The 57,671-nt window shown below is 59.1% G+C and carries 50 protein-coding genes and 3 tRNA genes (2 of these 53 running past the window's edge); 16 read left to right on the top strand and 37 right to left on the bottom strand.

Translation table 11 applies throughout. The features are described from left to right. The 5 genes from AWR36_RS03850 to AWR36_RS03870 form a co-directional block, all read right to left on the bottom strand. Positions 1–517, bottom strand: partial view of a TonB-dependent receptor gene (locus AWR36_RS03850; RefSeq protein ID WP_197409218.1) — the 5' end (the start) only. 1,844 nt of this gene lie to the left of the window's left edge; only the first 517 of its 2,361 coding nucleotides appear in the window; its start codon is at positions 515–517; the stop codon falls past the left edge of the window. Between the two features lie 20 nt (positions 518–537). Next, complete coding sequence (locus AWR36_RS03855; protein ID WP_067081236.1) at positions 538–1,347, bottom strand: DUF547 domain-containing protein; 810 nt, start codon at positions 1,345–1,347, stop codon at positions 538–540. Positions 1,348–1,525: 178 nt separating this feature from the next. Next, entirely contained in the window at positions 1,526–3,598 is a 2,073-nt protein-coding gene (locus AWR36_RS03860; protein WP_176491090.1) for a TonB-dependent receptor, read from the bottom strand. A gap of 142 nt (positions 3,599–3,740) precedes the next feature. Then, positions 3,741–6,911 carry an efflux RND transporter permease subunit gene (locus AWR36_RS03865; RefSeq protein ID WP_067081242.1) on the bottom strand — a complete coding sequence of 1,057 codons (3,171 nt, stop codon included), beginning with the start codon at positions 6,909–6,911 and terminating at the stop codon, positions 3,741–3,743. 10 nt (positions 6,912–6,921) lie between these two features. Continuing rightward, the gene (locus tag AWR36_RS03870; protein WP_096866609.1) at positions 6,922–8,103 is read right to left on the bottom strand and encodes an efflux RND transporter periplasmic adaptor subunit; all 1,182 of its coding nucleotides are present in this window, start codon (positions 8,101–8,103) and stop codon (positions 6,922–6,924) included. Positions 8,104–8,365: 262 nt separating this feature from the next. On the opposite strand from AWR36_RS03870, the gene AWR36_RS03875 reads away from it, so the two are divergent. Further along, on the top strand, positions 8,366–8,992 hold the full coding sequence (locus tag AWR36_RS03875) for a TetR family transcriptional regulator (protein WP_231745235.1): 627 nt from the start codon (positions 8,366–8,368) through the stop codon (positions 8,990–8,992). A gap of 51 nt (positions 8,993–9,043) precedes the next feature. Here AWR36_RS03875 and AWR36_RS03880 read toward each other — a convergent pair whose 3' ends face one another. The 9 genes from AWR36_RS03880 to AWR36_RS03920 are packed head-to-tail and all read right to left on the bottom strand — an operon-like array spanning position 9,044 to position 16,539. Then, complete coding sequence (locus AWR36_RS03880) at positions 9,044–10,738, bottom strand: Na(+)/H(+) antiporter subunit D (protein WP_067081272.1); 1,695 nt, start codon at positions 10,736–10,738, stop codon at positions 9,044–9,046. Then, positions 10,735–11,055, bottom strand: coding sequence for a hypothetical protein (locus AWR36_RS03885; RefSeq protein ID WP_067081274.1), 321 nt, complete (start codon positions 11,053–11,055; stop codon positions 10,735–10,737). The genes AWR36_RS03880 and AWR36_RS03885 overlap by 4 nt, the downstream gene beginning before the upstream one ends. Before the next feature lie 7 nt (positions 11,056–11,062). Next, on the bottom strand, positions 11,063–12,523 hold the full coding sequence (locus tag AWR36_RS03890) for a proton-conducting transporter transmembrane domain-containing protein (protein WP_067081277.1): 1,461 nt from the start codon (positions 12,521–12,523) through the stop codon (positions 11,063–11,065). Further along, the gene (locus AWR36_RS03895) at positions 12,523–14,007 is read right to left on the bottom strand and encodes a monovalent cation/H+ antiporter subunit D family protein (protein ID WP_067081280.1); all 1,485 of its coding nucleotides are present in this window, start codon (positions 14,005–14,007) and stop codon (positions 12,523–12,525) included. Before AWR36_RS03895 ends, AWR36_RS03890 begins: the two co-directional genes overlap by 1 nt. Then, positions 14,001–14,354: a cation:proton antiporter subunit C gene (locus AWR36_RS03900; RefSeq protein WP_067081283.1), complete on the bottom strand. Its 354-nt coding sequence runs from the start codon at positions 14,352–14,354 to the stop codon at positions 14,001–14,003. The genes AWR36_RS03895 and AWR36_RS03900 overlap by 7 nt, the downstream gene beginning before the upstream one ends. Continuing rightward, on the bottom strand, positions 14,344–15,342 hold the full coding sequence (locus AWR36_RS03905; RefSeq protein ID WP_082679368.1) for a DUF4040 domain-containing protein: 999 nt from the start codon (positions 15,340–15,342) through the stop codon (positions 14,344–14,346). The genes AWR36_RS03900 and AWR36_RS03905 overlap by 11 nt, the downstream gene beginning before the upstream one ends. Before the next feature lie 27 nt (positions 15,343–15,369). Beyond that, entirely contained in the window at positions 15,370–15,762 is a 393-nt protein-coding gene (gene mnhG / locus AWR36_RS03910) for a monovalent cation/H(+) antiporter subunit G (RefSeq protein ID WP_067104459.1), read from the bottom strand. After that, positions 15,755–16,030, bottom strand: a complete 276-nt coding sequence (locus AWR36_RS03915) for a monovalent cation/H+ antiporter complex subunit F (protein ID WP_067081286.1) — start codon at positions 16,028–16,030, stop codon at positions 15,755–15,757. Before AWR36_RS03915 ends, mnhG begins: the two co-directional genes overlap by 8 nt. Then, complete coding sequence (locus AWR36_RS03920) at positions 16,030–16,539, bottom strand: Na+/H+ antiporter subunit E (RefSeq protein WP_067104461.1); 510 nt, start codon at positions 16,537–16,539, stop codon at positions 16,030–16,032. Before AWR36_RS03920 ends, AWR36_RS03915 begins: the two co-directional genes overlap by 1 nt. A 396-nt stretch (positions 16,540–16,935) precedes the next feature. Between AWR36_RS03920 and AWR36_RS03925 the strand changes: the two genes are divergently transcribed. The 6 genes from AWR36_RS03925 (at position 16,936) to arsJ (ending at position 24,045) form a co-directional block, all read left to right on the top strand. Further along, a complete protein-coding gene (locus AWR36_RS03925; protein ID WP_067081289.1) occupies positions 16,936–17,649 on the top strand; it encodes a response regulator in 714 nt (237 codons plus the stop codon). Positions 17,650–17,977: 328 nt separating this feature from the next. Beyond that, positions 17,978–20,083 (top strand): carboxy terminal-processing peptidase, encoded by a 2,106-nt coding sequence (locus AWR36_RS03930; RefSeq protein ID WP_067081291.1) that lies wholly within the window; start codon positions 17,978–17,980, stop codon positions 20,081–20,083. 118 nt (positions 20,084–20,201) lie between these two features. Further along, the gene (gene xthA / locus AWR36_RS03935; protein WP_067081294.1) at positions 20,202–21,017 is read left to right on the top strand and encodes an exodeoxyribonuclease III; all 816 of its coding nucleotides are present in this window, start codon (positions 20,202–20,204) and stop codon (positions 21,015–21,017) included. Between the two features lie 269 nt (positions 21,018–21,286). Next, the gene (locus AWR36_RS03940; RefSeq protein ID WP_231745236.1) at positions 21,287–21,673 is read left to right on the top strand and encodes a metalloregulator ArsR/SmtB family transcription factor; all 387 of its coding nucleotides are present in this window, start codon (positions 21,287–21,289) and stop codon (positions 21,671–21,673) included. A gap of 62 nt (positions 21,674–21,735) precedes the next feature. Beyond that, positions 21,736–22,737, top strand: a complete 1,002-nt coding sequence (locus tag AWR36_RS03945; RefSeq protein ID WP_067081297.1) for an ArsJ-associated glyceraldehyde-3-phosphate dehydrogenase — start codon at positions 21,736–21,738, stop codon at positions 22,735–22,737. Between the two features lie 90 nt (positions 22,738–22,827). Then, complete coding sequence (gene arsJ / locus AWR36_RS03950) at positions 22,828–24,045, top strand: organoarsenical effux MFS transporter ArsJ (protein WP_067081300.1); 1,218 nt, start codon at positions 22,828–22,830, stop codon at positions 24,043–24,045. A 3-nt stretch (positions 24,046–24,048) separates the two neighbouring features. Here arsJ and AWR36_RS03955 read toward each other — a convergent pair whose 3' ends face one another. From AWR36_RS03955 to AWR36_RS04030, 16 genes are all read right to left on the bottom strand, one after another. Next, positions 24,049–26,259 carry a hybrid sensor histidine kinase/response regulator gene (locus tag AWR36_RS03955; protein WP_067081303.1) on the bottom strand — a complete coding sequence of 737 codons (2,211 nt, stop codon included), beginning with the start codon at positions 26,257–26,259 and terminating at the stop codon, positions 24,049–24,051. 122 nt (positions 26,260–26,381) lie between these two features. Next, positions 26,382–26,585, bottom strand: coding sequence for a DUF2788 domain-containing protein (locus tag AWR36_RS03960; RefSeq protein WP_067081306.1), 204 nt, complete (start codon positions 26,583–26,585; stop codon positions 26,382–26,384). Positions 26,586–26,766: 181 nt separating this feature from the next. Further along, positions 26,767–27,039, bottom strand: a complete 273-nt coding sequence (locus tag AWR36_RS03965) for an acetyltransferase (protein ID WP_067081907.1) — start codon at positions 27,037–27,039, stop codon at positions 26,767–26,769. Between the two features lie 211 nt (positions 27,040–27,250). After that, entirely contained in the window at positions 27,251–27,736 is a 486-nt protein-coding gene (gene gspM, locus AWR36_RS03970) for a type II secretion system protein GspM (protein WP_067081309.1), read from the bottom strand. A 39-nt stretch (positions 27,737–27,775) separates the two neighbouring features. After that, a complete protein-coding gene (gspL, locus tag AWR36_RS03975; protein WP_067081313.1) occupies positions 27,776–29,098 on the bottom strand; it encodes a type II secretion system protein GspL in 1,323 nt (440 codons plus the stop codon). Between the two features lie 2 nt (positions 29,099–29,100). Beyond that, positions 29,101–30,078, bottom strand: coding sequence for a type II secretion system minor pseudopilin GspK (gene gspK, locus AWR36_RS03980; protein ID WP_231745237.1), 978 nt, complete (start codon positions 30,076–30,078; stop codon positions 29,101–29,103). Between the two features lie 41 nt (positions 30,079–30,119). Beyond that, entirely contained in the window at positions 30,120–30,878 is a 759-nt protein-coding gene (gspJ, locus tag AWR36_RS03985; RefSeq protein WP_067104462.1) for a type II secretion system minor pseudopilin GspJ, read from the bottom strand. After that, the gene (gene gspI / locus AWR36_RS03990) at positions 30,875–31,246 is read right to left on the bottom strand and encodes a type II secretion system minor pseudopilin GspI (protein WP_231745238.1); all 372 of its coding nucleotides are present in this window, start codon (positions 31,244–31,246) and stop codon (positions 30,875–30,877) included. The genes gspJ and gspI overlap by 4 nt, the downstream gene beginning before the upstream one ends. Continuing rightward, a complete protein-coding gene (gene gspH, locus AWR36_RS03995) occupies positions 31,239–31,811 on the bottom strand; it encodes a type II secretion system minor pseudopilin GspH (protein ID WP_067081317.1) in 573 nt (190 codons plus the stop codon). Before gspH ends, gspI begins: the two co-directional genes overlap by 8 nt. A gap of 19 nt (positions 31,812–31,830) precedes the next feature. Beyond that, positions 31,831–32,259: a type II secretion system major pseudopilin GspG gene (gene gspG, locus AWR36_RS04000; RefSeq protein WP_067081319.1), complete on the bottom strand. Its 429-nt coding sequence runs from the start codon at positions 32,257–32,259 to the stop codon at positions 31,831–31,833. A 74-nt stretch (positions 32,260–32,333) separates the two neighbouring features. Beyond that, positions 32,334–33,551: a type II secretion system inner membrane protein GspF gene (gene gspF, locus AWR36_RS04005; RefSeq protein WP_067081321.1), complete on the bottom strand. Its 1,218-nt coding sequence runs from the start codon at positions 33,549–33,551 to the stop codon at positions 32,334–32,336. Between the two features lie 2 nt (positions 33,552–33,553). After that, positions 33,554–35,050, bottom strand: coding sequence for a type II secretion system ATPase GspE (gene gspE / locus AWR36_RS04010; protein WP_067081322.1), 1,497 nt, complete (start codon positions 35,048–35,050; stop codon positions 33,554–33,556). Continuing rightward, positions 35,047–37,014, bottom strand: coding sequence for a type II secretion system secretin GspD (gspD, locus tag AWR36_RS04015; RefSeq protein ID WP_082679369.1), 1,968 nt, complete (start codon positions 37,012–37,014; stop codon positions 35,047–35,049). The genes gspE and gspD overlap by 4 nt, the downstream gene beginning before the upstream one ends. Positions 37,015–37,086: 72 nt before the next feature. Beyond that, entirely contained in the window at positions 37,087–37,758 is a 672-nt protein-coding gene (locus tag AWR36_RS04020; RefSeq protein ID WP_067081324.1) for a type II secretion system protein N, read from the bottom strand. Positions 37,759–37,997: 239 nt separating this feature from the next. Continuing rightward, positions 37,998–38,927, bottom strand: coding sequence for an electron transfer flavoprotein subunit alpha/FixB family protein (locus tag AWR36_RS04025; protein ID WP_067081326.1), 930 nt, complete (start codon positions 38,925–38,927; stop codon positions 37,998–38,000). After that, complete coding sequence (locus AWR36_RS04030) at positions 38,927–39,676, bottom strand: electron transfer flavoprotein subunit beta/FixA family protein (protein WP_067081329.1); 750 nt, start codon at positions 39,674–39,676, stop codon at positions 38,927–38,929. The genes AWR36_RS04025 and AWR36_RS04030 overlap by 1 nt, the downstream gene beginning before the upstream one ends. Before the next feature lie 366 nt (positions 39,677–40,042). Between AWR36_RS04030 and AWR36_RS04035 the strand changes: the two genes are divergently transcribed. Both AWR36_RS04035 and AWR36_RS04040 read left to right on the top strand, forming a co-directional pair. Then, positions 40,043–41,665 carry an electron transfer flavoprotein-ubiquinone oxidoreductase gene (locus tag AWR36_RS04035; protein ID WP_197409237.1) on the top strand — a complete coding sequence of 541 codons (1,623 nt, stop codon included), beginning with the start codon at positions 40,043–40,045 and terminating at the stop codon, positions 41,663–41,665. Positions 41,666–41,840: 175 nt separating this feature from the next. Next, entirely contained in the window at positions 41,841–42,470 is a 630-nt protein-coding gene (locus AWR36_RS04040; RefSeq protein ID WP_067081333.1) for a cysteine hydrolase family protein, read from the top strand. A gap of 87 nt (positions 42,471–42,557) precedes the next feature. Here the strand turns inward: AWR36_RS04040 and AWR36_RS04045 are convergent, their stop codons facing one another. The 4 genes from AWR36_RS04045 to AWR36_RS04060 form a co-directional block, all read right to left on the bottom strand. Continuing rightward, positions 42,558–45,302 carry a TonB-dependent receptor domain-containing protein gene (locus tag AWR36_RS04045; protein WP_067081335.1) on the bottom strand — a complete coding sequence of 915 codons (2,745 nt, stop codon included), beginning with the start codon at positions 45,300–45,302 and terminating at the stop codon, positions 42,558–42,560. A 120-nt stretch (positions 45,303–45,422) separates the two neighbouring features. Continuing rightward, positions 45,423–47,069, bottom strand: a complete 1,647-nt coding sequence (locus AWR36_RS04050; protein WP_067081337.1) for a serine/threonine protein kinase — start codon at positions 47,067–47,069, stop codon at positions 45,423–45,425. A 462-nt stretch (positions 47,070–47,531) separates the two neighbouring features. After that, positions 47,532–48,104: a DUF1285 domain-containing protein gene (locus AWR36_RS04055; RefSeq protein ID WP_067081340.1), complete on the bottom strand. Its 573-nt coding sequence runs from the start codon at positions 48,102–48,104 to the stop codon at positions 47,532–47,534. Then, positions 48,097–48,783 (bottom strand): TetR/AcrR family transcriptional regulator, encoded by a 687-nt coding sequence (locus tag AWR36_RS04060; RefSeq protein WP_067081341.1) that lies wholly within the window; start codon positions 48,781–48,783, stop codon positions 48,097–48,099. Before AWR36_RS04060 ends, AWR36_RS04055 begins: the two co-directional genes overlap by 8 nt. Before the next feature lie 205 nt (positions 48,784–48,988). Here AWR36_RS04060 and AWR36_RS04065 point away from each other — a divergent pair, with 205 nt between their 5' ends. The 7 genes from AWR36_RS04065 to AWR36_RS04095 all read left to right on the top strand — a co-directional run bounded on the left by AWR36_RS04065 (position 48,989) and on the right by AWR36_RS04095 (position 54,996). Further along, on the top strand, positions 48,989–49,921 hold the full coding sequence (locus AWR36_RS04065) for a peptidylprolyl isomerase (RefSeq protein WP_067104463.1): 933 nt from the start codon (positions 48,989–48,991) through the stop codon (positions 49,919–49,921). 173 nt (positions 49,922–50,094) lie between these two features. Beyond that, complete coding sequence (locus AWR36_RS04070) at positions 50,095–50,949, top strand: acyl-CoA thioesterase (RefSeq protein ID WP_067081344.1); 855 nt, start codon at positions 50,095–50,097, stop codon at positions 50,947–50,949. 79 nt (positions 50,950–51,028) lie between these two features. After that, positions 51,029–51,105, top strand: a tRNA-Pro gene (locus tag AWR36_RS04075). Between the two features lie 245 nt (positions 51,106–51,350). Beyond that, entirely contained in the window at positions 51,351–52,592 is a 1,242-nt protein-coding gene (locus AWR36_RS04080) for a hypothetical protein (RefSeq protein ID WP_067081346.1), read from the top strand. 500 nt (positions 52,593–53,092) lie between these two features. Then, positions 53,093–53,166, top strand: a tRNA-Cys gene (locus AWR36_RS04085). Between the two features lie 82 nt (positions 53,167–53,248). Beyond that, positions 53,249–53,335: transfer RNA gene (locus AWR36_RS04090), tRNA-Leu, on the top strand. A 272-nt stretch (positions 53,336–53,607) separates the two neighbouring features. Continuing rightward, complete coding sequence (locus AWR36_RS04095) at positions 53,608–54,996, top strand: DUF1214 domain-containing protein (RefSeq protein ID WP_067081347.1); 1,389 nt, start codon at positions 53,608–53,610, stop codon at positions 54,994–54,996. Positions 54,997–55,069: 73 nt separating this feature from the next. Here AWR36_RS04095 and pgsA read toward each other — a convergent pair whose 3' ends face one another. The 3 genes from pgsA to AWR36_RS04110 form a co-directional block, all read right to left on the bottom strand. Further along, on the bottom strand, positions 55,070–55,660 hold the full coding sequence (pgsA, locus tag AWR36_RS04100; protein ID WP_067081350.1) for a CDP-diacylglycerol--glycerol-3-phosphate 3-phosphatidyltransferase: 591 nt from the start codon (positions 55,658–55,660) through the stop codon (positions 55,070–55,072). 98 nt (positions 55,661–55,758) lie between these two features. Continuing rightward, on the bottom strand, positions 55,759–57,606 hold the full coding sequence (uvrC, locus tag AWR36_RS04105; protein WP_067081351.1) for an excinuclease ABC subunit UvrC: 1,848 nt from the start codon (positions 57,604–57,606) through the stop codon (positions 55,759–55,761). A gap of 52 nt (positions 57,607–57,658) precedes the next feature. Further along, positions 57,659–57,671 carry the 3' end of a response regulator gene (locus AWR36_RS04110; protein WP_067081352.1) on the bottom strand. 641 nt of this gene lie beyond the right edge of the window, so the window shows 13 of its 654 coding nt (coding positions 642–654); its start codon lies off the right edge, out of view; the stop codon is at positions 57,659–57,661.

Consider the following 57,671-nt stretch of genomic DNA (forward strand, 5'->3'; position numbering starts at 1 on the left):
GGTTCACGAAGCCGCCGGTGCGCTGGGTTGAACCCAAAATCACCGAGGGCATGCCCCGCACCACGTCCACCTGCCCGACACCGTTGAACGACAGGGGAATCCCGAGACCATTGTTGCCCACCTGGCGACGCATGCCGGCTTCAAAGACCTCCCCCAGCTGCCCGCGAATGGTGGGCAGGCTGGGCGCGCCGAAACCGGTGGCTGAATAGGTATTGGGGGCGACACGCTGCAAATCACGCAGATCCTCGACTGCCGCGGCATCCAGCAGCCATTCGCCCACGGGCGTCATCGAGCGGGCAATCTCGGCGGCGCTGAGGCCACCACCGAAGGCGCCGTCTGCTGTCTCACTCCGGGGGCCAACCGGTGTCTCGTCAAGCCTGTCGCCCAGCACCTCGACAAATTCCGTCGCCTCGCCTGAAGCATTGGCCGCTTGATCGGCGGCGACAGATGAAGCCCAAAGCAATGCGGCCAGCGTGGCGGCCAGTGGCTTCAGGGGGAAATGCTCTCTATCCATCATTCTTGTGGGTCCTTAGCTCTTTAATCTTTGAGGCGGGTGGCAGCAGCGGCATCGTTGAGGCGCCAGTCGTAATCCAGAAACTCGATCGCCATCCTATCGTCGCGTAGCGCGTCCGCCTGGCTGGGAGTCAGATCCAGCGCACCACGATAGTCGGAGAGAAACGACTCCAGGCTTTCATGTCCTCGCCAACCATTGGCAAAATCTTCCCGATACCATTTGAAAATTGATGACAGCGCCAGGGTCCCGGGGCCGGAGAGGCGGTTCCGCGAGCGATCCGAAAGAAAGCGCCGGGTCTGCTCTTCCAGCTGCCGGTCCAGGTCAGCCCCGCGGTACGCCTCCTCACGGAGCATCGGGCAACCGACGCTGGCACAGTTGACTGCAAAATGTATGCGGGGATCGCTGAATCGTCCCCGGATCATGCCGTGTTCTATATCATCGAGGGAGTATTGTTTGCCAAAAAGGCTCACAAATTCTTTCTTCCAGGGTGAGCGAAACAACCAGCCGAGATCCCGAATTGAATCCAGGTCCGGAAACTGTGTCAGTATCAAGCGCACGGTGGCCGCATTGTAGGCATTGATCAGAAAAGCGAGCCGTACATCTTCAGGCCATCCCGAAAACTCCCCCTGGGGCACCCCAGCCAGCAGGGAGAGATAAGCATCCAGCTTGCCTATGTCCCCGGCCATGCCCCGATAATCCACCTGGGACACACGGCCGTCCTGACTCACCACCAGATGTTCTGCCAACAGTCCTGACCAGCGACTGTGATCGAAACCTGACGCCGGCATGGGCAGCCATGCCAGAGAGGCTAACAACGGCAGCAATCGCCACATATTGGGTTTCCTGGTTCGGTGTATGGGGTAGCGGGAACGTTTTGTTGTTGGAATCAGTCGCGGCTGGAGCACATTTGTTACATCAACATTGGGCGTAACTACAACCAGTGCCGCGACTTCATTGCAATTGCCCCCCACAACCCGGCGATAAACCCCGGGCGCTTCTACCGGGTTCTGTTCAGAACTCCAGCGCAAGCTCGGCATAAATAGAGCGCGGCTCGCCGGGAAAGTAGCGATCGCCGGAGAAGTTACTGAAATCTGCCCGCTCCGCATATTGCTCATCCAGTAGATTGAGCAGGCGCAGCGCTGCGGACCAGCCATCGCCAAGATTACGGCGGGCGCGCACATTGAGCAGGTCGTGGCCCGGGTAACTGTGAAGATTGAGGGGGTCCGTGTAGTAGCGCCCGCGGTGCAGCCACTCCAGCTCCATCTCGCTGCGATCATCTGGCTGCCAGGTGATTCGCGCACTACCGAAGGCCCGGGGGGCAGAGTCCACCAGTTTTCCGTCGAGGGGAATTCCGTCCAACAGGCGCTCGTCGCGATAGCGGTGCTCGGCATAGCTTGCGGCGAGATCCAGCGACCAGTGTTCTGTCAGCGCATAAGCCAGGGCCAGTTCCACCCCGCGATGACGGGTGGCGCCGCCAGAGCGGTTGAAGAAGTCGGCATCGCGAAAGATTACATTGCGCTTCTCCATGGCAAAGCCCACCAGCTCGTAATCCAGCTCGCCCCGCCGTCCTCGCAGCCCCAGTTCCAGGCTGCGCATTTCCTCGGAGTCCAGATCGGCCACCGACTGTTCCCGTTGCAGTCGATAGAGTTCGGTGGCCTGAGGCGCGCGGAAACCGTGAGCCAGATTGATAAACAACTGATGCAGCGGGGCCCAGTCGTAGACCAGTCCCAGGGATGGGGACCAGTTCCCGAAGGTATCTTCCCTGTCTTCCGGACGGCTGTAGCGGCAGCCACCAAAACCGCAGGCACTACCGTCTTCGCGGGTGCGACCAGCGATCATTTGGTTGTCGTAATCGTAGCGAAGCGCCTCCAGCCGCAGACCCGCCTCCAGGGACAGGCGCTCGCTGGGGGTGAAAGCCGCCAGCATAAAGGGTGACACGAGGGACGCGCCCACCTCGTAGTCATAGTGCTTTCCCTGGGGGACGGTCTCCTGCAGGAACGCGGAGCCCGTCGTCTGGCCAGGCTGGGACTGGCGCAGCGCGGCTTCGGTCAGCTCTGCGTCCAGACCCGCCGAGACCACAACGCTTTCAGAGAGCGCCCCCTGCACACTGGAGCGGAATCCAACACTGGCGTGGTCGGTCTGCTCGAGAGGCTGGCCGGGCAGGAAATGCTGCAGGAACGCCATTTCGCCCCAACGCCCATAGGGAGTGAAACTGAACTCATGGCCGGATTCAATGGTATGACTCAACGTGTGGGAAAGGCGGGCCGAGCGAACGTTGCGAAAGGCCTCCGGGTTCGGATTCGAGCGGCGCAAAACATCATTCCGGAACGCATCCTCGCCAACGATGTAGCCGGCGGTTTCCTGCTCCAGGTTGGTGACGTCGATGCGGGTCACATTGCGGCCAGAGTCAGACCGGTAGGCAAGGCTTAACTTCTGCTGATCAAAACCGGATTGCGCGCGGTAACCGCCATCCTGGGCCAGCGAAAGCGCGGAAGACAGCGCAGCGCCGGACCCGCTGACCGCATTGTTGCGAAGGTTGAGCTTCCAGCGATCCTCGGGACCGGTTTCAACCCGCGCACTGCCGCCCTCAGCGGTTCTGGCGGTGGGTCCAACCACATTGATCACACCGTGCATCGCCCCGGCACCGTGCAGGGTGCCAGCGGGACCCCGTATCACCTCAATCCGCTCTGCCTGTTCGCTGTGGGCTACGAACAACTCGTTGACATTGCAAAACCCGGCAGGGAACAGGGGAATGTTGTCCTGCATTGCCAGCACACTACCACAGGCGCCGGCGCCGGTGAGTACCGGCGAGCGCAGTGCCGGCAAATATTCCTGACCACTGCCGCGGCTGACGTTGGCACCCGGCACACGGGCCAGGCTCTGCTGGATATGATCGTGGTTTACCAGCGACAGTTCGCCACTGCCAAGCACGGACAGGCTGCCGGCAAATCCTCCCCGGCCTGTCGCCAGCGGACTGGCGGTAACGACAATGGCCTCCAGTCGCTTCGCCTCGCGAAGCGGAGAGTCACTCCCGGACTCCTGGGCCCAGGCACCCAAACTCAACAGAAGCGACAGTAAGGCCACAACTCCCCGCATCTCGTCCTCGCTCTACGCTGCTTATTTTCTATTCCAACCTGTCGGTTGCCGGCAATTTTACGTTATCGGCCCGACAAAAAAGAACGCCGGCGATTGCCGGCGCTCTATTTCTACGTTGTGCACCGGGCCATCAGACCACAGTGCTCGCCTCCTGCACGGGAGTTTGCTTGAGCGCTAGCTGCTCCCGATCCTCTGGTCTGGCGGTTCGGCCAAACACACGCTGCACCACCACAAAGAACAGCGGGATGAAGAATATCCCCAGCAGGGTGCCAACCAGCATACCGCCCAGGACCCCGGTTCCGATGGCCTGCTGCGCACCGGAACCCGCACCGGAGGCAATGGCAAGCGGCAATACACCGAGCCCAAAGGCCAACGAGGTCATTAGGATCGGGCGCAGGCGATCGCGCACCGCCTGCATGGTGGCCTGGACCAGCTCCATGCCCTCTTCCAGGTTTTGCTTGGCGAACTCCACAATCAGGATGGCATTCTTGCTGGTCAGGCCCACTGTGGTGAGCATGGCCACCTGGAAATAGATATCCCTCTCCATGCCGCGCAGCGTGTTGGCCAGCACCGCACCGAGAATACCCAGCGGCGCCACCAGCAGCACGGCGGTGGGCACAGTCCAGCTCTCGTAAAGCGCAGCGAGACACAGGAACACGATCAACAATGACAGGGTATACAGTAACGGCGTCTGCGCGCCGGCCTGACGCTCCTGATAAGAGAGCCCGGTCCACTCGATACCGATCCCGGCGGGCAACTGGGCCACGAGACGCTCCATCTCGGCCATGGCCTCACCGGAACTCACGCCCGGTGCCGCCGAGCCATTGATCTGCATCGCCGGCACCCCGTTGTAGCGCTCGAGGCGCGGGGAGCCATACTCCCAGCGGAAACTGGCGAAGCTGGAAAGCGGCACCATCTCGCCTTCCCGGTTGCGCACGGACCACTGATTAAAGTCCTCCGGCACCATCCGGTAAGGCGCATCGGCCTGCACATACACTTTTTTTACCCGACCGCGATCAATGAAGTCATCGATATAGCGGCCACCCCAGGCAGTGCCGACGGTGGAATTGATTTCGTCAATCGAAAGTCCGAGTGCGGCTGCTTTTTCCGTATCGATATCCAGCCGGAATTGCGGCGTATCCTCCTGGCCATTTGGTCGCACATTCACCAACAGTGGACTCTCCCCGGCGGCACCCAGCAGCTGGTTGCGGGCCTGTGTCAGAGCCTTGTGCCCCAGATTGGCATTGTCCTTGAGGTAGAAGTCGAAGCCGCCGGATGTACCCAGCCCCGGCATTGCTGGCGGCGAGAAGGCAAAAGCCATGGCGTCCTTGATCTGCATCAGCGCACCCATGGCCCGCATGGCGACGGAGCCCGCATCCTGGCCCGGCTCCTCGCGCTCTTCCCAGTCATGCATATTGACGAAAGCAATACCGTTGTTCTGGCCGCTGCCGGCAAAGCTGAAACCCTGCACGCTGAACACGGACGCGACCGTATCCTGCTCGTGGTCGAGATAGTAGTCCTCAACCTTTTTGATGGAGTCCATGGTGCGCTGCTGGGTTGCCCCGACTGGCGTCTTGACCATGGAGAACAGCACGCCCTGGTCCTCTTCCGGCAGGAAGGAGCTGGGCAGGCGGAGGAACAGCACCATCATCACGGCGGCGAGGGCGGCGAAGAGCAGCATGAATCGGCCACCGCGGCCGAGGATGCCACGCACACCCCGCTGGTAGCCGGCGGTACCGCGCTCAAAGTTGCGGTTAAACCAGCCGAAGAAGCCGGTTCTCGCGTGCCCCTCCCCCTTGGCAATGGGCTTGAGCATGGTGGCGCAGAGGGCCGGCGTCAAAACAATCGCCACCAGTACCGATAGCGCCATGGCGGCGACAATCGTCGCTGAGAACTGCCGGTAGATCACCCCGGTCGCACCTTCCATAAAAGCCATGGGGACGAATACCGCCGACAGCACCACGCCGATGCCCACAAGGGCCCCGGTGATCTGTTTCATTGACTTGCGGGTGGCTTCCCGGGGGGAGAGCCCCTCCTCGCTCATCACCCGTTCCACGTTCTCCACCACCACAATGGCATCGTCCACCAGCAGTCCGATGGCCAGCACCATGGCAAACATCGTGAGCATATTAATCGAAAAGCCCAGCGCGGCCAGGATTCCGAACGTGCCCAGCAGAACCACCGGTACGGCAATGGTGGGAATAATCGTGGCGCGGATGTTCTGCAGGAACAGGTACATCACCAGGAAAACGAGGATCACCGCTTCCACCAGCGTCTTGATCACGCCCTCGATGGAGACCTTAACGAAGGGCGTGGAGTCGAACGGCACCACCGTCTTGATACCCGTCGGCAGAAAGGGCTCCAGCTCCGCGAGCTTCTCGCGCACGCCCTCGGCGGTCTCGAGTGCGTTGGCGCCGGTGGCGAGGGTCACGGCCAGGCCGGTGGCAGGCTGGCGGTTGAAGCGGCTGATGAAGTCGTAATTCTCCGCGCCGATTTCCACCCGGGCAATATCACCCAGTTTCAGCACGGAGCCATCGGGATTGGAGCGGATGACAATATCCCTGAACTGCTCCGGGGTTTCCAGGCGCCCCTGGGACACCACGTTGGCATTCAGTTGCTGGCCGTCAATGGCGGGGGTGCCACCAAGACTGCCGACTGCCACCTGCTGGTTTTGCGCTCGGACCGAAGCGATGACGTCGCTGGGTACCAGCTTATAGGTCTCGAGTTTGTTCGGGTCCAGCCAGATGCGCATTGCGTACTGGGAGCCAAACACCTGGATGCCGCCAACGCCGGGCACACGGCTGATGGGGTCAACGATGTTCGCATTGACGAAATCGGCAATGTCGGAGCGGTTCATGCGCCCGTCCTCGGACACAAATCCCACCACCATCAGGAAGCCGCTGCGGCCTTTTCCCACATTGACGCCCTGGCGCTGCACGGCCTCCGGCAGCAGTGGCATGGCCAGCTGCAGTTTGTTCTGCACCTGTACCTGGGCAATGTCCGGGTCGGTGCCATTGGCGAATGTCAGGGTGATGTTGACCTGACCAATGGATTCACTGGTGGCGGACATATAGAGCAGGCCGTCCAGGCCCGTCATGTTCTGCTCGATCACCTGGGTCACCGAGTCCTCCACCACCTGTGCAGAGGCGCCGGGATAGCTGGCGCTGATGCTGACCGTCGGCGGGGCGATATCCGGATAACGCTCCACGGCGAGCTTGCTGATCGCCAGCCCGCCGCCGAGCATGACAATAATCGCAATCACCCACGCAAAGATGGGTCGATCGATAAAAAATGCTGCCATGTTTGCGACCTCAGGAATCCGCTGCGACGGTGTCTTCGGTGGATACCACCTGCTTTTCACTACCGGCCTTCTCGCGCTCGTCCTCGACGACCGTCACGTTTGCGCCCGGACGCACTTTCTGCAGGCCGGCCACAATCACACGGTCGCCCGCGCTGAGTCCCTCCTCGACCAGCCAGCTGTCGCCAAGGGTCTGGCTCACAACCACCGGACGCACTTCAACCTGGTTTTCACCGTTCACGACCATGGCATTGGTGTTGCCCTTTGGATCCCGCATGACACCCTGCTGGGGCACCAGAATGGCCTGCTCTCGGACTCCGCGACCGATTTCCGCGCGCACGTACATGCCGGGCAAGAGCATGTGGTCGGGGTTTGGTACTACCACCCGCAGTAACACGCTACCGGTGCTGGGGTCGACCCGAGCCTCGGCAAATTCCAGTTGTCCGCGATGCTCGTAGACCGTCTCATCATCAAGCAGGATGCTTACCGGCAAATCACGTGCATCCTCGACACTGCCGGCTTCAACGGCACGGCGGAGGCTCAGCAGTTCGCTCGTCGACTGATTGAGATCGACGTAAATCGGGTCCAGCTGCTGGATGGTGGCCAGCGCCTGGGCCTGATTGGCGGTGACAAGAGCGCCCTGGGTGACGCTGGACTTGCCGATGCGTCCGGAAATAGGGGCGCTGATACGTGCATAGTCGAGGCTCAGCCGCGCTCGCTGCACTGCCGCGCGGGCCTTGGCCACGGCGGCCTCCGCCTGCTGCAGTGCGGCCCGGGCACTATCGTTGTCCTGCGTGCTGACCGCACCGGTCTTCACCAGATTGGCCATCCGCTCCGCTTTCAGCCGGGCCACATTGAGCTCCGCGCGGGCGCCCTGCAGTTCGGCGCGGGTGCTCTCATAGTCAGCGCGATAGACAGCATCGTCCAACTGGTACAGAGGCTGACTCCCCTCGACGATGCCGCCTTCCCGAAACAGCTGCTCTTCCACCAGCCCGTTCACCTGCGGGCGCACCTCCGCCACTTTGTAGGGGTTGGTTCGCCCGGGTAACTGACGGGTGAGCGTCACTTCCTGCGGTTCCAGAGTCACCACTGCGACTTCAGGGACCATCGCCGGCCTGCCGCCCTGCTCCTGACTGCAGGCCGCCAATAGGGTTACGGCAGCCAACAGGCCAAAAGTCAGATTCCGATTCTGCATGATTACCTCTCAGTGACCGCTAGGCCGGCGAGTGCCTGTCCGGGGCGAGTTTGTCGCCTATGACAGGAATGAATGGTTTTGAGTGCCGCGCATTCTATCCCCGGGCGGGAATTGCCGGCAAGTATTCATTCATGAATGAATATGAATTACACTGCCGCCGCTCGCACACCGCGGCCAGCCCGGTGTGTAAAACCAAAACGGTTCAGGCAATTGATGTCAGTCGGGGAAGTGAATAGTGGCCAAGCGGCGTAAAGAAGATGCAATGGAAACTCGCGAACGCATACTGGATGCGGCCGTGACCGTGTTTCACCAGCAGGGTGTCGCCCGCCCCTCCCTGACCGAGGTGGCAGAACTGGCCGGTGTAACCCGAGGCGCTGTTTACGGGCATTTCCGCAATAAGGCGGACCTGTTCAATGCGCTGGCTGAGCGCGTGCAACTGCCGGGAGAGAAACTCTGCGAGGGTGCCAGCGAAGATGCCCACCACAATCCCCTCGGCATCCTTCGTACCCGCTGGCTCTGGCTCTTTCAGGAAGTGGCCTGCAACCGGCAATGGCAGCAGATCCTCGACATCATCCTTCACCGCTGCGAGTTGGTCACCGAGAGCGGAGAGATTACCCAGCGAATGCTCGATTGCCGCGAGGAAGGTCTGGAGCGGATGCGACAGCTGATTGGTGGCGCCGTGACACGGAAGCAACTGCCCGCGGACCTGGACGTGGAGTTGGCGGCCCCGATGCTGCACGGCGCACTTGTGGGCTTGCTAGGGGACTGGCTGCTGCGACCCGATGGGCGGGATCTGGCCCTGCTGGGGGAGCGCTACCTGAACACGCTGATCGACATGCTGCACCACGCTCCCAGCCTGCGCCGGGAGCCGGCGCCAGCCCCCTCCTGAAGAGCAGCGTCATAGCAGCCGCTCTTCCGGCCCGGATGTACCGGAGATCTCTTAAAGGGCAAAGCCCAGTAATAGATAGAAGCCGAGCAGCAGCACCACCCCCGCGACCATACTACCGGTCAGCCAGTTCCGGGCCAGCAGGCCCTCCGGCTTGTGATGGCTGCTGACCGCGTCGACCAGGCTGGACGCCCCACTCCGTGCTGCGGCGCGCAGGCGGCTGTCCAACCTCAGAATTCCACCACCGATTCGGCTCCCAGCGCTCGGGAACAGGCGCCGGTAGAACCAATCCACATCCAGGTTCACCGATGGCAGCTCTGGCGGATACAGACGCCGCAGGTTCAGCCAGACAAACGCCAGCGCAGAGAAGAAGAGCAGCTGTAACTGGGTCAGCACATGGGTGGTGTCGTAAGGGGTATAGGCCACTTCATAGGGGAGCAGCTGGTAGAGCGCTTGCGGGTAAATCCCGACCAGCAGGCAAAGGGCCGCAGCGATGGTCATGGCCAGCAGCATATTGCGCGGCGGTTCCTGGGCACGGATACCGCTGTCATGGGCGAAGAAGGCAAAATAGGGAATCTTGATGCCTGCGTGATGGAAAACCCCGGCGGAAGCAAACAGCAATATCAGCCATACCCAGTCATAGCCATTCTGCAGCGCGGCACTCATCACCATGGATTTACTGACAAAGCCGCTGAACAACGGGAAGGCCGAGATGGAAGCCGCCCCGATAATACAGAGCACCGTGGTCTTCGGCATGGTCTTGTAAAGACCGCCAAGTTCTGAGCCGTTGATCTTGCCGGTGACGTGCAGCACCGCCCCCATGGACATGAACAGCAGACCCTTGAAAATCACATCATTGAAGGCATGCGCCACCGCACCATTGATGGCCAGCGCAGTGCCGATACCGATGCCCACCACCATAAAGCCCAGCTGGTTGATCAGGCTGTAGGCCAGCACCCGTCGCAGGTCATTCTCGATCACTGCATAGAAAATCGGGAAGCAGGCCATCGCTGCTCCGATATAGACCAGCAATTCGGTACCCGGGAAGGTGCGGGCCAAGGCGTAGACCGCCACCTTGGTTGTGAAGGCACTGAGGAAGACGGTCCCGGTCGGGGTCGATTCCGGATAGGCGTCCGTCAACCAGCTGTGGAAGAAAGGGAAGGCACACTTGATACCGAAGGCGATGAACATCAGCCAACCGGCGGCGCCCGACTCAAGCCCGATCGGGCCGAGGGTCAGCGAGGGATCCGTGCGACTGTAAATCACGATCCCCACCAACAACAGCAACCCCGAGAGAATGTGCATGATCAGATAGCGCAGGCCGGCACCATAGGAGGCTGCGCTCCGACGTGCCCAGACCAGAAACACCGATGTCAGCGCCAGCAGCTCCCAGAAAATAAACAGTGTCAGCAGATCGCCCGCGAAGACGGCGCCCAGAGCACTGCCGGCATAGAGCAGGCTCGCCGCCTGCTGCAGCGTGTCCCGCACGTGCAGCGAATAGATCACCGCAATCATTGCCGCCACATGAAAGAGATAGCCGAACAACAAACTGAGCCGATCCACCGAGAAAAAGACCAGCTCAAACTGCATGAGACTCACGGTTGCGTACTCACCCGCGGGAGTGCCCCACAGATTGGCGAGACTCACCAGCGGAACCAGAATAGTGAGCAAGGCACGGGGCCAGCCACGCAACAGCAGAACCAGTGCCGCAGCAACAAAAAATGCGATAAACGGGGGAATCAATATCACGGCTGCGCCCTCCCCTGCTCAACGTCCACTGCTCGCTGGTTGGCATTATCCTTGTCGGCATCGTCGGTAGACGCCTGATAATAATCCTCGGGCCGCATAAGCAGCACCCGCATCCACTTGGCCACCACTACCAACACCACGCAGCCGACAAAACCATAAAGGGGATAGAAGCCGAACAACCCTTCCCAGGCATGCTCAGTGTGGCGATGCACAACCAGTTCCAGGCCCACCAGCACGGCGCAGCAAAAATAGAAGACTCTCAACAGCCGCTGCACGTTTTTCGGATTGTCGAAAAGGTAGTTATCTTTATGCTTCATGAGCCGACTAGAGCCCCACCTGAATCAATCGGGAGATAATTGTTGGGTAGGCGAGCAGCAAGACACAGCCGATGGCTGTCACCGCTATCGCCAGCATTGAGGGCCAGGGCGCTTCTCGCACCGCTACAGGGCCTGTTGCCTGCACACCATTGCGGGGGAAGAATGCGCGCAGGGGGATCGGCAGCAGGTAGGCAATGCTGAGCAGCGAACTCAGCATCAGCAGCACAACCAACAGCCACTGCTCTGCCTCTACCGTGCCCAGCAGCAGGAACCACTTGCTCCAGGTGCCGCCGGTGGGTGGAACTCCGATAATACAAAGGCTCGCGAGAAAGAAGGCGCCCATGGTCAGCGGCATCTGCCGGCCGAGGCCGTCCAGTTCACTGATCTCGGTTTTGTGCGCAGCAACAAGAATGGCACCAGCACAGAAAAACAGGGTGATCTTGCCAAACGCATGCATCACGATATGCATGGCCCCACCGGCAATACCGGCGGAGGTGGCTAGCAGCGCACCCAGGGTGATATAGCCCAGCTGACTCACAGTCGAATAAGCAAGACGGGCCTTGAGGTTGTCCTGCCGCAGCGCAACCAGTGAGGCCAGCAAGATAGAGACCGCCGCCAGATACAGCAGCCAGGTCGTTGCCGGGATGGCTTTGAGGGTCTCCAGCCCGAAAATCATCAGGCACACCTTCAGAATCACGAATACCCCGGCCTTAACCACGGCAACCGCATGCAACAGCGCACTGACTGGAGTCGGAGCCACCATGGCCGCCGGCAACCAGCGGTGAAATGGCATGATCGCTGCTTTTCCCACACCAAAGACATACAAGACCAGCAGCAGCGACAGCACCGCCGGACCGGTTTCCGGCGGGAAAACCCCGCCCCGGGTAAAGGAGAGAGTACCGGCCAACAACCAGGTTCCGGCGATCGCCACCAGGAAAAAGCCAACGGAGGTGCCGAGCAGGATCATTAAATAGGTTCTGCCACCCGCCTTTGCTTTTTCCGTGCCCGCATGCGTCACCAGCGGGTAGGTAGCGAGCGTCAGGACCTCATAAAAAACAAACAGCGTAAACAGGTTTTCAGCAAAGGCTATCCCCATTACCGAGGCAATGGACAGCGCAAAGAGTGCAAAGAAGCGCGTCTGGTTGGCCTCGCCGTGGCCGCGCATATAGCCGATTGCGTACAGTGTGGTAACGATCCACAGGAAGCTTGCCACCAGAGCAAACAGCAATCCAAGAGGTTCAGCCCGGAAGGCGATCTCGATCCCCGGCATTACCTCTGCCCACGACAGGCCTATTACCTCTCCATCTAACACCGGGCGGTAAAGCAGGGACACCGCCCAGAGCAGGCAACCGGCACTGATCAGGGACACGGCTTCACGCAGGTTCTGACGACGGTCCGCAAACAACACACCCGCAAAAGCCAGGATCGGCAGCCCGAGCGCGAGCCCCAACAGAGTGTCTGTGCCCATTACGGCGCCCCTCCCAGAAGATAGGCTGAAGCCGCCTGTGTAACGGTGACCGGAAGACTGGTCTCAACACCGAAATACAGGTTCGCCAATACCAGGCCCCAGGTCGGGATCAGGATTCCCAGGGGTGCCTCATTCCTGCCCTGCTCCGGCAACGACTTATCCGGTCCCTGCAGGTAGGCGGCATCAATCAGGCGCCAGACGTAAACCGCCGACAACAGTGATCCCGCTACAATGAGCAACGCCAGTATCCAGAAGCCGCTGTCGATAGCGGCCGCAATCAGGTGCCACTTACTGATAAATCCGGCCGTCAGCGGCATACCCACCAGGCTCGCCCCGGCAACTGCAATTGCTCCCATGGTCCAGGGCATGCGACGACCAAGGCCGCGGAAATCTTCAAGTGCGCAGCCGCCAGCCCGCAGAACCAGTCCCGCCAGGGCGAGGAACAACGCCGCCTTCATCAGTGCATGATTGAACAGGTGCAACAGGGTGGCCTGCAGTCCTGCCACTGTGCTGATACCGATACCGACAATCATGTAACCGATCTGGGCCACTGAGGAGTAGGCGAACATCCGCTTGATATTCGACTGGTAGATCGCCACTGCCGAACCGACGAAAACACCGGCCAGCCCGAGCAATATGAACAGCGACTGCAGCGGCAAGGCCGACAGCGAGAAGTCGATCCCGAACACGGTTACGGTGAATCGCACCAGCAGATAAAGGGCGACCTTGGTGGCAGTGGCTGCGAGAAACGCGGTCACAATCGACGGGGCACTGCTATAGGCATTGGGCAGCCAGAGATGCAGCGGGAAAAGTGCCAGCTTGAGGCAGATGCCTACCAGGATAAAAGCAAAGGCAGCCAGTACCGCGGTAGAACTCTCCACTGCCGGCAGCCTCTCTGCCAGGTCCAGCATGTTGAGAGTACCGGTCATCATATACAGAAAGCCGATACCAATAAGAATAAAGGTGGCACCAATGGTGCCAAGCACAAGATATTGAAATGCTGACCACAGTGCGCGTCGGTCGCGACCCATCGCGATCAGGGCATAGGTGGACAGCGAAGAGATTTCCAGGAATACGAATACATTGAATACGTCTCCGGTTGCCACGATGCCCAGCAGGCCGGAGAAACACAGCAGGTAGAGGGTATAGAAAATGGTCTGGCGCGAAGCCCCCAGCTCGGACTCCACACTGGCGCGCGCCGCAGCAATAACCGCGGTACTGACCCCCGTGACGATGAACAACACCCAGGCATTGAGCACATCAATCCGATACTCGATCCCCCAAGGTGCGTCCCAGCCCCCGAGACTGTAGCGAATGCTACCCTCTGACATGACCTGCTGGAGCAACAATGCGCTGACAACAAAGGCCGCGAGACTGACCAGCAACGTAAAGGCCCATGACAGGCGCGATTTTTGCAAAAACAGGCAGGAGGGGGCCGCCACCAGCGGCAGGATGACCTGCAGGATGGGAAGATGCGTTAACACTGGGAATCTCTCGTCAGAATATCCTGCTCTTCAACTGAGCCGTAGGACTGGCGAATTCTCAGCACGAGCGCCAGCGCCAGTGCCGTGGTGGCGATACCCACGACGATAGCGGTCAGGATCAGCACATGGGGCAGAGGATTGGAATAGACCGTGGCAAGCTGACTGAGGATAGGCGCACTGCCGCCGGTGACTTTTCCCACACTGATATAAAAGATAAACACCGATGTTTGAAAGACATTCAGGCCAATGATTTTCTTGATCAGGTTGCCCTGGGCAATAACCATGTACAGGCCCGTCATCATCAGCAGAACGACGACCCAGTAATTGTAGAGCGCGCTAAGAAGCATGCTGAACTACCCTCCCCCTGACGAGCTGCGCGGAGAAAACGAAGAACACCAGCATCATCACAGCAGCCACAGTAATGCCGACACCCAGCTCGATGGCGATAATCCCGAGATGCTGGCCGGTAACGGAGTCACCAGCAAGGCCACTGTAATCGAGGTAGTTGCGGCCACTGACAATCCCCAGCACGCCCACCGTGCCATAAACCAGCACACCCAATGCGGCCAAAGCCTGCACCAGGGAGCGGTTAACGATGCGCTCGACCGCATCGAGACCAAAGACCAGCGAATATAAAATGAAGCCAACGGCAAAGATGACCCCCGCCTGGAATCCGCCCCCGGGGCCGTATTCACCATGAAACTGGACATAGAGGGCGAACAGCATGATCGGCGGAACCAGCACCTTGCCCACCACTCTCAGCACCAGGTGCGACGGCTCGGCCATGGGAGACTGAACCTGCCGCGGCAAAGTCTCGCCCTGCAGTCCCAACAGAGAGAGCACGCCAAGGCCGGCAGTAAAGATTACGACTACCTCGCCAAGGGTGTCGAAGGCACGATAACTGGCGAGCACTGATGTCACCACGTTCGGAATACCGATTTCACGCATGGAGTCTGTGAGGTAGCGCGGCGCCACATGCAAATGCGCCGGCGCGTCGGGGGAACCGAAAGCCGGCATTTCCAGCGTGGCAGAAATCAACAGCAAGCCCACCACCGTCACGCTGATGAGTGCCAGGATTGCCCGCTGGGGATTGGCGCGCTGCGCCCTTCCGCAGATGGCCAAAGTGGAGAGCATCAGCAGGGGTGATATCCCCGCTCCCACTGCCGCTTCCGTAAAGGCAACGTCCACCGCACCCATGCTCATGAAGAAGCTGGCTGAAAGCAGGCCATAGATTCCCGCCAACATGACCGCAGCGAACAGATCACGGGTCCAGGCGATATAAACCGCTGTCACCAGGAGCAGTGACAGCAGGGTAATATCCAGTATTAGCTCCACAGTATCGTCTCCCGGAATCCGCGGCGATTACACACGATCGGCTCTCGCAAGATCCCTCGAGTCGGGATGCTGATCAGAATGGACACCACCAGCGCCAGGTTTCGCGCTACCCGACTGCTCGCCACCGAGACGCAACTCGGAAAGCTGGGCAGATTTGGCCAGCGCATGCCCGGCGGTGGGGCTGGTAAAAAAGATAAACACGAGTATCAGGGTGAGCTTGAACAGGGGTAAGCCCCAGCCAGCAGTGAACATCAGGCCGCCGATAATCAGGTAGGTACCGAGGGTATCGGTCATGCTCGCCGCGTGCATTCGCGAATAGAAATCGGGGAAGCGTAAAATCCCCAGAGCGCCCGAGATCATAAAGAAACTGCCCAATCCGAGCATCATGGCAGCCAGTACAGAAACCGCACTCTCAATCACTGGCTCCCTCCCCTGCACTCGCGCCTTGATATTCAAAATATTTCAGGACACCAATGATGCTGACAAAGTTGATCAGTGCGTAAACCAGCGCAATGTCGATGAATTCGGGACGGCCGCTGATAAAACAGATCACGGAAATCAGCAGCACAGTTTTGGTGCCGAACACATTCACGGCGAGGATACGATCGTGAATGGTCGGGCCCAGCAGTGCCCGCACGAGGGCCATGACCATCACCACCAGCAAGGCGACAGCGGTTGCAATTATCATTATTGATCCAGCCGCGCGACGCGGCCCTCCATTTCACCGGTCTGCAACTCAGCTATCCCCGACTCGGTCAGGGCGTGAACCAGCAACTCCCCTTTATCCAGGGAGACTGTCACGGTACCCGGGGTGAGCGTGATGGAATTGGCGTAAATGACTCGGGAAAGGTCTGACTGGAGGGCGCATGGCACGCGGGCACTGACAGGGCTGATGGCGCTGCGACCTCGCCAAGCACAGCCAGCAACCTTGATATTGCTTTCAACAATCTTTCTGAATAGCCAGCCGTAGTACGCCAGTAACCGGAACGACATGTGAAATGGCTGCGACTCTCCGTCAACCACACGCATTCGACGGGCAATCCACACAACCAGGAATACAGATAGTGCACCGAACGCCAGGAGCAGTGGCGAGTAATGGCCGGAATTACCCAGCCAGATCAACCCCAGCACGAGACTCAGGTACAGTGAATAGCGCAATCCCGAATCAGTGGCCTTGACACTTTTTTTAGTGGTCATCTTTTATTCTCTTCAGCAACAGCCTGACCGCAGGCTCGCTGGAGGCTGGCACTATAGAGACCTATGAGAGCAGACCGAGGCAGGCTGCAGAGTGCCGGCAGGGTGGTCGCCAGCACGCTGAAAAGTCCCCGGGTCGACCGGCGGGCGCGGAATCCCATTATTGCCATAAACGCCTGTTTTTTGTGCAGTTTTTTATTCGTTATGGGATTACTTTGGCATTATTGATGTGGTAAAAATTGCCATAAATGTGAAAAAGTGTGTCAGGGTTTGAAAAAGGCTGTATGACTCTCTTGAGGATCGTGCCTATCGCGCACCCCACGAATGCAAGGGAGCCCCTGAAACGACCCGACACATCATTGCAGGCCCCGCGACCAATAAACATATAAAGGTCATCCAATGAATATCTTCGGCGCCTCGGTACTGGTCATAGACCCCAACCCGGCAGACCGCGAAGCGCTGGCCCAGTTGTTGCGCCAGTCCGGATTCAGCGTCATCCAGGATGACGGTGCTGAAACCACCGCAGCGAGTGCTGCGGAATGCCGGCCCGACCTGGTGACGCTGGACATTGCGCTCCCCGGCGCGGATGGCTTCCATCTGTGCCGCGACCTCTGCAACCTCGACAATGCGCCGCCAGTTCTGCTGATTTCATCCCGCAATGACGAGATTGACCGGGTGCTCGGGCTGGAGCTGGGCGCGGACGACTACGTGGGAAAGCCCTACTCCCCCCGGGAACTCGTTGCCAGGGTCAAAGCCATCCTGCGCCGTGCCAAGCGGGAAATCATCCGCGAGCGCCCCAGGGCTTTTGCCTTCAACGGCTGGCGCTTTTATCCAGCGCGGATGGAGCTCCTGAATCCCGACACTGAAGTAGTGCCGCTCTCCACCAGTGAAACCGCGCTGCTGTTGGCATTTGTGCAGAACCCGCAGACGCCACTTAGCCGGGATCGGCTCCTGGACCTGACCAAAGGTCGTGATAGCTTCCCCTTCGATCGCAGCATTGACTCCCATGTGAGTCGCTTGCGCCGGAAGCTCGGGGACTGCGCCCGCTCACCCCACACGATCAAAACGGCATGGGGTTCCGGCTACATATTCAGCCATGCAGTCGAGTCCTGAAATTTATGACCATGCGGTCAGACCAAACACGGAGCCGTTCAGCCGCCCATTAATGATCAGAAACCAAACATGTTGCTCAGATAGCAGCCCATGTAGCACGCCTGCTACTCGCGTTCACGAGTAATTTAGTGCGCGAATAGGCAATGGCGCGCAAGTTTGTTTTTGCGAACCTCGGTCACTGGCACCATTCATCTCGTATTGAAGGCAATTCATGCCTTTTGGAGCTTTCAGCCTTTATACTTGTCCTAAGCTGTAAGTCGCCACGGACATGCCATTCAGGCAGCAGACTGTGGGGCGCCTTGAAGTAGGACGTATAAAGAGACTCCTTATGCTTACCAATCGGATCGCCAAGCTTTTCTCAGGATTGCTGATCACAACCGTGACCGCCCTGCCGTTCGCCGCCCTGGCCGCAGTAGAAGCACTGCAGCCGGAGGACGACCACGGTGGCACGGCCCGTGAAATCGTCGGCAAACTGGAGATGTTGCATTACAACAAGCTGAAAGTCGGCGACGAAATGTCCGGGGAACTCTGGGACGCGTACATCGATGCGCTGGATCCTACCCGCAGCTATTTTCTTGCCTCGGATATCGCCGAATTCCGCCAGTGGCACGACAGGCTGGATGACCAGCTGCGCGCTGGCCAGGTCGTAGCCGGTTTCGACATTTACAACCGCTACCGCCTGCGCCTGTCTGATCGGCTCGAGAACACCCTCTCCCAGCTGGAAAAGGGTCTCCCCCAGTTCGATTTCACCCGGGATGAGAACCTGCTGCTGGACCGTGAGGAAAGCACCTGGCCCGCTTCAATCAGCGAGGCCGACGACCTCTGGCGCAAGCGCCTCAAGTCCAGCGTCCTCAACCTGCGCCTGACCGGCAAAACTGACGAGGAAATTCAGGACCTGCTGACGCGCCGCTACCAGGGCCAGCTGAAGCGGATCAACCAGCAGAGCAGCGATGACGTCTTCGAGCTGTACATGAACTCGCTGACCCGCCTGTACGATCCGCACAGCAACTACCTGTCCCCGCGGTCTCTCGAAAACTTCAATATGAGCATGTCCCTCTCCCTGGAGGGAATCGGTGCCGTCTTGCAGATGGAGGACGAGTACACCAAGGTGGCCCGCCTCGTGGCAGGTGGCCCCGCTGACCGCACGGGCAAGGTCAAGCCAAACGACAAAATTGTCGCCGTTGGTCAGGATAAAGAGGGTGAAATGGTCGATGTCGTTGGCTGGCGCCTCGACGACGTGGTGGACCTGATTCGCGGCTCCGCCGGCACCTATGTCCGCCTGGAAACCATTCCCGCCGGAGGTGACGGTAGCCACCGCACCATTCTGATCAAGCGCAGCAAGGTCAAGCTGGAAGACCAGGCAGCAAAAAAGGCCACATTTGAATTCTCCGACGGCAAGGAGACCTTCAAAATCGGCGTGATCAACCTGCCGACCTTCTATATCGACTTTGAGGCCTATCGCCGTCGCGACCCCAACTACAAGAGCACCACCCGCGATGTTGCGCGCCTGCTGGACGAATTAAAAGAGGAAGGGGTTGATGGCATCATCCTCGACCTGCGTAACAATGGCGGCGGTTCCCTGCAGGAAGCCACCATGCTCACCGACCTGTTCATCGATCAGGGCCCGGTGGTGCAGATCCGGCACGCCAATGAGCAGATCTCCCGCCACAACCGCTCCCGCTCCCGGGCCATGTACCGCGGGCCGCTCATGGTGCTGATCAACCGGTTGTCCGCGTCTGCGTCAGAAATCTTCGCTGGCGCCATTCAGGACTACAACCGCGGGCTGGTTGTGGGCAACCAGTCCTTTGGCAAGGGTACCGTGCAAACCATGGCCCCCCTGAAGGAAGGCCAGTTGAAAATCACCCAGTCCAAGTTCTACCGGGTTTCCGGCGACAGCACCCAGCATGCAGGTGTAACGCCGGATATTCCGATGCCGCAGCTGATCGACGCTGAAAGTGTTGGCGAGAGTGCTTACGACACCGCCCTGCCCTGGGACCGTATCCACGCAGTGCCGCACGCCAAGTACTTCAACCTGAAGGATTTGCTGCCGGACCTGGTCAGCAAGCACAACCAGCGCACCGCTGCAGACCCGGACTTCGTTTTCCTGCGGGATCAGTTCCGTCTTGAAAGCGAACGCGCAGATCGCAAGTTCGTCTCTCTCAACGAACTCACGCGGGAGCAGGAGCGCGAAAACCTGAACCAGCAGATGCTGGTCATGGAGAACCGCCGCCGCACCGCCAAGGGCCTCGAACCCTACGAAAATTTTGAGGCCTACGAGAAGAGCGAGTCGGAGGATACCGCCACCATTGGCGGTCCGGTGGAAATCAAACTGGAGAATGACCCCATTCTCAATGAGGCCGGCTATATCATGGCTGACTTCATCGGCCTGTCCGAAAAGATCACCAAGACACCGCCACAGGTGGCCAACTTCTGATCTTCTCCCCGGGGCCGGTCACTTACGGCCAGCCCCGGGGAATTTCCGTATAATTTGAAAACTTGAACGCCAGACAGGTTGGGTGCGCCCGGCCTTTTTTATTTTTTGGGGGAGAGAAGTGAAAGTCGTTTCCTTTAACGTCAACAGCATCCGCGCACGCCTGCACCAGCTGGAAGCGCTGGTCGAAACCCACGCACCGGACATCATCGGGCTGCAGGAAACCAAGGTGACCGATGAGGACTTCCCCATCGATGCCGTTCGTGACCTGGGCTATGAGGTGATCTTCTTTGGTCAGAAGACCCACTACGGTGTGGCGATGCTCTCCAGGCTGCCCTTCCTGGACCAGCAATTTGGATTCCCCGATGACGGCACCGAAGCCCAGCGGCGCCTCGTCACCGGGAAGTTCGACATTGGCGCCAGCGAGCCGCTGACTGTCATCAATGGTTACTTCCCGCAAGGGGAAAATCGCGAGCACCCGATCAAATTCCCGGCAAAACGCAAGTATTACGCCGACCTCAGCCAATACCTGGAGAAGCACTGCAAGCCCGAGGCGCCAGTGCTGGTGATCGGCGACATGAACATTTCCCCCTCTGACCTGGACATCGGGATTGGCGAGCCCAATCGCAAGCGCTGGCTGCGTGACGGCAAGTGCAGCTTCCTGCCAGAAGAGCGGGAGTGGCTGCAGAAAGTCGAGAACTGGGGCCTGGTGGACACCTTCCGCCAGCTGCATCCCGAGACGGACGATATCTTCAGCTGGTTTGACTACCGCAGCCGCGGTTTCGACCGAGAGCCAAAGCGCGGCCTGCGAATCGACCTGATTCTCGCGACCCAGTCCCTGGCGAAAAACTGCACCCAGGCGGGGGTTGACTACGAGATTCGGGGGATGGAACGCCCCAGCGACCACGCGCCAGTCTGGGCCGAGTTCAAGTTGTAACCACTTTTTGGGCGCCCTGACCGGCGCCCATTTTGTTTGCGATCGGCCCAGCCCCTGCCTACCGAACCTGCTTCACTCCCCTTCTACAGCTACAGCACTGCCCGAGAACTCGGCGAGCGCATCCGAATGTGCTGCCTGGCTCAGTCCCGGCAGTCCCGGTTCTCTCACAGTTTCTGGCCTGAGACTTACTGCGCGGGCACCCAGAGCCTGTTATAAAGGTACAGCCAACTCAGTCATATCTGCCCTTCCATATATATGGGCAGGTATATATGATTGCCATTGCTGACTTCGCAACTCCAGACCAACCGATGGAAGCCATCCAGCTCTACAAACACTTGGGTGAAGAGACCCGCCTGAGGATCCTGTTGCTCATCGCAGCCGAGGACGAGCTTTGCGTCTGTGAACTGACCGCGGCCACAGGGGAAAGCCAGCCCAAGATCTCCCGGCACCTCGGCCTGCTTCGCCAGGCCGGGTTACTCGAGGACGAAAGACGGGGTAAATGGGTTTTCTATCGTATCGGCCGCGATGTGGACGCCTGGGCATGGGAAATCCTGGCGACAACCCTGAAGTCCAACCCCGATTGTCTTGCACAGGATCAAAAGAGGCTTGCGGCCATGGGTTCCCGTCCCAAAAGGATGCGCCATTGCAGCGCCTGATAATTCCAGATACCCGGCACTAGTCTTAGAGACAACTAACCTGTTTGACCAGAGAGGAACACATGGCAATCAAAATTGGCATCAATGGCTTTGGACGCATCGGTCGCCTGGCGCTCCGGGCCGGCATCGACCACCCGGAGCTGGAGTTTGTCCAGATCAACGACCCGGCCGCCGATGCCACTACCCTCGCCCACTTGCTCAATTTTGACTCTGTGCATGGGCGCTGTCCGCACGAAGCCACAGCAGAGGGTGAAACCATCACCGTGGGCAGGCACCGGATTGGATGCACGCAAAACAAGGGCATCGATGAAACAGACTGGTCCCATTGTGACCTGGTTATCGAGGCTTCAGGCAGGATGCGGGAACGGCCACTGCTTGAAGAGTACCTGCAGCAGGGCGTGAGACGCGTGGTTGTAACCGCACCGGTAAAGGATCCGGAGGTGCTCAATATCGTCCTGGGGGTCAACGACCATCTCTACCAGCCGGAACAACACAAGATTGTGACTGCCGCGTCCTGCACCACCAACTGCCTGGCTCCGGTGGTCAAGGTCCTGCACGGGCAGCTGGGCATCCGCCACGGCTCCATGACGACGATCCACGACATTACCAACACCCAGGTCATCCTGGATGCACCCCACAAGGACCTTCGCCGTGCCAGGGCCTGCGGAATGAGCCTGATCCCCACCACCACCGGCAGCGCCACCGCCATCACCGAGATCTTTCCCGAGCTCAAGGGGCGGCTGAATGGCCATGCGGTGCGGGTACCACTGGCAAATGCCTCACTGACCGACTGCGTTTTCGAGGTGGAAAAGGAAACCACTGCCGAGGCGGTCAATGCGATGCTGCGTGAAGCCGCACAGGGTGACCTGAAGGGCATCCTTGGTTACGAAGAGCGCCCGCTGGTCAGTATCGATTACCGCACGGACCCCCGCTCGAGCATTATCGATGCCCTCTCCACCATGGTGGTCAACGGCACCCAGGTGAAACTCTACGCCTGGTACGACAACGAGTGGGGCTATGCCAATCGAACCATCGAACTGGCGCAACGGGTCGGCAGCTCCTGAGAGCTGCCAATCGTCAATCCCAACAAGATTTGAACGCCCGGATCGGGCGCATAACGCCATTACCAGCATTCTGAACTCCGTTAACAACCGATGCTAGCAACCCTCTCCCCCGAGCTCCGCCAGTACCTGGTGGTTACCGCCAACTACTGGGCTTTCACCCTGACCGATGGCGCCCTGCGTATGCTGGTGGTGCTGTATTTTCACCAGCTTGGCTACAGCCCGCTGCAGATCGCCCTGCTGTTTGTCTTCTATGAAGCATTTGGTGTAGTGACAAATTTGCTGGGAGGCTGGCTCGGCGCCCTGATCGGCCTGAACCGCACCATGAACATCGGGCTCGGCCTCCAGGTCGTGGCGCTGGCGATGCTGATGGTTCCTGACAGCCTGCTCTCAGTGCCCTGGGTAATGCTGGCACAGGCACTGTCCGGCATCGCCAAGGATCTCAACAAGATGAGCGCCAAAAGCTCTATCAAGCTACTGGTGCCCGCCGACCAGCCGGGACGCCTGTATCATTGGGTGGCCGTGCTTACAGGTTCCAAAAACGCTCTCAAAGGGTTTGGATTCTTTCTCGGCGGTCTGCTGCTGGCCACGCTGGGTTTTCAGGGGGCGGTGTTTGCCATGGCGCTGGCGCTCGCCCTGGTGTGGCTGGCGAGCCTCGTGCTATTGAAGCGGGACCTGGGACGGACTCGCCAAAAACAGAAGTTTCGCGATCTTTTCTCCAAGAGCCGCGCCATCAACCTGCTCGCGGCAGCCCGGGTTTTCCTGTTTGCCGCGCGGGATGTGTGGTTTGTGGTGGCCCTGCCCGTCTACCTGAGCAGCCAATTCGGTTGGGACCACTGGCAGGTGGGCGGCTTTCTCGCCCTTTGGGTGATCGGCTACGGGGTCATTCAGTCCCAGGCCCCGCGGCTGACCGGCAGGGTTCCCGACGGGCGCTCAGCCTTTCGCTGGGCGGCGGGACTGAGCACCATCCCCGCGGCAATCGCACTGCTGCTGGCCACGGATCTGTCGCCGCAGCTGACGATCATCGCAGGACTGCTGCTGTTCGGCGGGGTATTTGCGGTGAATTCAGGGCTGCACAGCTACCTGATCGTGCAGTTTGCCCGGCAGGATGGCGTCTCGATGGATGTAGGCTTCTACTATATGGCCAATGCTGCCGGCCGGCTCGCGGGGACACTACTGTCGGGGTGGTTATTCCAGGTTTCCGGCCTCTCGGCCTGCCTGTGGATCTCAGCCCTTTTCCTGGCCCTGGCGGCGCTGCTCTCACTGGGGCTGCCCCGGCGCAGCAGCCGGGGACCACTCAGCGTCAACTGAAGCTCACTCGTCCCCGAGCCACCGTTCGAGGGTTTCGCGAAGTGGGTCCTTCGCCAGGGGCTTGGTCAGGAAGTCGTCCATTCCCGCTGCCAGGCAGCGGCCCTCGAACTGCTCCTCCGTCGTGCTGGTGAGCGCAACGATAGGCAGGCGATCCTCAGGGGTATGCTCAGATTCCCAGTGCCGGAGGCTTTCGATGATTTCTGCGCTGTGCTCCGTATTCTGCTGGCAATCGACGAGAATCATGTCGTACTGCCCCTCCGGCATGCGTTCCAGGGCGCCCTCCACGGAGGCGGCAACGTCCACCCGGTATCCCAGTGCCTGGAGCATTTCCTCGGTCACCCCCTGGTGCTGCCGGGACTCCTCGATCAACAGCAGGTTGCGTTGACGGGGGGAGACACCACTGCTGGAAACAATTCGGCGGCTGGCCTTGCGGGCACCCCCGAACAGGCGGCTGATCAGGGCGTCGTGCAGCTCCTTGCGGGTAACCGGCCGAGCGAGATACATGGCACCCGGCACCGCCTGCATCAGTGGCGTAAAGTCCGGCTTGTGGCCGTAGCCACCGAGGCAGATCAACGGGCACCCTTCCGGCTCAACGCCCTCACCGCTAAAGATGCTGGTGATGTCTGACAGCAGGGTTTCGTCCCCCATCGCCGGTGCCAGCAAAACCAGCTGGCGTCGCTCAATGGCGCGAACGACAGTCCCCTCCTCCTCCCGGGGGCTGTCCGGGAGCCACTTGAGACAGGCGACTTCCATGCCGAACGAGCGGAGGACCTGCACCAGTCCTGCCACGAACAGGCCCTTCTGGTGGAGCACCAGCACCTCGCAATCCTGCAGCCTCCGGTCGGGAGTGAGGTACACCCGCTGGTTGGGCTCCATTTCCAGCTTGATTTCCGCGTGATAGCGATTGCCATCCGGCGAGGAATGCAGCTGCAAGTAGCCGCCCATCGCTTCCGCCAGGCCCTTGGCAATCGAGAGTCCGAGACCGGTGGTGACCTGGGTGGTATCCAGGCGTGAGAAGGCACCAAAAAGCTCGCTTTCATCGGGCAGGATCTCGCCGCGGCCGTCATCGACGAGACTGATGGTCAGCTGCCCCTCCCCGTGGGCAATCGGGCGGAAGCTCACCTGCCCCCAGAGTTCGCCGACCTGGGCAATGGCAGTGGCCGAATCCACCAGATTGCGAATCAGCTGTGAGGTCTTGCGATTGTCACCGATCGCCATCACCGGGAGGTTGTCGTCGATCTGGAAATTGAATTCCAGGCGCTGCCGGTGGGCAGCCCTGGCCGCAAACTTGAACGACTTTTCGATCGTCTTGACCAGGTTGAAGGAACCGTGACGCAGGCGGATATCCTTGCGGGCGACCCGGGTAAACAGGCCAACATTGTCCACCAGTTTGAGTTGCTGGCTGCCGGCGTTCTTGGCCAATTGCACCCACTCCCGCTGTCGTTCTGACAGGGGCTCAGCCTCCAGTAGCGCCAGGGCACCAAGAGAGTCCGAGAGCTGGCTGCGAAATTCCTGCCCGATATTGGCCACGAATTCATTGGTGAGCTCTACGGCAGCCTCTGAATGCTTGCGCGCCGCGGCCAGGTTGCTGGCGCGGGTCTGCAGGTCCTGCATGGCCGAGATTCGATCCCAGTAATTCTCGGAGTCGCGCCGCCCCTGATAGGCAGTCAGCCAGACAAAGGCAAAGGTCAGGAAACCGTACACAGCACCGAGGACGTCACCGGACAGAAACGCCTTGGTAGCTGCCGGCAGCAGGGAGGCACCAATGAACCAGCCCAGGAAGCGATAATAGGGAGAAAAGACAGAGGTGATGCTGGAACAGAAAATGACCGTATAGAGCCACAGGAAATGTGTCACCGGTGCGAAGCCCACCAGCCACACGTGGCACAGGAGGATCAGTCCCCACCATGCAGCGCCGATGGTGGAAGCCAGGAAATACCGGCGGCGCCATCGATGTGGACCGGTTGCGTAGAGAGCGCCGAACCGAAAGACATAGTAACCGCGCAGGAGCGTGAACAGCACCAGCCCGATGCCCAGCACCAGCGCCAGTCGCGGTGCCACGATGCGCAAGTCGCCAATCGCGATCGCGATCGCGAACGCAAGCAGGGAGAGCAGCATACCCCGGCGGCTGTACTTGGCGATGCGGGTGTCCGTCACCCGGCAGACACGACGATCTTTCTGGACCTTCAGCTCGGGACGATCAAATATGGGCATGAATCCCTTCCCAGAATGCAATTTGCCGCAGCTCTGCCGCTCAAGAGGCCCGCTGCCGAGCCGTCGAACGGGCCAACCGGCGCCGCCAGCCGGAGTCGCTCCGGACCGGCAGCCCTCGATCTCTAGCCGATTCCCAACACTTCGACGAGGACCGTCTTGATAACAAATCCAAGCAGCCCAAGGCCGAGCGCGAGAAAGAGAATAAAAGTACCAAAGCGGCCCGCTTCAGACTCTTTCGCCAGACTCCAGACGATAAAGACCATAAAAAGAATGAGTCCCCCGACACCCAGCCAGAGAGAGTACTCTTCAAACTGCTCAAACGACATGGTACAGACCGCTTAAAAATTGGCGCGCATTTTACAGGGATAATGAGGAGGTGAACAGCGCCAGCCCGGGCTGCCCCGGCCGTTGCTCTCCCGCAATTACGCTTCCCTTACTACAGCACTACAGGCAGTAGCCGAGGTGCACCTCTGCACAATCCGCCCCGTTACTTTAACCGCCTGCTTTTCAAGCTCCCTGATAATAGTCACTGTCTTCAGCTGCCTTGGTGCCGCAGCGGAGCCGACGCACCTCACGGTCCCGATAGCGGCTATCGTGCCAACAACGGGGCAGCGCCTCCCCGGAGAGAAAGCTGAGTTGAGTCTTGTCAAAAACCTCCGGATCCTGGACCTCTTCACCCCAGAGATAGCGGCCGACCACCGTCAACTCGTAAGGGTTGGAGAGAGTGACGATATCGGCGACTTCGACAAGATGATTGGTGGCGGTATCTTTAAAGAGCATGTTGGCACCCATTTCTTCAAGTTACTTTGAGTATAGGGCTCTCTGGCGCAATTTCTGCCCAGCTTCCAGCTCTGATTTCAACGCGTTGCCCGGACCATTGTTCGACTGATCCACTTGCTCTGCCCGCCCCGGCACTAAACCCTCCGATTTCTCCGAACAGTAGTGCATTCACCCCATCGAAAGCACCGAAAATGGCTCAATCGGCTTCCAATCAGCCTTCAAGAGTCAGGCGGGCAGATACCATGCCCTCCTCGTCCAGCGCGTCCATATTGACGGTGTGGATACTGACCCCCTGCTGTAGCAGGCCGTTAAGCCACGGCTGAAAATCCTGGTAACGGGCCCGCTCGATCCAGAGCCGAATACGCCCGTCCCCCTCAGGCTCAAAACGCTTGATGGCGATCTTCCTTTGTTCGGCAGCAGCGGTCACTCTTTGCAGCAACGTGCCTGTCGCACGGGGCGCCTCCCGACGACTACCGATCTGTGCCAGTGCCGGTCGCTGGCTTTCCATCCAGCCCAGCAGCTCACTGGCCTCTTCCGCACGAGTCTGGGCATTGTCGAAATAATGCTTGGCAGGTAGAAAGAGACCATAAACGACGAAGAGACTGCCCAGGAAGACACCGAGGATGCCCAGCGCTTTCTGGTCGCCGGCCGGCAGCGCCTTCCACTTTTGTTCTAGTTGCTCAATCTGCGGCTTCATAGTTCGATTACTTCGTTTTATTCAGGGAGTCTCACGCCGTTAGCGGAGACGGATTCGACCGGAAACGCCCTCTTCCAGCTCGTTTGCAGCGAGTAATTCGGCGCGAACTTGCCCGGCGGAGAGCTGGCTGACGATATTGTCCAGATCAGTCAGGTTCTCGGCCTGCAGCTGCAGCACCATATCCCCGCGGTTGCCATCGAAGCGCACGGATTGCAGTCGCAGCCCCTCGCCCCGCGCCTGCAACCAGACCCGGCTGAGCTCCTGCATCTTACTGGCAAAGCCTCCGGCGCTACCCGAGGACTGCCGGAGATACCCCTCTACCTGGCGGCGAATATCCGCGCGAGGCGTATCATTGGGGAACAACTGGGTGAACATGGCCTGGGCTTCGGCCTCGACACTGGCCGCGCGCCAGTGGTAATAGCTTCCTGCCGCAATAAAAAAAGCCAGCTGCAGCACAAAACAGGCCACCGCAACTTTGGCGGGCATCCTCCACCAGTGCTGCTCGCCTACCGGCTCGTCCGGCTTGAATTCTCCCGTTAGCAGGTTTGCCAACTGCGCAGGTTTCAGCCGCGCCAGAAGTTCGGCTTCGGGCTGCCCGTCACCGAGCTCAAGCCGGTCACCGAAGAGCGTCTCCAGTTCCGCTTCGAGCATGCCATCCCTGACACCAAGTGCCTCCAGGCGATGCCTCGGGTGCTCATCATCTGCAGCGGCTGAATCCCCGCTGGCATTGCCGGACAGGCTGTCGAGAAGCGGTCTCAGATACTGCCGACGGACCGAAAGCCCGAGTCCCCGGCCCTGCCAGAGATGCGCGCGCTCTCCGTCCAGCCAGAGCCTGTCGATATCGTCACCGCGGTCGAGCAACTGATATTCCGGTATGACCGCCAGCGGGGACCACCCGGTGGCATTGAATGCCTGGCGCAAAGCCGACATGCGCTCGCGATCCACAGCGTAAACTGTGCAGCGCTCTCCACTGCGATGCTGGCAGACGAAGTGCAAATTCTCGACATCACCGGCAAGGCGCTCTTCCACCATGTAACCCACAGCACGGGACTGTCGCCTGGCAGCCTTGGGAATATCCTCGGTGCCACTCCAGACCCAATGGCCCGGAAGCAGCAGAACAACCTTATCGCTCTCTGACACGACGGGCTCTGCAGGCGGCTCACTGTCCGCCCCACCTGCCGCAAAGCCGGCTCCCGAGAGGGCCACTGCCATAGCCTCTGGCACTGCGCACTCCTGCCACTGGCCGTCCAACCATTGCTGCAGGCGGAGCCCTGAGTCGGCGGCTGCATCCACCAGACGCAGCAGGCAAGTTTGTGCACCAGTGTTTGAGCGCGCTTTTACTGTGCTGGAATTATTACTCATAACTAATTGATTTCATTTGATTTTTGCGAGATCTCAGATGCTGTCTCACCCAACAGTTCACCCATCTGCACCATCGCGAAAGGGCGGCGCTGGCGCTGCACTACGTGCACTAGTCCACGGCGCTCGTCCAGCTGCAACAGCGACTCCCAGTACTGCTGGTGATCACCCTGATCCCCCAACTGCACAGCAATCCGTGCCAGAAAATAGCGGCTGTGAAACACCAGCCCGCCAGCTCCGTTCAATCCATAGGCCTCGAGCTGGCTTCTCTCCGTGAAGACCCCGTCCGCTTCACGGAAACTCTCCAGCTCTGCCGCGCGAGCCTGTGGCTCAATGGCGGAGAGCAGCTCCGCCGGCGCGAAATTGACGTTGATCGCGGTACCGGTTTCCGGGAGCGCGCAAAGATACGGGCGCAGCGCCCGCCAGTCCTCCGGCTCCATTCCGGTCACCGCTGATAACTCGGAGATATCGGTAATCGGGGCGTCAGGCGTCCGGTGCGCCCACTCGCGCCCCAGGTACCCATCATCTTCCGTGCCAGGGGCCAGGGGCGTATCGCCGTCATCCACCCAGTCCTGAATTGCCCGCGCCAGGTCACTCTTCCCGGTTAGGTTGCGCACCAGCCGCTCAAAAATCTGCTTCTGTTCCGACTCCCGACCGGCAGAAGCGAGATTATTTACATTAAAACAAGAATTTAAGTCCTTGATATTAATGCGAATCTTGCCGTTATCGGGATTAAAGGAAAGCGCGGGCACCGACCAGGATTCCAGCGCTGTATCAGCTGACACGGGCAGCTCCTTGTCCTGCTCGAAGTCCCGCTCCAGCGCAATGCGCGCCCAGGCCTCTGCGCCAACCACAAACTCTGCCAGCTGCGCGTTGGCGAGCAGTGCACTGGTGCGGGTGACCGCTATCCGGTTGCGGGTAATGGTATGGGTCAAGGCCGCGACGGCGATCACCAGCACCAGCAGTACGGTGATAAGGGCCACTCCCCGCTGGGCTCTCAGAGCTCCCAGACTTCTACCGCCCGTCACTGCGAATCCCCTGTTTGTTCGCTGCCGCCGCCTTCGCCCTCGCGATCCTCCGCGGTATCCGAACCGGGTTCACGGCCGACGTCCCCGCCAGAACCTCCGTCAGAAAGAGAGGAACCGAGCATTTCGTAACGATTCAGGGGGAACACCCGGCGGATTTCCCCGGCCGCTGTCTGCAGTGTGAATTCCACCGCAGCCGGGAGTCGAGTCTCGGCGGTGCCGGCGACACTGCGGCTTTCCACTGGCGGCCACTCGGCCAGCCAGACTTTGGTCTCAGGTTCGTAATAACGGAATCCGAGCACCTGGACCCCGAGCAACAACGGCTCTGGCACCGGCTCAGTATCCGGAGCACGATCAAGCACACGCCAGCGACTGCGAAGCAACAACCCGCCTTCCACCTCATCGCTATCTTCTGCGAATCCGAGGCTGTAGCTCAAGCGCAGCAATTCACCACGGGGCTCGCCCGTCAGGTTGGCTGCGCCCAGGCGGGTGAACTCGAGCTCGTCCACATCCCCTCGCAGGGCCGGTTCGAAACCGCTATAAGCATTCTTGACGGGTCGAGCGGTGAGTTGACGCAGGTCATCCTCAATCCGGTACATGGTCATGGACAGGCGGCGCATCTGCTCCGCACGTTCCGTCAGCATGCGGTCGGTGCCGTTGAGGGTATCCATCAGGGCGTAGGAGCCCACACTGATCACCGACACAATGGTCAGTACCACCATCATCTCAATCAGCGTGAAACCACTGTGACGCTTCACGGTTGCGGCTCCTGTGCCGCCCAGGCATCGAGGCTGTAGGTGGGATTCTCCCCATCCGGGCGCATGACCTCGATGGTGATATGGCGCAGGCGGGGCTCATTGGTATCCTCGACACTCGCTGTCACCAGCCATTCTCCCTGCCCCTGCATCACCCGTTCGGATTTTTCCCCCAGGGGTGGCCAGGGGGAGCGAACGCGAATTTCTGCCAGCACCTGCTGGGCCACCCAGCTGGCGGCGAGGCGCTCCTCCAAGAAGGCCTGGGTGCGCACACTTTCCTGCATGGTACGGAGCACGCTGGCGGCAATAACGCCGAAAATGGTCAGCGCCACCAGCACTTCAATCAGGGTGAAGCCTCTCTGCCTAGTCATCGCCGCCACTCCAGTCCAGCTCGAGACCATAGAGGCTGCTGTAGGCCATTCGCGCCTCCCGCTGAACCCGATTACCGTCCAGCAGCATCACAGCAAGCTCTGCGGGTAAAACCTCACCGCTGGATAGCGAGACGAACTGGGGCGTCGGCCGGTCCCCTTCGTCGCGATCTGCGGCGAACTCGGCCGAGTCAGATAGCGGGAGTTCCGCCTCATTGAGGACTTCAAGACGGATGTTGGCGGGCAATTGATGTGACATGAAGCGCGCGGCACTGCTGGCCTGCCCCAGCTCGTCGAGAGATTGCCAGGACATGGTCTGGGGATCAAACCGCACCACAGTGTAACTATCCGGCTCGAACACGACACCGTAGTGCGCCTTGTCGATCAGGGCCCGGTCCGCCACCAGCTGCAACAGATTGGCGAGGCGCTGGACCTCCGCGCTCCAGGCACGCCCACCAGCTCCGCCGAGTGAAACCACTGCCATACCGGCGAGCACCGCGATGATCACGATCACCACCAGCAACTCGATCAGTGTGAAGCCGCGGTTGCGGCCCGGCACAGCTCTCATGGTCCGGATCGACTATCTGTCAGAGCTCGGAGGCGAACAGGTCGGCCGCCTCGCCCTCACCGCCCGGCTTGCCATCGGCGCCGAGACTGAACAGGTCGTAGGGGCCCTCGCTCCCCGGGCTGATGTACTGGTACTCATTACCCCAGGGATCCTTGGCCTCGCGCTTGAGGTAGGGCTGCGTCCAGTTTTTGGCTTCCGGGAACCCGCTCGGCTTGTTCACCAGCGCCTGCAGGCCCTGATCCGTGCTCGGGTAGACAAAGTTGTCCATCCTGTACATATCCAGCGCGGTTTCGATGGCGCGAAGATCAGCCACTGCGGCTTTCATCCGTGCCTCTCCGGTGCGGCCCATGATATTGGGAACCACCAGCGCGCCCAGCACCCCGAGAATCACGATCACCACCATGATTTCGATTAGCGTGAAGCCGCCATTTTTTCGAAGGTTTTTCATAACATCACTCTCTGTCACGGTTCTCTTGTTCGCGCTGTATCGCGCCCGGGTGTCAGTCCGGCAGTGAAAGCCGGTCAAATCACCATCTGATTCATGCTCATGATGGGCATCATGATCGCCATCACGATAAAGAGCACGATGGCCGCCATCAGCAACAGCATCGCCGGCTCAAACAGGCTCACGAATGCGGTAACCGCGCTCTGCAGGTCCTGCTCCTGGGATTCGGCAGCGCGGCCCAGCATCTCATCGAGGCTGCCGGAAGACTCACCACTGGCAATCATGTAAATCATCATCGGCGGAAAGTACTCCACATCTTCCAGCGCCTTGCGCAGGCTGCCGCCCTCCCGCACGGACTTCTGTGCCGCCTGCAGCCGCTCTTTGAGGAACTCGTTACTCATCACGCCACTGGCGATGCCCATGGCCTGCACCAGAGGCACACTGCTACCGGTAAGAATCGCCAGCGTGCCCACATAGCGGGCGCACTGTGCGCCGCGCACCAGCCAGCCGATCACCGGCAGCTCCAGCAATCGATGGTGGAAGCGATAGCGGATAGCGGGCTGCCGCAGCATCATCACGGCGCCAAACGCCAGCGCGATAAGCACCGGTGGCACCAGCCAGCCCCAGGCAGCGATGAAGTCGCTGATGGCTACCAGTATCCGGGTGGGCAGTGGCAACACCTGGCCGGTGCCGGTAAAGACCTCGATCACATCCGGCACCACGTAAACCATCAGGCCCGTCACCACCAGCACGCAGACCAGCACCAGCACCATCGGATAGATCAGGGCCAGTTGCACCTTCTGGCGGAATTTCTGCTGGTTTTCGACGTATTCACTGAGGCGCTCGAGCACCTCATCCAGGTGACCCGAGTGTTCGCCCGCCTCTACCGTGGCCCGGTAGAGCTTGGGAAAGGCGCGGGGAAAGCTGCCCAGGGCCTGGGCGAAGCTGTGGCCCTCCAGAATTTTGCCCCGAACCGCCAGAACGATCCGCCGGATCTTGGCATTGCGGGTCTGGTTGGCAATGGCGCTGAGGGTCTCCTCCAGCGGTATCCCCGCCCGCAACAGGGTGGCGATCTGCCGGGTCAACAGGGCCAGGTGCTTGACGCTGAGCCCGGGGCTGCCGGAAAGCAGTGAAGCCCCACCGGCGCCATGGGATTCGGCAGCCGGACCCACCTCCAGCGGCACCAGGCCACGGGCACGCAATTGTTGTCGCGCCGCCTTGGCGCTGTCGGCCTCAAGGGTTCCGCGATTCTTGCGTCCCGAGTCGGTAAGGGCAATGTATTCGAAAGCAGCCACGGTCAGGACTCCTGGGTGACCCGCAACACTTCCTCCAGGGAAGTGATACCTGCCAGCACTTTGGCCACGCCGTCCTCGCGGATACTGGGTGCAACCTTGCGCGCCTCAACCACCAGCGCACTCTCGGAGGCCCGGTCGTGAATCAACTGACGCATGGTTTCATTGACCGGTACCAGCTCATAGATGCCGACCCGCCCAACGTAACCGCTGTGGTTGCAGTGCTCGCAGCCCGCCGGGCGGTAGATGATGGTCTCCCCCGCCCCATCCACATTCAGAAGCCGGCGCTCGCCGGGATCCGCGGTGTGAGGCTGTTTACACTCGGGGCACAGCACGCGGACCAGTCGTTGTGCCAGCACGCCGATCAGGCTGGAGGAGAGAAGGAATGGCTCGATGCCCATGTCCACCAGGCGCGTCACCGCACCCAGGGCGGTATTGGTGTGCAGGGTGGAGAGCACCAGGTGGCCGGTAAGGGATGCCTGAATCGCAATCTGCATGGTTTCCAGGTCACGAATCTCACCCACCATCACCACGTCCGGGTCCTGGCGCAGGATCGCCCGCAGACCCCGGGCAAAGGTCATGTCGGCCTTGGCATTGACCTGGGTCTGCCCCACCCCTTCCAGGTTGTACTCCACCGGGTCCTCGACCGTGAGAATGTTCTTCTCCCGATTATTGATACTGCCGAGCCCGGCATACAGAGTTGTGGTTTTACCAGAGCCGGTGGGGCCGGTCACCAGCAAAATGCCGTGGGGGCGACCGAGTAGCTCGGTCATCACCTTCAGGTCAGAGCCCGCCATACCGAGCCTGGTCAGGTCCATCTTGCCCGCCTGCTTGTCCAGCAGCCGCATCACCACCCGCTCGCCGGCACTGGAGGGCATGGTGGATACGCGGACATCCACCTCGCGCCCCCCCATCAGCAGGGAGATACGGCCGTCCTGGGGCACACGCTTCTCGGCGATATCCAGTTTGGCCATTACCTTGATGCGGGAAACCAGCAGCGGTGCCAGCGCCCGACGTGGCTCCAGCACTTCCCGCAGCACGCCGTCCACGCGAAAGCGCACCACGAGCTTCTTATCGAAGGTCTCAATATGGATGTCAGACGCCCCCTGCTTCAGGGACTCGGCAAAGATGGCATTGATAAGGCGGACGATTGGCGCATCGTCCTCCTGCTCCAGAAGATCCTCGGTTTCCGGCAGGGAATCAGCCACGGCGGCGAGATCCAGATCGTCACCCAGACCCTCAACATCGGAGAGATTGCCACCCTCGCGGTTTTCATATTCCTGCTGCAGGGAGGACTGAAACACATCGTCCCCAACGGCCTCGATATCCACCGGGAATCCGCACAAACGCTGGACTTCCGCCAGCACACTGGGATCCAGCGGTGCCACGTACTGACAGCGGGTCTGCCCCGCGTCACTGACAAGCAACACCCGGTGCCGCTTGGCGAAGGCGTACGGAAGACGCTTTACCCCGGTCTCCACAGAGGCCGTGTCTACGGTCATTTTTCTACCTCAAGTACCTCAACCGGTGCGCCCTCGCCCTCGTAGCTGCCTGTCGGGGGCAGCAAGTCGGGCAGGACATCACCGCGGTGCCAGTCCCAGATCACACTGGTCTTGTCACGAATACGGAATTGCTTCTCCTGAAGGTCCAGATAGCGCTCACGGGTCTCCTCGTAACCGGCAACCTGGGTGCTCAGGATTTTCGGGCGCAGGAAGACCATCAGGTTGGTCTTGCTCACATCCTTGCTGGAGGAGCGAAACAGGCGCCCGATACCGGGGAGATCGCCCAGCAGCGGTACCTTGGAGGTGTTCTCACTGACCTGATCCTCGATCAATCCGCCTAGCACCAGAATGGCACCGTCATCGATCAGTACGCGGGTGCGAATCTCCCGCTTGCTGGTGACGATATCGGAGGCCCCGGTCGCGCCTTCAGCAAAAGGCAGGACGTTCTCGACCTTCTGTTCAATATCCAGGGTGACGGAATTGTTGTTGTTGACCCGCGGCGTCACCTTGAGCGTCGTACCGACGTCCTGGCGCTGAATCGTGGTAAAGGGATCGTTGTTGGCGCCGGACAACAACTGCTCACCGGTAATGAAGGGCACATTCTGGCCCACCAGGATCTCTGCCTCCTCGTTGTCCAGCGCCATGATGGTGGGCGTGGAAAGGATATTGGCATTGTTCTGGGTCGCCACCGCATTGACCACTGCGCGCACATCGGTCCCACTCAGGTAGCCCAGGTTGAGGCCTGTGCCGAGCAGGTTGAGCGGATTCAGTGAAGCGGGGTTGAACTCCGACAGTACATTGCCGTCGTCATCGACGATGGGATTCGGCGACGCGTCATTGTTGAAGCCCGCCACTACGTCATCGTTGGCACCGGCTATCCAGCGGATCCCCAGGTCGCTGCCGGACCCTTCGGTTACCTCGACGATGATCGCCTCAATCAGCACCTGGGCCCGACGCACGTCCAGCTTGGCAATCACACCCTTCATGGTCTCAAGCAGCGCCGGCGGTGCCGTAAGCACAAGGGAGTTCAGAGACTCGTTGACCTGGATACTGACCTCGACATCCGCGGCCTGCTGGTCCTTCTCGGTCTTCTGGATGCTGCCGCTCATACCCTCCAGAATCGGTTTCAGGTCGGCCGCATTGGCGTACTGGACATACACCACCGCCGTATTGCCCTCACCGTCCAGGGGCTGGTCGAGGCGGCGGATCACATTCTTGAGCTGCTGCCGGGTTACCGGATCGCCGGTGAGCAACACCGAGTTGGAGCGCTCATCCACGGCAATGCGCAGTGGCTGGACATCATTGCCCGCCTGCTTGGCGCCGGACTGCAGCAATTCATTCAGTACCTGCTTTACCTCCTTGGCGGAAGCAAACTGCAGCGGGACCAGTTCGATATCGATGGCACCGGCCCGATCCAGCTGCCTCACCAGGCGCACTATCTGTTCAATATTCGCGGCGCGATCGGCGATGATGAGCGTATTGGTGTCGGCATAGGCCGCCAGGTGGCCGGTCTGGGGGATGAGCGGGCGCAGCATGGCGATCAGCTGGGACGCGGAGATATTCTCCACCCGTACCGTGCGTACCACCAGGGACTCCGCCGGAGCACGGATGCTATCCCCGACTACAGGAATCGCCTGCTGCTTGGCCAGCGCATCCGGCACCACTTTCCAGGTGCCCCCCTGCTCCACCAGGCTGAAACCATTCACCTGTAGCACAGACATGAAGACGTCAAACGCTTCATCGTGAGTCATGGGATCACCGGCGACCACGGTAACCTTGCCCTTCACATTGGGGTGCACAATGATGTTCTTGCCGGTGAAATCCGCTGCCCAATTGATCAGGTCACGGATATCGGCGTTATCGAGTGAGAGCGTAACCCGCTCCGGGGGTTGAGCCAGCGCCACAGTGGACAAAAGCAATCCCAGCCCGACTGCTAGCAGTCGATGAATAAACATCCTCTTCATTATTTGTCTGGCTCTTTCTCAAATGGTCTTGGTCAAAAAAAGAATATTTCCGGTCCGGTGACGGCGATTTATCTATCGCTCTGCCCGGCGCTCCCTCGCGAGACTGCGTAACTGCTCGAGGCGCTCCCGGATCGATTGTTGTTTTTCTGAGCGATCCTGATTGCTCTCCGCGCCGCCCCTTGCGGCCGGGCGGGAAAAGTTGTTCGTAGTGAAGTTTCCTAGGGGAACACTGGGCCGACCGTCCTCATCGGGATAGGTCAGCTTTTCCATCTTGCCATTGCGGCGCAGGATGATGTGATCAGTGGCCACAGAATACAGCTCCGCCCCCCCGGGCAACCTGTCGCCCACAAACAGCCGCTGGGCCGGCTTGCCGCGCTCCGCCACCAGCGCACTGGCCTTGTTCTCCTCGCTGTTATCCAGCACGCCGGAGAGCACGAGGTTCAGTTGCGTAATGGGAATATTGGCAAGATCCAGCTCCGGCTCAGCAGCAGGCCCAACAACTGCCAACCCGAAGAACGGGGTGCTGGGCAGAGTTGCGCTGCTCTGTGGCCGAATCCCCGCGGTATCACGGGCAGCCAAAAGGGACTCCTCCGAAGAGGATGGAATGAGACTGGCACCATATGCCAATATATTGGTGAGGAGCCAGGCGCCGACAATGGCAACCGAGGCAATCACACCACGTGGGAAGGGCCGGTTTGCCACCCCGGAGGGCATCGCCCGACTAAATCGCTGTAGTGCCGACATGAACAACCCTGAAGGCCAATCCGCGATTGACCGAAATTATTGATCTTTGACGCCTATTCTCATTCGTCACTACCAGAAAGGCAATGTTCCATCATCGGCGTCGATCACATCTCGCGGTCCCTGGTGTTCCGTCGATCCTGGCGCAGGTTACTACCGCACCCGACACGAGCCAACCTAACTGGCAGTAAAAGGGCGGCAAACGCCGCCCTTTCAATGCCCGCCAGTATATTAAGCGAAAATTACAATTTTGTTTCCAGCTCCGGCACAGCGTCAAAGAGATCCGCGACCAGACCGTAGTCAGCGACGGAGAAAATCGGCGCCTCCTCATCCTTGTTAATGGCCACAATCACCTTGGAGTCTTTCATCCCCGCCAGGTGCTGGATGGCACCGGAGATGCCGACCGCGATATACAGATCCGGGGCTACGATCTTGCCGGTCTGGCCAACCTGCATGTCATTCGGGACAAACCCGGCATCAACCGCCGCGCGGGATGCGCCCACTGCCGCGCCGAGCTTGTCGGCCAGCTTGTAGAGCATCTCGAAGTTTTCGCCATTCTGCATGCCGCGACCACCGGAGATCACCACCTTCGCAGCGGTCAGCTCGGGACGGTCGGATTCGGCCAGTTCTTCGCCAACGAAAGAGGAAACACCGGCATCGTCAGCGATGTCGACGCTCTCAACCGCGGCGCTGCCGCCCTCGGCCGCAACCGCATCGAACGCGGTCGCGCGCACGGAGATCACCTTGATCGCGTCAGAGCTCTGCACGGTCGCAATCACGTTACCGGCGTAGATCGGGCGCTTGAAAGTATCGGCGCTCTCGACGGCGATGATGTCGGAAATCGGCTGCACATCCAGGAGTGCGCCGGCGCGCGGCAGCATGTTCTTGCCAGTGGTGGTGGCGGGCGCCAGGATATGACCGTAATCCTTACCCAGGTCCCCGACCAGTTTGGCAACGTTCTCCGCCAACTGGTGCTCGTAGGCCGCATTATCAGCCAGCAGCACCTTGGAAACGCCCTCGACCTTGGCTGCCGATTCGGCAACTGCGCCGCAGCCGGCGCCGGCAACGAGGACATGAATGTCACCACCGATGGCCTTGGCCGCGGCGATGGTGTTGAGCGTGGCGCCCTTCAGTTCGGCGTTGTCGTGTTCTGCAATAACGAGAATGCTCATCAGATTACCTTCGCCTCGTTCTTCAGTTTTTCTACCAGTTCCGCCACGTCGGCGACCTTAACACCAGCCTGGCGCTCGGCCGGCGGCTCGACCTTCAGGGTCTTGGTGCGGGGGGCGATATCGACACCCAGATCGGCCGGAGTGCTGGTGTCGAGGGGCTTTTTCTTGGCCTTCATGATGTTTGGCAGAGACGCGTAGCGCGGCTCGTTCAGGCGCAGATCGGTGGTCACTACTGCAGGGAGCTTTAGCTCGACAGTCTGCAGGCCGCCGTCGATCTCACGGGTGACCTTTACGGAGCCATCTTCAACAACGACTTCGGAGGCAAAGGTGCCCTGGGCCATACCGGTGAGGGCGCCCAGCATCTGGCCGGTCTGGTTGTTGTCACCATCGATGGACTGCTTGCCCATAATGACCATCTGCGGCTCTTCTTTCTCGACGATGGCTTTCAGGCACTTGGCAACCGCCAGCGGCTGCAGCTCTTCGTCGGTCTCGACCAGGATGCCCCGGTCAGCGCCCAGCGCCAGTGCGGTGCGAATCTGCTCCTGGCACTGCTTGGGTCCCATGGAAACGGCGACTATCTCGCTGACAACGCCCTTCTCCTTCAAGCGTACGGCCTCTTCTACAGCAATTTCGCAGAAGGGGTTGATAGACATTTTCACGTTGGCAGTGTCGACGTCACTACCGTCCGCCTTCGGGCGAACCTTGACGTTGTAGTCGACAACGCGTTTCACAGCTACAAGAACTTTCATGGAAATCCCGTCTCGGTAATCTGTTTAAAAGCCGCGACTGACAGGTCAAATCGCGAACGAATCGGATCGTTGAGTCAAACAGTTGTTTGAACGCGGTGTATGTTGAGCCTTCTATAGAGCAAAATCAATAGGGTGATCCCCCCTGCCCGGCCCATTCACCAGATCTATCACTGAGAATAAAACCCGCTAATCCGGTCACCCTAACCTATTGAAATACAGCATATTTGCCACGGGAAATGGATACTCCTGCAATTGGTAGGGTTGAATAAACACCGATATAATCCGCGACCAATATAAAAGCAAAGGGCCCTCGAGCCCGGTAAAACCGTGAAACTAGCTGAGGAGAGCGCCGTGGAACGCGAATCAATGGAGTACGATGTAGTGATCGTAGGAGCCGGCCCAGCGGGCCTGGCCGCGGCCTGTCGTATTCGCCAGCTGAACGAAGACATTTCCGTTTGCGTGGTAGAGAAAGGCTCTGAAGTCGGGGCCCACATCCTCTCCGGCGCGGTATTCGAACCCACCGCCCTGAACGAGCTGTTCCCGGACTGGAAAGATCGCGGCGCACCCCTCAATACCGCCGTCAAGGGCGATGACATCTATGTCATGGGTGGCGCTGAAAAGGCGACGCGCATCCCCAACCTCTTTGTGCCCAGCACCATGCACAATGAAGGCAACTACATCATCAGCCTGGGCAACCTCTGCCGCTGGCTTGCCGAACAGGCAGAAAACCTGGGCGTGGAGATCTTCCCCGGTTTTGCCGCGGCAGAAGTGCTGTACAACGAAGACGGCTCTGTTAAGGGCATCGCCACTGGCGATATGGGTGTTTCTGCCGACGGTGGCGAGAAAGACTCCTACATGCCGGGCATGGAACTGCACGCCAAGTACACCCTCTTTGCCGAGGGCTGCCGCGGTCACCTGGGTAAACAGCTGATCTCCCATTTCAAGCTGGATGAAGATGCAGATCCGCAGCATTACGGTATCGGTATCAAGGAGATCTGGAAGGTCGCCGACGACAAGCACCAGCCTGGCCTGGTAGTCCACACCGCAGGCTGGCCCCTGGACGAGAGCGGCTCCCACGGTGGTGGCTTCCTTTACCATCTGGAGGACAACCAGGTGGTAGTTGGCCTGATTACCGACCTCGCCTACAGCAACCCGCACGTCAGCCCGTTTGACGAGTTCCAGCGCTACAAGCACCACCCGGTCATCAAACAGTACCTGGAGGGTGGTCAGCGAGTGGCCTATGGCGCGCGAGCCATCACCAAGGGGGGCCTGCAGTCCCAGCCCAAGATGACCTTCCCGGGCGGCCTGCTCATCGGTGACAACGCCGGAACCCTGAACTTTGCCAAGATCAAGGGCAACCACACCGCGATGAAGTCCGGCATGGTCGCCGCCGAGACCGTGGTTGAAGCCCTGGGCGCCGAGCGCGCCAGTGACGAGATCACCGCATTTGCGGACGAGTACCGCAACAGCTGGGCCTGGAAGGAGCTCCACAAGCAGCGCAATTTCGGCCCCGCCCAGCACAAGTTCGGCAACATCCTGGGCTCTGCTTACGCGTTCATCGATATCAACATCTTCCAGGGCAAGCTTCCGTGGACCCTGCGCGACACCAAGCCGGACCACGCCCAGCTGAAGCCCGCGGCGGACTGCAAGAAGATCGATTATCCGAAGCCCGACGGCGTGCTCAGCTTCGACAAGCTGTCCTCGGTGTTTATCTCCAACACCAACCACGAAGAGGATCAGCCCTGTCACCTGACCCTGAAGGACGACGAAATCCCGCTCAATCACAACCTGCCGATCTACGACGAACCGGCCCAGCGCTACTGCCCTGCAGGGGTCTACGAGGTGGTCGAGGACGCCGGCGGCAAGCGCTTCCAGATCAACGCGCAGAACTGCGTGCACTGTAAGACCTGTGATATCAAGGATCCCACCCAGAACATCGTCTGGGTGGCGCCTGAGGGCGGTGGCGGTCCCAACTACCCGAACATGTAAGACCAACCGGTCTACCATTGCATTTACAGGGCGCTCAATGAGCGCCCTTTTTTGTGCCCTTCGATTGCTGGCTGACCGCTCCGGGCGCTCCTGTCACTTTCCGCCAAAGTGGCGGACCGCGGCTACACTGAGAGTAGTTTCAGGCGCCAGGCGAATCACAACGGCGAGGTAAGCGATGAAATCCGCCCTGCTCTGCATCGACCTACAACACCTCTGCGCCGTGCGCGGAGAGGGAATTTTTGCCGCCGGCGATAACTGTCGCTTCAGCAATGAGGAGCAGGAATACTTTTTCGACCGCCTCGACAACGAAACCCTGCCCAACGTACAAAAGCTCCAGGCAATTTTCCGGGACAAGGGTATCGAGGTATTGCATATCCGCACCCGCACCAAGACCCGGGATGGCCGTGAGCGTACATTCTGGCAAAAACGCGCGGAGCTACTGGCGACACCCGGCTCGCGGGAGTCGGAATTTATTGACTCGGTGATACCACGTGGGGACGAACTGATCATCAACAAGACCGGATCCGGGCCTTTCGGTAACACCAACATCCACGCACTGTTGGTGCAGCTGGATGTTCAGCAAATCTATTGCTGCGGGGTCCATACCAACACCAGTATCGAATCCACCATCCGCGCTGCGGCAGACTACGGCTACTGCCCGGTGCTGGTCTCGGATGCCACTGCCACCGTCAGCCAGGCTCAGCAGGACAATTGTGTAGAACGGCTTGATGGGCAGTGTTGTGAGGTGATTCAAACGGCCAAGCTGGTGGAGGACTTCAAGCACCATTTGCGCTCGGTGGGATAACCACACGTAAAACGAAAAAAGCCAGGGCTGTTTCAGCCCCGGCTCAAGCATCCACCTTTATGTGTTCGAACTTCCAAATTCAGAAACTTAGAATTGGTATTGGGCACTCAGAGAGAAATTGGATCCTGGTTGCTCCTCATAAACGATGACGCCAGCACGCTCGATTTCAATCGACTCATCCAGCAGGTTCTGCATCTTGGCCTTGATCGTCATCTCCTCGGTGGGGTACCAGGAGTAAGTCAGGTCCAGAGAGTGGAACGGCTGCTCGAAAGCATCCGGGGAACCATTACGGCCCGCCAGGTACAGGCGCTCCCCGAACACGTTGTAGCCCAGCGTCGCAGCATGATGGCCATCCGGTGAGTCAAAGCCGATGAGCATGTTAACCACATGCTCAGAGGCACCCGTCATCTCACGAACCGGGTTGGTCGGTGCATCTGCCTCAACGCCTGCCACCAGCTCGGAATCCTGTAGCGTAATGTTGCCCTGGACGAAGAAGCTGTCCATGGTCTCGCCCAGGAAGCCCATGGTCTTCAGGCCTTCAATCTCAAAGCCGGTGATTTCACCGGACTCAGCGTTGATGATCTCCCGCGCGACATTGGTATCACTGGAACCCAGCTCGAAGAATTCGATTGGGCTGGTGATGTCTTTGTAGTACGCAGACAGCGTCAGGTTGTCGCCGTTGCCGAAAAACCACTCAGCACGTAAATCGAAGTTACTGATCTCAGATGGGCGGGCATTCGGGTTACCCTTGATCTGCTCATCGGTAATCGGATCAATGTAGATCGCGTCCGTGATTTCTCGGAGGTCCGGGCGGACTGCGGTCCTGCTGGCACCGAAACGCAGCTGGAATGTTTCAGCCCACAGCGAGCTCATGTAGGTAAGCGCGAGCGCGGGATAAACAGCATCCTCGGAGAACGTGGACTCCTCCAGTTCCTCGGCATCCGATGTGATCTGCGGATTCTCGACAGTGTAACCGTAGGGGTTCCAGTCCAGGGCAACCTGGTTGTAGTCCTCCCAACGAGCGCCGGCAGAAACCCGCCAGGTTTCATTGATGGTCCAGTCGAACTTACCAAAGGCCGCATCAGTCAGAGTGGCTGCAAGGTAGCTCTGATTGTTCGCTCCTGCACGACCAAATACAAAGTTGTTATTCGGATCGGTGATGTTTTCGTCACCGAAAACCTGATCCACGGAACCGCTCAGGGAGTCAACGCTATCGACATCCAGTGCACCCAGGTTAAACTCGGTTTCCTTGTAGCTGCGACCCTTTTCATTACGAGCAAAGCCACCGGTCAGTTCCAGCGTTGAAGTGCTGAACTCCAGGGGCAGAGTCGCACTCCAACCATAATCCTTGACCTTGTCTTCCAGCTTGGTAAAGCGGAAATTGGCGCTGGTGTTGCCGACAGAGACACTCGAGCTGACCACCTCATCGACTTCATTGGTCACGGTGTCAGACTGAATTGTCACCTCATTGGGAATATCGGTAGCTGCGGTGGCTTCTGAGTAATGCCAATCCAAAGACAGCTCTTCGGGAACCCAGCTCAGCAGAGAAGCACCGGGAAGGATTTCCCTGGTGGCGGCCCCGAGAGAGTGACGACCTTTTGCCTGATTAACGAACAGGTCACGCTCTTCGTACTTGATAGTGTATTCACGGAAACCACGCCCTTCACCGGCCTGACGGTTTTCGTTGAAATAATCACTGACCGCAGTTTCATCGTCAGTATTGCGCAGGTAGAGGCTGGTGGTCTCAATCTCGTGCTCATCCGCGTAGCGAATACCGAGGTTCAGGTTTCCACTCAGGTCAACGGAATAAGTGGACTTATTCTGTGAGTCAAACTGCTCATCGGGTGCGCCAAAGCTGCGCTTGATACGCTCTTCTTCACGCCATTTGTTCTTGTACGATGCGCCGGCCAGGAAGCCTACTTCCCAGTCGTCACCAATGTACAAGCGATTGCCGACGCTACCTTTGATGTCAGAATCAGGCGAACTGGAATCCTCCTCAATCGCTACATCACGGTTGAGATAGGTCGCGATGTCACGGTTCAGCTGCTGAGCGACAGCAAAAGCCTGCTGCGGAGAGGAGAACTCCCGACCTTCCTTGACCAGGGTATCGCGAATGTTAGCGACACTGAGATCGCCCTGGAACCGGTCCAGATACCAATCGATCTCGCCCGGAAGATCCCGAGTGCCGTCATCAGCACCGAAGTCATCATCGTCACCGCCGCGGTAGCTCAATACGTCGCCATCGGTTTCGGTATTCATACCAGTGCCGACTTCCAATGAGTAAGTCAGGTCGTCGGGAATACCCTTGGTTCGGATGTCGACGTTACCACCACCGAAAGTTGCTGCCTGGTCGGCAGAGTATGATTTCTGCACCGACAGGGAATCAACAACGGAGGTCGGGAAGATGTCCAGGGGAATCACATTCCGGGTCAGGTCTGGTGATGGGACCGTGGCACCATTCATGGTGGTGCTGGAGTAGCGCTCACCCAAACCGCGGACGTATACAAACTTGTCATTAACCAGTGACAAGCCGGAAACACGGCGCAGTGCCGCCGCGACAGTAGAGTCACCTACCCGGCTGATCATTTCGGAGCCGAGCAAATCTGTTACAACTTCATCTTCCAGGCGCTCATTGATCAGCATTTCGGCTGAGTCGCGCAGGCGCCCCTGAACCATCACTTCCTCAATTTTAGGAGCTGCCATCTGCGGGGCAGAGCTGCCAGCTGTATCCACCAGCCCGGCATCTTGCGCTATAACGCTGGATGCGAGTGTTGAGGCCGTGGCCATAGCCAGTACCAGCGGCGCTCTTTGAAATTTTTCGTTCTTAACCATTTCCAGGCCTCTTATCGTTCCTGAGTATCACTGTGATAGAAGCAAACGGGGCGCCGACTCCCTGTGCGAAAGTGGCGCCCCAAGGGGATCAGGGACTCAGTCCCCAACCAGTTCTTCTACTTAGTTTGCGAACCACAGTGCTTCGCCGTTGTGCAGACCGTAGGTCCAGCCCAGGGTCCAGTCCAGATCACCCTGGCTCAGGGCACCGAAGTAGGCACGCTCAATCGGGCTGATACCAATCGCGGCTCCATTCACCTGCATGGAGGCAGCGTCGATGGAGAATACAGACGGTACACCCTCCAGAATCTGCAGCTCGGTATTGGCCATAGCAGTCGGATCTACAGCACCGGTGATATCAGCGAAGACGTTTCCGTTGGCAACAGCCCACTCTTCCAGAGTCTGGGTGCCAACCGGGCCGCCCTTGGTGCGATCTTCACAGGCAAAAATGTTGGATTCGATCTGCAGTTCAGTGCCAACTTCTGCTTCAACCAGGGTCTCGGGGTCCTCTACACGCAGGCAGTAGTTGCTTCCGTCAACACCGGTTGTATCGGCACTGAAAGAGCCAACAACCATGGAGTTGGTGATCTTCGGGAAGATCGCCTCACGGAAGCGCCAGCCAGCACCCGGATCATGGGTTGCGGTATCGGCGCCGTTAGCAGAGATGATGCAGGTCAGACCGTCAATAACCGGACGGCTGTTGATGCCTTGTGAGATAACGCCATCGATGAATGCAGCATCTTTATCGTCATAGCTGCCGATGCCATCAGACTCGATGCAGTGGTTGCCATCGGTCTCGCTCTGGATAACCAGGGCGTTGGTAATGGAGCCAGCCCATCCCTCGTCGATATCGATGGAGTCATCACGAACGTACATGGCCAGGTAGTTTTCAAAGCTTACTGCACCACCGAACATCTCGATGCCATCGTCGTAAGTGGAGTAAACCTGAAGGTTTTTAACGATAGTGCCGCTACCAACGGAGCTGAAGGTAATGCCGTTCAGCTCGTCACCACTGGCGACCTGGGCACCGGTGTGCTTGACGCGGACGTATTCGAGCTGACCGGAGTTATCAGCATTGTTGTCGCCACCATAGTTTGACTGATCTTTGCCGGCAGCACCTTCGGCCAGGATATGACACTCAGAAGTCTGCAGGTTGGCGTCGTAGGAGCACTTGTTGGTGATACCGAAACCATTGATCACCATGCCGCCCCACTGCTGTACAGCGTCGAAAGCAACTGCATTGTCAATGGCGTCAGAAGTGGAAGTGAAAGTGATCGGCGCGTCCGGAGTACCCACAGCAAACAGCTGGGATCCGCGGTTAATCACGATGAACTTGGTGTTGTTCGGGAAAGCAATGGTGGAGCCAGCCTCGATGGTCAGCTTCGCACCGTCACCACCTTCGGCGATGCCGGCAGCGGCCATGGTGGCGTCGTCGTCGTAGTTATTACCTACGAACAGGCTGCCTTCAAAAATGTGTACACCATCATTTTCCAGGGCCGGAATGAACAGGTCCTGAGTCAGGGCGTTACCGGAATCAACAAAGCTTGCAGCATAAGTACAGTTGGTTCCGTCAAATGAACCCTGCTGAACCTGGCCGCTCTTCTCGTAAGAAGCGCAAGGGTTGTCCTCAGAATTACCGCCGCCAACCACGGAGTTGTCGACGGAGTTGTCGATGGTTTCAGGCTCGATGTTGATACCACCGCTGTCACAGCCGGCCAGCAGAGCGGCGATTGCGGCAGAGAGCAGCAGTTTGCTGTTTACGTGCTTCATGGATTCCCCCTAACAGGAAGTGTTGCAAAAAATAGGCAACCAAAAATTCGTTTTATGATTCAGCTGTGCGTCCTGAACCTGTAAATCCGGATTCCTGGAAACCTCGAAATCGTGATTTTTTTGTCGCCGGAGCGATTCGGACGAGGGGGAGTGTAGGAGCGGAATATTTCGGAAATGTTACCCAGTAGCGCGAGAATCAGGGTTTTTGCTAGAAAATTTCCTGAGGCCGCACTTTGTGAAACTATTGTTGCAAACAGGTTTCAGCAACAGGGATTATCTAATCGATGTGGGATTTTTCCAGTCGCAGTGCGATTAAGTTCAGGGACAGAATCAGCCAGTATGGATGGAGGAGATCAGGGGGGACCAAACGTGTGACGCAACTGGTGCGATAGTGAGAGCGGGAGCGGGAAAATTCGAATGGGGCAAAAAGAAAACAGGGGGCTCCTGAACAGGGAGTTAAACTCAATAGCTCCCCAACGGGAAGCGTTCGCCGTCACTGATGATATCAAGCTCAGCATGGGCTGCATCGCCACTGCCCTTTTGGGCCTGATCTTCCATCGCCCAGTTTACCAGTTGGTAAAACACCTCGCGGGAGACACGCGCCCAGAGGTCATCGCGCACCTCGACATAGGGCACCGGCTGCGACTGATCGCCAAAAGGCCGGAGGCTCCAGCCGGCGTTGCGCGTCAAGGGCACGACATCGCCTGTATTGGTGGTGAACAACAGCAGCGGCTCACCGTTGCGCTTCCCCCGAGCCACCTGGGTAGCGAGAAAGGGCACGTCCTCCACATGAACACGCCACTTCTCCACCGGAGTGACGAGAAAATAGTCATCGCCCTCCCTGCGCAGGATACTGGCAAACAGGCGCACCAGCGCTTCCCGTTGCACCTCGGTACCCTCGTGGATCCAGCGGCCGTCGCGGGCAATCAGCATATCCATGTCCCCACAGAGCTCCGGGTGCCAGCTGTTCACCTGCGGGTGGCCGGTGAACTCTTCCTGGAGCTTCTGCAGCTGTTCGAACAGTGGCTCAGCCAAAAGACGACCCCGGGGTGCCGCCTGGCTGATGGGGCTGTTCCTGCTCTCCCGCCCGGCGCCCGGAGACGTCACCGATGTGCACACCCACATCCATGATGAACTCCATCAGCCCTTCGCGATCCTCGATGACGTCGGCAAAAGAGCGGGAGTGGTAAAGCTCTACCGCACCCTGGACCAGGGCCCAGTAGGTGGAGTAGTAGAAATAGGCGGGAACGCGCTTCAGCTTGCCCTCTTCCATCCGGCGCTCAAAGACCCGGTTCAGGGCCTCTGCATTGGAGTTACGAATGGCGTGAAGATCCGCGATCATTTCGGGTGCCAGATTAAGCGCGATGATCTTTTCTTCAAGACGCTGGAAAAGCCGGTCTTTGGCAGGATCCGCCATACGGGATTCAAAGTAAGCCCGAGCGGGGGCGGTAATATCACCTTTTTCTGCCGAGGCCACAGCGGACTTGATCCGCTCGGTCAGCGACTTCTCGTAGTCCATCAGCAGGCGCATGTAGATCTCCGTCTTGGAGATAAAATGCTTGTAGATGGTGCCCTTGCCGATATCTACCCGCTCGGCGATCTGCTCCACTGTGACCTTTTCTTCACCATGCTCCAGCAGAAGCTCCAGGGCGGCATCCAGAATACGCTGCTCCCGGGCCCGAAAGCGCTGCACCTTCTCTTTTGCCTTGTCCATACCTGCGACCTTACCTGTCCTTGAACTTTGAGACTGAAATTGACTGTTCATTCATGAATGATAGGCAATTCATGCAACTTGGAAAAGCGCATTGGTCAACTTATTCGCAATCTCCTACGTGCTTACTGCTGAGCCCGAGCACAGAAGCCGGTAACATGCGGTCAACGCCCCGCGCAGAACAACAACGACAGAAAGGAAGAGCAGAATGCCTGCAGGGATTTCAATACGCCATTTGGCGCGCTTTTCATTGCTGCTGATCATATTAGCTTACGGCAATGACACCCTGGGGAATGAGAAACAAAGCGCCGAAAAGGCGATTCGCACCCCGGGAGAGATCATTGCCCAGGCACCTGCCGATGAGTGGCGACAGGTCCGGGCGGAAAACCTGTTGATCCTCGAGCTGCCCGGGGGGCCGGTCATGATTGAACTCGCCGACCAGTTTGCCCCGGGGCATACCAAAAACCTGCGGCTGCTGGCAGCCCACGGTTTTTATGACGGCCTTGCCATGTATCGGGTTATTGACGGGTTTGTCGCCCAGGGCGGCGACCAGGCGGGCGAACGTGATACCGGCCAGGGCAGGCGAACCATTCCCGCAGAATTCACGACTGCCGGCATTGCAGCAGAAGACTTTACGGCGCTGCCCGGCCCGGATGGTTATGCCCCCCAGGCCGGATTCAGTGGCGGCTTCCCCGCTGCCCGCGAGCCGAAAACCGGTAAGACCTGGATGACTCACTGTTACGGAGCAGTGGCAATGGCCAGAGAACAAAGCCCGGATAGCGGTGGCACCGATTTTTATATCGTGATCGGTCCAGCCCAGCGCTACCTGGATCGCAATACGACCGTCTTTGGGCGGGTTATCAGCGGCATGTCCGCGGTGCAGCAACTGGCAAGAGGCAGTAAAGCCGGTGGTGTGCTGGAAGATCCTGAGACCAACCGCATCGAACAGGCCCGAATTGCCAGCCAATTGCGCGAAACTGAGCGCCCGCAAGTTCACGTGATGCGAACCGACTCTGCGAGTTTCAGGGAGCTTATTCGTGCGCGCAGTCATCGCCCGGAAGACTGGTTCCAGTATCGACCGGATCACGTCGATGTCTGTGCTGTTGGTGTCCCGGTCCGCGTGCAAGCTTCAGAGGGCTGAGATTGCCGGGTAACGGGGCGGTACCGGCTGTCCCCGGCAGTCAAGCTGAACGGTGGATTCCGTAAAGGCCGCCAGCGCTACAGCTGGTATGATCCACGCCGCTGGTAGGGGCCCTCCGCCCTGCCCCATACTTACTATCAAGGAATTCACTCAGCTACAGGCCCCACGCCACTATGGAGAAACTCAGTAATTTACTGGATGTCGAGGAGCTCGACGTAAACCTGTTTCGCAGCCGCCACCATGTCGAGAACTACCGCAAGATACTGTTTGGCGGCCAGGTTCTCGGGCAGGCCCTGATGGCGGCGACGCGGACTGTCGAGGGACGCCTTCCCCACTCCTTGCACGCCTACTTCCTGCGGCCGGGGAGCAGCGAGATGCCGGTGATCTACGACGTGGATCCAATCCGTGACGGGGGTAGTTTCACCACCCGGCGAGTGGTGGCACGCCAGAAAGGACGCGCCATCTTCAACATGTCCGCCTCTTTCCAGATCCGGGAGCCAGGTTTCGACCACCAGGCCCCGATGCCCACTGGCGACATTCCCGATCCGGAATCCCTGAAAAACACCCAGCAGATCGCTGAAGAAGCGGGACTGACCAGCGCCGCACAAAACCAGCGCCGCTATATGATTGATTTCCGGCCGGTTGACCCCGAGAGCTATTTCAGCGCATCCGTGCGAGAGCCCAAGTGCATGTTCTGGTTCCGGGTTGAGGGCGAGATGACCGACGACCCGGTTGAACACCGCTGCGCCCTCTCCTACGCTTCCGACCTGGCTTTGCTGGGCACGAGCCTGCAGCCGCACCCCATCTCGCTGTTCGATCCGCACCTGATGCCCGCCAGCCTGGACCATGCCATGTGGTTCCACCGGGACTTCCGCGCGGATGAGTGGCTGCTGTACGTCACTGACAGCCCCTCGGCCAGCGGCGCCCGCGGCTACTGCCGCGGACAGCTGTTCACCCGTGAGGGTATCCTGGCCGCCTCCACCTGCCAGGAGGGCCTGATCCGCCAGATTGACGAGCAAAAAGATTAATTTCTCTTAAATCAGTGGTTTACAGTCTGCGAGCGGCTGTTATAATGCCGCCCGCTTCATTGATGAAGCACATCGAAACCGGTGAGTAGCGCAGCCTGGTAGCGCACTTCCTTCGGGAGGAAGGGGTCGGAGGTTCGAATCCTCTCTCACCGACCAAATTCAGAAGAGCCCGCTAATAAGCGGGCTTTTTTGTGCCCGCAGATAACGACGGGCCCCGCGACACTCCCGCTCACAGCGCCCCCTGCCGCCCACCCAATATTACCCCCAGCGACGAAGTGCCCCTGGTCGGTCACCATTGAGAACCATCAGTCAGAGATCTTCGGGCAGGTAGCGTAAACTGCATGGCACTCTGGGACACCCACCCTGTCCAACCTCAAAATCACAACAGTTTCGGGAGTGCGATGTATTTCCATAGGCTAAAGCCCGTATTTTTCTGCCTGGCTGTTTTGCTGGTTTTCAGCAGTGCTACGCAGGCGGCCACAGAGCGTTTTGAGATCCAGTATCTCGCCCAGATCAAGCCCGGGGAGGGAGTGGCTGCTGTTCGTATCGAACTCGAGGGGGAGGCGCTGCCCAGGAAGCTGGTGCTCCATCTAGACCAGGAGCGCCACCATCAAGTAGAGAGTAGCGATCCGCTGGCAGTCAGCGATGGCAAGGCCATCTGGAAACCTGAGGGTGGCAAGGCCTCTTTAACCTACCAGTTCAAGATTGATGAACAGAAATCCTCTGGCAGCTACGACTCCCGCATCGTGGATGATTGGGCGATCCTGCGGGCCGACAAGCTGATCCCGCCCATTTCCGCCACCATGCGCTCAGGGTTGCGCTCCCGTGCTTACCTGAAACTGGAAATGCCTGAAGGGTGGTCTGCCGCCCTGCCCTACAAAGAGGTTTCCGAGCATCGCTTCCGCATCAAGGATCCCGGCCGGCGATTCAAGCGACCCAAGGGCTGGATGATTGTCGGGGAGTTCGGGAGCCGCCAGGATATCATCGCCGGGGTCAGCGCCCGGGTGGCTGGCCCGCTGGGACAGGACATCCGCCGCCAGGACACGCTCGCCTTCCTGAACTGGAACCTCCCCTACGTGGTTAAGGTGTTCCCGGAGTTCCCGGAGAGGTTGCTGGTCGTCATGGCGGGAGACCCCATGTGGCTCGGAGGCCTGTCTGGCACCCGCTCCCTGTTCATGCACGCTGATCGTCCGCTGATCAGCGGCAACCGCACCAGCAGCATGATCCACGAACTTGTACACGTTGCCACCGGCATTCGCGGCGATGGTGAGAGCGACTGGATTGTCGAGGGCCTCGCAGAGTTTTACGCCCTGGAAATCCTGCGCCGCTCCGGCGGCATCAGCGAAGACCGCTATGATGAGGCTTTGAAAGGACTGGAGAAATGGGGCCGCGAGTCCAAGACCCTGTTCAAGAAACGCTCCAGCGGCGCCACGACAGCCCGCGCGGCCACCATCATCGCTGCGGCGGATCGTGAGATCCGGGAGGCAACCGATGACAATGCCAGTATCGACGACGTTGCACGGGCCCTGGCGGAGGAGCGAGGTAAAGTCACTTTGGTTCAGTTCCGCCGTCTTGCCGAAGAGGCAGCCGGCAGGCCTGTAAAGGCCCTTTCCCAGGAAAACCTCACCGGGGCCGAGCAGTAAACGACAGGCAAAAAAAAGCCCTGACGACGGGGGGGGGGGAGAGCGTCAGGGCCAAGACCATTAGGACTGAAACTTGGAGGATTCATCCTTTGCAATTCGTCGGGCGAAATTCAGCGGAGCGCCCTACCAGCCGTAGCGGGCGCGTTGGGGGACGCGCAGGCCAGTTATAAAAAGTATCGAACAAAATCCGGAGCTCGCCACTGGTTTGGCGGTCCTCGACAAGATCAAGTTGTAATAATGCTGGCGGCAACTATTACAAATCGAACAAGCGAAGCTAGCTAACCTGCCAGAGCAGACTCTTCTCATTCTGGGCGCCCAGGGTGAAACAGCATGAGGAAATATGACTCTCCGTGCCGACAATGCTTGACTAATCTGGCCCAGCCCCTAGAATAGCGCGCTCTTACTCGCCGCAAGGCACGTAAGTATCAGAAAACGCTAGGATTTTTCGCCTCACTCAGCTAGAATCCCTCGCGTTTTTCCGCCCCAGGCGGCACCTCCAAGGCTAGGTGGCAGAGTGGTCATGCAGCGGACTGCAACTCCGTGTACGCCGGTTCGATTCCGACCCTAGCCTCCATTTTCCCCTCGCTGGTACGATCGATTGCTACCAGCGACTGCGAGAAAGGCATCGCCGATGCCGCACGTACTCGCAACCTCCGGCCCGGATGGTGGAATTGGTAGACACAGGAGACTTAAAATCTCCCGACCTTACGGTTGTGCCGGTTCAAGTCCGGCTCCGGGCACCAACTCCCCTCAGGCAAACTCAACAAGCTCCTAACACCCTGCTTTGCAGCACCGCTTGTGCCCCCTCCTATCTCCTTTAGCTTCCCTACTCCCCAAGGCTACCCATTGCGCACGAATTCTGGCGAGTGGTGCACTCTTGTCCTGCGCCCACCTGCGAGGCATTGGCTACACGGAAGGCACAAAGCAAACATTCGATTTACAGCGCCACACTCCCACCAGGCCTTTGCCTCTTTAATAAACTTTGTCATTACACCAGAACTGGCAGAGGTAAAGCATGGGAATCAAGACCAACAGGGTCAGTGCACTCTTCGTAAGCGTTTTCGGTTTGTGCCTGCACCTCCTCGTCTACGCTGGCGAGCAACGGGCCGCCAATATGACTGACGAGCAGCTAGAGGACCTCATCAAGCGCTCTTACCAGTACGTGGCCATGTACAACGTAAACAACAAGGCGGCCATTAAAAATGGCGGCTGGAATATCTGTGACGTGGACACCAGGCTCAAAGACCACACCCTCAAACTTATCGCACGGCCGAACAACGACTCCCTCTACATCACCTGTACTCTCGATCTACGCAAGGAGCCGGTCATCCTGGAAATGCCGGCTTTTGATTCAAAGTATGTGTCGCTGATGATCACCGGTTATGACCATTATGTGAATATTCCCCTTTCGACTCGACAAGGCGATTTCGAGAAGCCGGAGAAACTGCTGATTTTCAGTGAGAGAACCGAAGGCTTTGAGGAGGGAAAGCAGATAGAGGGAGTCGATCACTACCTTGAGGCCAGCGGCGATTTTGTATCGGCCGTATTTCGGGTTATGCCCCATGCCAACGACCCGGACCGCTTTGAGCGCATCACGGAGCAGATGAAGGCAGTCAGACTACGCACCCTGTCTGAATTGCGTGGCAATGCCGCCAAAAAGATCGATGATATCGAGTTTCCCGAAGTCGGTGAGAAAGATATAGATGTCTTCGAAAACAATCTGCTCGAAGTCATGCAGTTCGTGTTCAACCATACAACCTTCGATACGGACAATGAGCTGGATCGGAACGTATTGACCGCCTACGAACCACTGGGCGTGACACCAGGCAAAGCTTACGATTCTGAGAAGGCTGCAAAACTCGATGGGCAACGTGTGGGCCGCGTTGCCGAGCGCATCCAAGACGAAGAGATGGCCAAGAGCGATAGCATGCTCAAGAACCCCGGCCTGTTCCAGCCTAAAGGTAAAATCGATCTCGACCTACTGCTATTCCAATCCGTATTCGGGCCTATCGGCCAGCCCGCGGAAGAGGCAGTCTATCCGGCCATCACAGCGGCTGACGGTAAGCCCATGAGCGCCCAGCACGATTACGTGATTCAAATGAGTGCCGACGAGCTCCCTCCTGCCCAGGCATTCTGGTCCCTCACCCTGTACGACACTGAGAATGGGTTCTTTATTCCCAACGAGCGCAAGAAGTACAGCGTGGGTGAAAACGGAGGCATGAAGCTGAACGACGAAGGCGGCATCAAGATTTACATCGCCGCGGAGAAACCCGAGGGTGTTCCGGAGGAGAATTGGCTGCCTCTAAACCGCGGCGACTACGGCATCGATGTGGTCATGCGCCTTTATGTGCCTGACCTGGAGAAATTCAAGGATTGGGAGCCGCCGCAGGCAGAGAAACTGTAAATGAAAATGCCCGCCCGGTGACCCGGACGGGCATTTTTTAATCCAGAATACGCCTTGGTCTCACATCCAACGGCTAAGAGTCTCCTTTCGTCTCTTCTGGCGCTTCGTCGTTATCGTCTCCAACCAATGCAGGCCAGGCAGCGCGAAGGTACATGATCATGGTCCAAAGGGTCAGCGCCGCAGCGATATACAGGAGGATGTAGCCCAGCGCCTCCATCAAGGGGTAGTCGCGCACATCAAACGCCAGCAGGATAATGATTGCGGCCATTTGCGCAGTGGTCTTGATCTTGCCCACGAATGACACCGCTACACTGCTGCGCTTGCCCAGTTCAGCCATCCATTCCCGCAGACCCGAAACCGCAATCTCGCGACCGATAATGACCGCTGCCGCGACGGTAAACCAGCCGTTCTTGTGCAGCCCAACCAGCAGCACCAGCGCGGTGGCCACCATCAGCTTATCCGCTACCGGGTCCAGGAAGGCACCAAAAGGCGTGCTCTGGTTCATTTTCCGGGCGAGGTAGCCATCCAGCCAATCGGTAATTGCGGCAGCAGAGAAAATGATGGCGGAAGCGAAATAACTCCATTTGTAAGGCAGATAAAATACCAGTACGAAAACCGGTATGAGCGCGACACGAAGCAGTGTGAGTTGGTTGGCGAGAGTCATGCTTTTCCCTGTGCTTGAAGTGCGCGTAAGTTACCAAGTCGGCGCCCAAAAGGGAACTTTACGCGCCGATACCATTGCCCCCGGGAGTGCCTTCCGCATCAATGGCTGTGCAGTGCGGAGTATATATCCTGTGCCAGCTTACGGCTCACCCCATCCACGCCGGCCAGCTCCTCGACAGACGCACGCTTGATCTCGCGCAATCCACCGAAATGCCGCAGCAGCGCCCGCCGTCTGGCGGGCCCCACACCGGGGATCCCTTCCAGGGGCGATTCGCGGCGCTTCTTGTCGCGACGCTGGCGGTGGCCGGTAATGGCAAAGCGGTGCGCCTCATCCCGAACCTGCTGGATCAGGTGCAAGGCGGGCGAATCCGCTGACAAAACCAGCTCGCGTTGCTCTGACACAATGTGCAGTGTCTCAAAGCCCGCTTTGCGGGTGGTGCCCTTGGCAACACCGATAATCTGCACGCCAACAACGCCCAGCTCGGCCAGTGCTTCCACTGCCTGGCGCACCTGGCCTTTGCCGCCATCAATCAACAGGATGTTGGGAAACTTCCCCTCACCGCTGGCCAGGCGTGTGTAGCGCCGCTTGAGCGCCTGCGCCATAGCAGCGTAGTCGTCTCCGGGAGTGATGTTCTCGATATTGAAGCGCCGGTAATCGGACTTCACTGGCCCACCGGTATCGAACACGACACAGGAAGCTACCGTGGCCTCGCCCGCAGAGTGGCTGATATCAAAGCATTCCAGGCGCTCCGGAACCTGCTCCAGGTTTAGACACTCCTGCAGTGATTCGAAACGGCCATGCAGTTTTTGCTGGGCCGCAGTGCGGCTGGTCAGGTTTTGCGCCGCGGCCTCTTGGGCCATCGTCACCCAGGTAGCCCGGTTGCCACGCAGCTTGTGCAGGAGGGAGACTTCCCTGCCGCTCTGTTCACGCAAGGCATCCTGCAGGGGCTCATAGTCCTCGATCGGCTCGGATGTCAGGATTTCCCGAGGCACCTCGCGCTGGCTACCGATATAGAACTGGGGGATAAACGCCGAAAGCAGCTCTGCCGGGGAGAGCCCCAGGCGCTCATCGGGAAAGTAACTGCGGCTGCCGAGTATCCGGCCCTGCCGGATAAAAAGAATATGCACACAGCTGGCCCCGCCCTGGCTGGCAACACCGAGCACATCCACATCACCGCGAGCCCGCTCGGCGACCTGATCCGCCTGCAATTGCCGCAGGGCGCCGATCTGGTCTCTCAGCCTTGCGGCCTTTTCGAATTCCAGTGCGCGAGAGGCCGCGTCCATCTCATCCGCCAGCTCGCGGATGATGCTGTCACTCTTGCCACCGAGGAACATCTCCGCATGGCGCACATCTGCCTGGTAGTCCTCTTCACTGATATATCCCACACAGGGCGCGGTACAGCGCTCTATCTGGTACTGCAGGCACGGCCGCGAGCGGTTGCGGAAAACGCTGTCCTCACAGGAGCGAATCCGGAATGTCTTCTGCAGAAAATTCAGGCTGTCGCGTACCGAATGGGCGTTCGGATAAGGCCCGAAGTACTGGCCCTTCTTGCGCTTTGCCCCACGGTGCAGCGCAATCCGCGGGTAAGGATCGCGGCTGGAAATAAAGATATAGGGGTAGCCCTTGTCGTCCTTGAGCATGACATTGTAGGGCGGGTGCTGGGACTTGATCAGGCTTTGCTCGAGTACCAGTGCTTCGGTCTCGCTGCGGGTGACCGTGACCTCAATGCTGGCGATGCGCTGTACCAGCGCCATGGTTTTGGTGGTGAGGCCGGAAGCCCGGAAGTAACTGGCAAGACGATTGCGGAGGTTCTTTGCCTTGCCTACGTAGAGTATGCGCCCATCGGCATCAAACATCTGGTAGACGCCGGGCTGACGGGTGACCGTCTGCAGGAAACGTTTGCTGTCGAAAAGAGATTTGTCCTCGGGGACCTTTATTTCCGCCATGAAACTGCCTGGAAGGGGTGAAACACCAGCGGACCCCGATTACACGCGGAGGCTAAAGCACCGCT

This window comes from Microbulbifer flavimaris, assembly GCF_001641755.2.
Classification (GTDB): Bacteria; Pseudomonadota; Gammaproteobacteria; order Pseudomonadales; family Cellvibrionaceae; genus Microbulbifer; species Microbulbifer flavimaris.

Bases quoted from the DNA above. Each gene is read 5' to 3' on its own strand.
- AWR36_RS04020 (WP_067081324.1), bottom strand. From the start codon at position 37,758: ATGTCGGCACTACAGCGATTTAGTCGGGCGATGCCCTCCGGGGTGGCA.
- AWR36_RS04025 (WP_067081326.1), bottom strand. From the start codon at position 38,927: ATGAGCATTCTCGTTATTGCAGAACACGACAACGCCGAACTGAAGGGC.
- AWR36_RS03865 (WP_067081242.1), bottom strand. From the start codon at position 6,911: ATGGCAGCATTTTTTATCGATCGACCCATCTTTGCGTGGGTGATTGCG.
- AWR36_RS03920 (WP_067104461.1), bottom strand. From the start codon at position 16,539: ATGACCACTAAAAAAAGTGTCAAGGCCACTGATTCGGGATTGCGCTAT.
- AWR36_RS03955 (WP_067081303.1), bottom strand. From the start codon at position 26,259: ATGCCCATATTTGATCGTCCCGAGCTGAAGGTCCAGAAAGATCGTCGT.
- uvrC (WP_067081351.1), bottom strand. From the start codon at position 57,606: ATGGCGGAAATAAAGGTCCCCGAGGACAAATCTCTTTTCGACAGCAAA.
- AWR36_RS04030 (WP_067081329.1), bottom strand. From the start codon at position 39,676: ATGAAAGTTCTTGTAGCTGTGAAACGCGTTGTCGACTACAACGTCAAG.
- AWR36_RS03900 (WP_067081283.1), bottom strand. From the start codon at position 14,354: ATGCTTCTTAGCGCGCTCTACAATTACTGGGTCGTCGTTCTGCTGATG.
- arsJ (WP_067081300.1), top strand. From the start codon at position 22,828: ATGCTAGCAACCCTCTCCCCCGAGCTCCGCCAGTACCTGGTGGTTACC.
- AWR36_RS03925 (WP_067081289.1), top strand. From the start codon at position 16,936: ATGAATATCTTCGGCGCCTCGGTACTGGTCATAGACCCCAACCCGGCA.
- AWR36_RS04035 (WP_197409237.1), top strand. From the start codon at position 40,043: ATGGAGTACGATGTAGTGATCGTAGGAGCCGGCCCAGCGGGCCTGGCC.
- AWR36_RS03885 (WP_067081274.1), bottom strand. From the start codon at position 11,055: ATGAAGCATAAAGATAACTACCTTTTCGACAATCCGAAAAACGTGCAG.
- AWR36_RS03875 (WP_231745235.1), top strand. From the start codon at position 8,366: ATGGAAACTCGCGAACGCATACTGGATGCGGCCGTGACCGTGTTTCAC.
- AWR36_RS03945 (WP_067081297.1), top strand. From the start codon at position 21,736: ATGGCAATCAAAATTGGCATCAATGGCTTTGGACGCATCGGTCGCCTG.
- AWR36_RS03960 (WP_067081306.1), bottom strand. From the start codon at position 26,585: ATGTCGTTTGAGCAGTTTGAAGAGTACTCTCTCTGGCTGGGTGTCGGG.
- AWR36_RS04080 (WP_067081346.1), top strand. From the start codon at position 51,351: ATGTATTTCCATAGGCTAAAGCCCGTATTTTTCTGCCTGGCTGTTTTG.
- AWR36_RS04050 (WP_067081337.1), bottom strand. From the start codon at position 47,069: ATGAAGCACGTAAACAGCAAACTGCTGCTCTCTGCCGCAATCGCCGCT.
- gspI (WP_231745238.1), bottom strand. From the start codon at position 31,246: ATGACTAGGCAGAGAGGCTTCACCCTGATTGAAGTGCTGGTGGCGCTG.
- AWR36_RS04040 (WP_067081333.1), top strand. From the start codon at position 41,841: ATGAAATCCGCCCTGCTCTGCATCGACCTACAACACCTCTGCGCCGTG.
- pgsA (WP_067081350.1), bottom strand. From the start codon at position 55,660: ATGACTCTCGCCAACCAACTCACACTGCTTCGTGTCGCGCTCATACCG.
- gspD (WP_082679369.1), bottom strand. From the start codon at position 37,014: ATGAAGAGGATGTTTATTCATCGACTGCTAGCAGTCGGGCTGGGATTG.
- AWR36_RS04070 (WP_067081344.1), top strand. From the start codon at position 50,095: ATGGAGAAACTCAGTAATTTACTGGATGTCGAGGAGCTCGACGTAAAC.
- AWR36_RS04060 (WP_067081341.1), bottom strand. From the start codon at position 48,783: ATGGACAAGGCAAAAGAGAAGGTGCAGCGCTTTCGGGCCCGGGAGCAG.
- AWR36_RS04045 (WP_067081335.1), bottom strand. From the start codon at position 45,302: ATGGTTAAGAACGAAAAATTTCAAAGAGCGCCGCTGGTACTGGCTATG.
- AWR36_RS03915 (WP_067081286.1), bottom strand. From the start codon at position 16,030: ATGATAATTGCAACCGCTGTCGCCTTGCTGGTGGTGATGGTCATGGCC.
- AWR36_RS03870 (WP_096866609.1), bottom strand. From the start codon at position 8,103: ATGCAGAATCGGAATCTGACTTTTGGCCTGTTGGCTGCCGTAACCCTA.
- AWR36_RS03940 (WP_231745236.1), top strand. From the start codon at position 21,287: ATGATTGCCATTGCTGACTTCGCAACTCCAGACCAACCGATGGAAGCC.
- gspG (WP_067081319.1), bottom strand. From the start codon at position 32,259: ATGAAAAACCTTCGAAAAAATGGCGGCTTCACGCTAATCGAAATCATG.
- gspE (WP_067081322.1), bottom strand. From the start codon at position 35,050: ATGACCGTAGACACGGCCTCTGTGGAGACCGGGGTAAAGCGTCTTCCG.
- AWR36_RS03890 (WP_067081277.1), bottom strand. From the start codon at position 12,523: ATGGGCACAGACACTCTGTTGGGGCTCGCGCTCGGGCTGCCGATCCTG.
- gspL (WP_067081313.1), bottom strand. From the start codon at position 29,098: ATGAGTAATAATTCCAGCACAGTAAAAGCGCGCTCAAACACTGGTGCA.
- AWR36_RS03930 (WP_067081291.1), top strand. From the start codon at position 17,978: ATGCTTACCAATCGGATCGCCAAGCTTTTCTCAGGATTGCTGATCACA.
- AWR36_RS04095 (WP_067081347.1), top strand. From the start codon at position 53,608: ATGGGAATCAAGACCAACAGGGTCAGTGCACTCTTCGTAAGCGTTTTC.
- gspM (WP_067081309.1), bottom strand. From the start codon at position 27,736: ATGAAGCCGCAGATTGAGCAACTAGAACAAAAGTGGAAGGCGCTGCCG.
- AWR36_RS03965 (WP_067081907.1), bottom strand. From the start codon at position 27,039: ATGCTCTTTAAAGATACCGCCACCAATCATCTTGTCGAAGTCGCCGAT.
- gspH (WP_067081317.1), bottom strand. From the start codon at position 31,811: ATGAGAGCTGTGCCGGGCCGCAACCGCGGCTTCACACTGATCGAGTTG.
- AWR36_RS04065 (WP_067104463.1), top strand. From the start codon at position 48,989: ATGCCTGCAGGGATTTCAATACGCCATTTGGCGCGCTTTTCATTGCTG.
- AWR36_RS03855 (WP_067081236.1), bottom strand. From the start codon at position 1,347: ATGTGGCGATTGCTGCCGTTGTTAGCCTCTCTGGCATGGCTGCCCATG.